Raw genomic sequence first — 56,155 nt, forward strand, 5'->3', positions numbered from 1 at the left:
GGCAGCGCGCCCGCCACTTCGAGCAGCAACGCGACGAACGCGCCTACCGCCAACCCGCCGCCCAGGCGATAGCAAGCGCGGCGAAATCGATGAAGGCCCGGGCCGCGTTGGGTGCGCGAGTAGCGGTCGCCGAGGTGGCTGAACAACGCTGCCGCCAGCGCCAGGCTCGCCAGTGCCGCGAGCAGCGCTGTGGTGCCATGCAGGGTGCCGAGACCCGACCCCGGAAAAGTCGCGAGATGCCCGTGTATCACGCCACCGACGCCATAAGCCAGCAGGAACGCGGCCACGCTGACAAGGGCACCCGTATTGAGCGTCTGCTGCTGCGGCGGCAGCTGGTGCCAGTGGCTCGTGCGTCGCTTCGCGGGTCGCATGGCGCGGGCTACTTCGCCAAGGCCTTCAGCGCCAGCTTGATGCCATCGCTCACCGTCGAATCCTTCGGCAGTGCCTTGAGCGCGAGCGCCGCTTCCTTGTCGCTGTAGCCCAGCGCGATCAGCGCCTGCAGGATGTCGGCCTGGGCGTCGGAGGCCGCGTGCGCGGGCAGGCCGATGTCGGCGCCCAGCTTGCCCTTGAGCTCCAGCAGCAGCCGCTCGGCGGTCTTCTTGCCGATGCCCGGGATCTTCACGAGCCGGCCGAGCTCCTGCGTGGTGATGGCCTGCGACAGCTCGCCCACGCTCATGCCCGAGAGCAGCCCGAGCGCGGTGCGCGGGCCCACGCCGGTGATCTTGATGAGCTGGCGGAAAGCCGCGCGCTCCTCGGCGGTGCCGAAACCGTAGAGAATCTGCGCGTCCTCGCGCACCACGAAGTGCGTGAGCAGCGAAACGCGCTCGCCGGTCGCGGGCAGGTTGTAGAACGTGCTCATCGGCACATCGACCTCGTAACCGACGCCATTGCAGTCCACCACCACCTGCGGTGGGTTGCGCTCGGCCAGGATGCCGGTGAGTTTGCCTATCATTGGCCCACCCCCGTTGCTTGCTCACTTCGTGTAGCCGCTTCCCCCCTCGAGGGGGCAACACCGGCGGCCCGGCACAGCCGGTTCCGCGGTGTTCCCCGCTTTGGATTGCGTTTTTTCGAGCATGGCTGGTCTTGCATAGGGCTGCCAAATAGATGGAAATGGATACCGCGTGATTCTGCGACACACCTTTACCCCACCGAACAACTCGCGTCTCGGACACCTGTGCGGCCCTCTGGACGCGCACCTGCGCCGCATCGAGGAGGCGCTGGGCGTGAAGATCGCGCACCGCCACGAACAGTTCAAGGTCGACGGCCCCAAGGCCCCGGCCCAGCGCGCGATGGACGTGCTGCAGGCGCTGTACGAAATCGCCCAGCGCCCGATCGATCCGGCCGTGGTGCAGCTCACGCTGGCCGGCGACGGGTCGATGAGCGACGAGGACGCGGCCATGCTTGTCACACGCCGCGCCGACCTGCGCGCGCGCACGCCGACGCAGGCGCTGTACCTGGACAACATCGCCAAGCACGACATCACTTTCGGCATCGGCCCGGCGGGCACCGGCAAGACGTATCTTGCGGTGGCCTGCGCGGTCGATGCGCTGGAGCGCGCGGCGGTGCAGCGCATCGTGCTCACGCGGCCGGCCGTGGAAGCGGGCGAGCGGCTTGGCTTTTTACCGGGCGACCTCACGCAGAAGGTCGATCCTTACCTGCGTCCGCTGTACGACGCGCTCTACGACCTCATGGGCTACGAGAAGGTGCAGAAGGCGTTCGAGCGCAATGCACTGGAGATCGCGCCGCTGGCCTTCATGCGCGGGCGCACGCTGAACAACGCGTTCGTGATCCTCGACGAAGCGCAGAACACGACGGTCGAGCAGATGAAGATGTTCCTCACGCGCATCGGCTTCGGCGCGAAGGCGGTGGTGACCGGCGACGTGAGCCAGATCGACCTGCCCAAGCAGCAGCTCAGTGGCCTGATCGACGCCGAGCGCGTGCTCCGGCGCGTGAGCGGCATCGCGATCACGCACTTCACGAGTGCCGACGTGGTGCGGCATCCGCTGGTGGCCAAGATCGTCGACGCGTACGACGGGCAACGCAAGCGCACCAGCGCGCATTGAGATGGCGCTTCCGGCACTTTCCCTTTCGCTGCAGTTCGGGCGCTTCAAGGGCGTGGAGCGGCACCGCGCCGCGCTGCCGCGCCACACGGTCGCGCGCTGCATCCGCCATGCGCTGGACATCGATGGCGAGATCACCGTGCGCATCGTCGACGCCGACGAGGGCCAGCGCCTGAACCGCGAGTTCCGCGGCAAGGACTACGCTACCAACGTGCTGACCTTCGACTACGCGCAAAGCCCCGTCGCCACGGCCGACCTGGTGCTGTGCGCACCGGTGGTCGCGCGCGAGGCCAAGGAGCAGCGCAAGACGCTGGCCGCGCATTACGCGCACCTGCTGGTGCACGGCACGCTGCACGCACAGGGATGGGACCACGAGACCAGCGAGGCCGACGCCGACGAGATGGAGGCGTACGAGATCCAGATCCTGGCGGAACTGGGCATCCGCAATCCCTACGGCAAGTAGCCGCTGCTACGCGGACATCTGCAGCGGGATCGTCACCGGTCCGTCGTTGACGAGGTGCACCTGCATGTCGGCGCCGAATTCGCCGGTCTCCACCACCGGATGCGCGGCGCGCGCCTGCGCCACGAAGTATTCGTAGAGCCGGCGGCCCTCGTCGGGCGGCGCCGCGAGCGTGAAGCTGGGGCGGTTGCCGCCGCTCACGTCGGCCGCCAGCGTGAACTGGCTCACCACGAGCAGCCCGCCGCCGATGTCCTGCACGCTGCGGTTCATCTTGCCGGCCTCGTCCGAAAAGATGCGCAGCTTGAGGATCTTGGCGAGCATGCGGTCGGCGAGCGCATCGACATCGCCGCGTTCCGCGCACAAAAGGATCAAGAGGCCGGCATCGATGGCGCCGACGGTCTGGCCGGAGATGTCGACGCGGGCGTTCGCAACGCGCTGGAGGATGGCTTTCATGGGTGGGCTTGTTCTTCCACGATCTGGGTGGCGCGTGCTTCCATGGTCAGCGGCAGCAACTGGATGGTGACGCGAAGGCCGGGCACGGCGTCCATCAGGGACAGTTCGAGTTCGTCGCGCAGGGCGGCGGCATGCTGCAGGGTCCATTCGCCCGGCACGTGCATGTGCAGGTCGGCAAAGCGCCGCTGGCCGGCGCCGCGCGTCACCATGTCGTCGAAGCGCAGCCGGCTGCCGTCGGGCTGGCGCGCCGCGAAGGCGTCGAGCGTGGCGCGCACCGTGGCGAGCGTGTCGGCGTCGAGGGCTTCGTCCATCAGGCCCTGCGACGAGCGCCACACCAGCTTGACGCCCTCGCGCACGATGTTGAGCGCCACGCCGATGGCCAAGAGAGGATCGAGCCAGAGCCAGCCGCTGAAATGCACGCCGACGATGCCGATCACCACGGCAGCGGAGGTCCACACGTCGGTCATCAGGTGGCGGCCGTCGGCCTCCAGCGCGATGGAGCGGTGGGTGCGCGCGGCGCGGAACAGCATCACCGCCAGCCCCGCGTTGAGGCCAGAGCTGAGGACCGACAGCGCCAGACCCCAGCCCAGTTGCTCCAGGGGTTGGGGCGACAGCAACCGCTGCACCGACACCCACAGGATCGCCATCGCGGCGCCGACGATGAGAATGCCCTCGAAGCCGGAGGAGAAGTACTCGGCCTTGTGATGGCCGTAGGGGTGGTCTTCGTCGGCCGGGCGCTCGGCGATCGTCACCATTGCCAAGGCGAACATGGCACTGGCAAGATTCACGAACGACTCCATCGCGTCGGAGATCAGGCCCATCGAATTGGTCAGGTAGCCGGCCAGCCCCTTGAGCACGATGGTGACCAGGGCCACGGCCACGGAGACGCGAAGCAGTGTTTTGGGAGTGAGCGTCATGGGCAATCGGGGCGGCGAATCGACAAAAGACGACGCAAAAAGCGGCAAAACACCGCAAGATGACGCTGAATTATCAACCCGGTGTCCATATGTAACGCCTAAGGCCTAATACTTGTGACCATTGCGAAACATTCTTCGCAGAGAGTCGGATGATGAAAAACCTCTTGAACGTTCTGGGCGGCCTCGCCCTGTTGGGCACCACCATGATGGCCCAGGCCCAAACCCCGCCGGCCGCGCCGGTCGCACCCGTCGCCGAACTCCAGGCCGGCTTCGTGAAATCGGTGCGCGGCAACGTGCAGTTGCTCAGCGCCGCCGGCACCGCACGCCCCGCTGCCGCCGGCGACGCGCTGGGGTCGGTAGACCGCATCGTGACCGGCCCCGATTCCTCGGCTGCCGTGGTCCTGCGCGACGACACGACCCTGGTGGTCGGGCCCTCCTCGCGCATGGACCTGAAGGAATTCCACTTCGACTCCACCACGCGCGACGGCGGCCTCCTGGTCTCGCTGCTGCGCGGTTCGATGCGCATGATCACCGGACTGATCGGCAAGACGAACCCCGACGCAGTTCGGGTCGAGACGCAGACTGCCACCATCGGCATTCGCGGCACCGACTTCATCGTACAAACCGACGGGCAGCCATGATGACGAGGACCCCGTCGCGCCGCCCTCTCCTTCTTGCCACATCCCTGATCGCCGTCCTGCTCTCCGCCTGCTCGACACCGGGCACGCGGGTGGTGCTGCTTCCGCAAGCCGACGACAAGCCGTCTGCCGTCGTGGTGCGCGCCAAGGACGGGGAAGAAGTGCTCTCCAAGCCGTACCAGCGCGCGACAGCCGCGGTCGGCGCCAGCGGGGCGCCGGTGGTCGATCAGGCCGATTCCGCCAAGGTCCAGGCAGAAAACAAGCCGCTGTTCGACATGCGCCCGCCGCTGCCGCAGCGTTACACGGTGTTCTTCGAGGTCGGCGGCACCACGCTGACCCCCGCGTCGCAACAGATCATGACCGAGGCGCTGGCCGCGGCTTTGGCGCGCAGCGGCGGCGACATCGTGGTGACGGGCCACACCGACACCAAGGGCAGCGGCGAATCGAACGACCAGTTGTCGCGCCGCCGGGCGCAGGAAGTGGTTCAGTTGTTCGTCGAGCGCAGCTTTCCGGCCAACCGCGTCGAGGCCGTGGGCCGCGGCGAGCGCGACCTGGCCGTGCCGACCGCCGACGAGGTGGACGAGCCGCGCAACCGGCGCGTCACCATCGAAGTCCGGTAATCGAAGCAGAAGGCCCCGAGGGGCCTTTTCTTTTGGGGTTAGTTCAGGGTCACGCGGGCGAACTTGCGCCGCCCCACCTGCACGACGTAGGTGCCTGCAGGAAGCTTCAGTGTCTTGTCGCTGATCACGACAGAATCGACCCGGACACCGCCGCCATCGATCAGGCGACTGCCCTCCGACGCTGAGGAGGCCAGGTTCGCCTGCTTGAGCAACTGGGCAATTCCCAGCGGCGCGCCACCCAGCGACACCTCGGGAATCTCGTCCGGCACGCCGCCCTTGCTGCGGTTGATGAAGTCCTGCTCCGCGGTCTCGGCCGCCGCTGCGCTGTGGAAGCGCGCGGTGATTTCCTTGGCCAGCGCGACCTTCGCATCCTTCGGATTGCGGCCGCCGACGATTTCGGCCTTCAGCGCCTCGATCTGCTCCAGCGACTGGAAGCTCAGCAGCGTGTACCAGCGCCACATCAGGTCGTCGGAAATCGACAGCACCTTGGCGAACATGGTGTTGGCGTCTTCGCTGATGCCGATGTAGTTGTTCTTGCTCTTGGACATCTTTTCGACGCCATCGAGCCCTTCCAGCAGCGGCATAGTGAGTATGCACTGCGGTTCTTGGCCGTACTCCTGCTGGAGATGACGGCCGACGAGCAGGTTGAATTTCTGGTCGGTTCCGCCCAGTTCGAGGTCGCTCTTGAGCGCCACCGAGTCGTAGCCCTGCATCAGCGGGTAGAGGAATTCGTGCACCGAGATCGACTGGCCGGCCTTGAAGCGCTTGTTGAAGTCGTCGCGCTCCATCATCCGGGCGACGGTGTACTTGGCCGCCAGCTGGATCATTCCGCGGGCGCCCAAGGGGTCGCTCCATTCGGAGTTGTAGCGGATCTCGGTCTTCTCGGGGTCCAGCACGAGGCTGGCCTGCTTGTAATAAGTCTGGGCGTTGGCCTCGATCTGCTCCCGGGTGAGGGGCGGACGGGTGTTGTTCCGCCCGGAAGGGTCGCCGATCGTGCTGGTGAAGTCGCCGATCAGGAAGATCACCCGGTGCCCGAGGTCCTGGAGCTGGCGCATCTTGTTGAGCACCACCGTGTGGCCGATGTGAATGTCCGGCGCGGTCGGATCGAGCCCGAGCTTGATGCGAAGCGGTTTCCCGGTGGCCTCGGAGCGCTGGAGCTTGCGCACCCACTCGTCCTGCGGCAGCAGCTCGTCAGCCCCCCGGAGGGATATTTCGAGCGCACGTCCTACACTATTCGAGAGGCTGGTGGATGTAACAGATTCGGCGTTCATGGGCTTTTTTAGCTGACTTTTTGGATGCCGAAGCTATACTCAGCCCGACTTTTCAAGCGCCGAATTCTAAGCGGCGCTTTTTCCGCACCGTCTCCTGCCGCCCCGAACGTACTGGGCCTTGCAGCACGGATTTGCAGAACCTGAGCTGGAATTCATAGATTGATCAACGGCATTCTTGCTGCCGAGGAGCTCCTTGCTTCTCGCGTGGCCTATACGTTCCGAACCTACCCCAAGCAGATCACGGCGCTCATCGCCGCGGCCATGCTGAGCGCTGGCACCCTCGCGGTGGCCTCGCTGGGTCCTGACGCTTCCGACCTTCCGGTCCACCAGATTCTCGAGGCCACGACGCCCCAGTCTTTCGCAGACCAGACGGCTTCGCTCGAGAGCTTCAGCTTCACGCTGTTTCGCACCGACATCACCCGCTCGAGCGACACGGCCGAAGCACTGCTGAAGCGCCTGGGCATTTCCGACCCCGCAGCCACCGCCTTCGTGCGCGGCAGCAGCGACGCTCGCAATGCGCTGTTCGCCCGCGCCGGCCGCACCATCACGGCCGAAGCCACGCAGGAAAACCAGCTCAAGAAACTGAGCGCCCGCTGGATTCCCGACGGCGACGGCGGCTTCAAGCGCTTCGTCATCGAACGCACGCCGGTCGGCTTCGTCGCCCTCACCGAGCGCGACACGCTGACGCCGGGCACCCGCCTGGCAAGCGGCACCATCCGTACCTCGCTGTTCGCAGCCACCGACGACTCGCGCATTCCCGATGCGGTGGCGAGCCAGCTGGCGGACATCTTCGCGGGCGACGTCGACGTGCGGGCCCTGCGCAAGGGCGACCGCTTCGCCGTGGTCTACGAGACCTTCGAAGCCGACGGACAAGCGCTGCGCAGCGGCCGCGTGCTCTCGGCCGAGTTCGAGAACAACGGCAAGATCCACCAGGCCGTCTGGTTCCAGCCTCCGGGCGCGGGCCAGAAGGGCAGCTACTACCGCCCGAACGGCGACAGCCTGCGCAAGGCCTACCTGGCGACGCCGGTCGAGTTCTCGCGCGTATCCAGCGGTTTCGCGATGCGCATGCATCCGATCCTGAACAGCTGGCGCCAGCACAACGGCATCGACTACGCAGCGCCCACCGGCACCTCGGTGCGCACGGTCGGCGACGGCACGGTCGATTTCGCGGGCACGCAAAGCGGCTACGGCAACATCGTCATCATCACGCACCGCAACAACCAGCAAACGGCGTATGCGCACCTGAGCCGCATCGACGTGAAGGCCGGCCAGAGCGTGAGCCAGGGCCAGGCGATCGGCGCCGTGGGCTCCACGGGTTGGGCCACGGGCCCGCACCTGCACTTCGAATTCCGCGTGGGCGGCGTCTACCAGGACCCGGCCACCATCGCGCAAGAAGGCGGCGCCCCGATCACCGCGGCCCTGCGTCCGGCGTTCGAGCGGATCGCGGTTGGCGCCCGCACCGAGCTGGCGGCCGCGTTCTCGGTCATCCAGGCCAGCGCGGACTGAAGACGCTCGCGCATCAGCCTCTTCTCTAGGCCCGATCCGGAGATGGCTGCCGAGTTTTTCATCGGCCTGATGTCAGGCACATCGCTCGACGGCGTCGACGGTGTGCTCGCCGATTTTTCAGACGGCCGGATTGCGGTGAAGGCCTACGCCACCGCCGAGTTTCCCGTGACGTTGCGCGCGGAACTCATGGCGCTCAACACCCGCGGCGAGAACGAGCTGCATCGCGCGGCGCTGGCCGGCAACGGGCTTGCCCGGGCCTATGCCGGCGTCGTTCACCAGTTGCTGGCGGACAGCGGCATCGACGCCGGTGCGATCACGGCCATCGGCGCGCACGGACAGACGGTGCGCCACCGGCCGCTCGAATTCGACGATGTCGGCTACACCCTGCAGATCAACAACCCCTCGCTGCTGGCCGAACTGACCGGCATCGACGTGGTCGGCGACTTTCGCAGCCGCGACCTCGCCGCCGGCGGCCAGGGCGCGCCGCTGGTGCCGGCATTTCACCGCGCCCTGTTCGCGCGCGCCGACGAAACCGTCGCGGTGCTGAACATCGGCGGCATCTCCAACCTGAGCCTGCTCCCCGCCACCAACGCGCCCGACGGCGCCATCGTGCGGGGCTTCGACTGCGGCCCCGGCAATGCGCTGATGGATCACTGGTGCCAGACCTACCAGGGCCAGCCCTTCGACCGCGGCGGCCAGTGGGCGGCCAGCGGGCAGGTGCTGCCCCAGCTGCTCGCGCAGCTGCAGGCCGATCCGTATTTCGCCAAGGCGCCGCCGAAAAGCACGGGGCGCGACCTGTTCAACCCGACTTGGCTGGCTTCGCACCTCGGCACCACCGCCATGGCACCGGCCGATGTGCAGGCGACGCTCGCGGAATTGACGGCAAGCACCTGTGCCGCCGACCTTCTCAGCTATGGAAAAGATAGCAACCTGCTGATCGTTTGCGGTGGTGGCGCGCTGAACGACCACCTGCTTGCGCGCCTGCGCACGCTGCTTCCTGGCGTTCAGGTGGTAGCGTCGACCGACCAAGGCCTGCCACCGCAGCAAGTCGAGGCTGCAGCCTTTGCCTGGCTAGCGCGTTGCACTGTGAGGCGCGATGCAGGCAATTTGGCCAGCGTGACGGGCGCACGTGGGGCAAGGGTGCTGGGCGCGATCTACCCAGCGTGAGCCTAACCCTGGCCTGAAACCTCCGGCTGCGCAGGTTGCGCCGCGCGCACTTCTGCGGGCAGATGCCAGAAGATCAGCGCAGATGCCACCGTGATCAACCCCATGCTCGCAAAAGTGGCCTGGAAGGCGTCGAGCGTGTGCGCTGCCGTCTCGGTACCGAAGATCCCGTTGTAGCCTGCCAGCACGGCCCCGGCGGCCGCTACGCCGAGGCTCATAGCCAGCATCTGCACCATCGACAGCAGGCTGTTGCCGCTGCTGGCCATGCTGCCGTCCAAATCCTTCAGCGTGATCGTGTTCATCGCGGTGAACTGCAGGGAGTTGACCGCTCCGAAAGCCAGCAGTTGCAGCACATGCAGCGCCATGGGCTGGCCGGGCGCCGTCAGGCCGAAGCTGGCCATCGTGCAGCCCACCAGCACCGTGTTGACCACCAGCACCTTGCGATAGCCGTGGCGCGTGATCAGCGGCGTGGCAAAGCGCTTCATGGCCATGCCCGCGAGGGCGATCGGCAGCATCATCAGACCAGCCCGCACCGGCGAGTAGCCCATTGACACCTGCAGCAGCAGCGGCACGAGAAAGGGCATGCAGCTGCTGCCCAGGCGCGAGAAGAGGTTGCCGATCAGCCCGATGCTGAGCGTTGGCACACCGAACAGCGAGGGCGCGAACAGGGGCTCGGGCGTTCGTGCGGCGCGCAGCCAGTAGGCCACCACGCTGGCGAAGCCGAAGATCAGCACGACCATCACGCCGCCCTGGCGCAGGCCGAGTTCGGACACGCCATCGAGTGCCAGCGAAATCGCCACCATGCCGAAGGCCAGCATGGCGTAGCCCACGCTGTCGAACCGCTTCTGGATGGCGCCGCGCAGGTCCGGCATGTACTTGAGCGTGGCGATACAGCCCGCGAGCCCCACCGGCACGTTGATCAGGAAGATCCAGTGCCAGGACGCGTACTGCACCAGCCAGCCGCCCAGCGTGGGGCCCAGCAAGGGGCCGATGAGCCCCGGGATCGCGACGAAACTCATCGCCTGCAGGAATTCGCCGCGCGGCACCGTGCGCAGCAGCGCCAGGCGCCCCACGGGGAGCAGCAACGCGCCGCCCAGGCCCTGCACCACCCGCGCGGCCACGAGTTGCCCCAGCCCCTGCGAGAGCGCGCAGAGCACCGAGCCGGCGGCAAACAGCACGATGGCCGCGAAGAAGATGCGCCGCGTGCCGAAGCGGTCGGCAATCCAGCCCGAGGCGGGGATCAGCATCGCCATCGTGAGCGCATAGGCCACCACCACCGACTGCATGCGCAGAGGGCTGACGTTCAGGCTCGCGGCCATGGCCGGCAGCGCGGTGTTGATGATGGTGGCGTCCAGCGTCTGCATGAAGAAGCCGACGGCCACGAGCCACAGCAGGCTCTTGCGGGAGGGATCGACGGCAGTTGCGGCTTCGGACGTCATGAGAGAGGAAGGAAAGCGGAAAACGACGGGCAGCAAAAAGCCGCCCGGAGGCGGCTTTCTTGGTGGGGCCTTGTCAGCGGCATCCAGGCATCAGGCCGAGAAGCTCGATCCGCAGCCGCAGGTGCTGGTGGCGTTCGGGTTCTTGATCACGAACTGGGCGCCTTGCAGGTCTTCCTTGTAGTCGATCTCGGCGCCGACCAGGTATTGGTAGCTCATGGCATCGATCAACAACGACACGCCGTTCTTGGTCATGGTGGTGTCGTCTTCGTTGGTGATTTCATCGAAGGTGAAACCGTACTGGAACCCGGAGCACCCGCCGCCCTGCACGAACACGCGCAGCTTCAGCTCGGGGTTGCCTTCTTCGGCGATCAGGTCGGCCACCTTGGCTGCCGCGCTGTCGGTGAAGACGATCGGCTCGGGCATCTGGGTCTGGATGTTTTCGGCTACGGCGCTCATGAGGGGTAACTCCTTGGGGGTGGCCGAACATTGCGGCCAAGGGAACGAATGCTACTGCAATGCCGCATTTCAGGCAGGCTGACTGTGGCGTGCACCCCAACGCAAGTGGGGTCGGATGCCTCGCCGCCAAGTACTGGCAATGAAAAAGCCGCCCGAAGGCGGCTTTGTTCGCAACGAACAGGATCAGCGCTTACTGAACTGCTTGCGGCGACGGGCGGAGTGCAGACCGACCTTCTTACGTTCGACTTCACGCGCATCGCGCGTCACGAAGCCGGCTTGGCTCAGCACGGGCTTGAGCGTCGCGTCGTAGTCGATCAGCGCACGGGTGATGCCGTGGCGCGTTGCGCCGGCTTGACCCGATTCGCCGCCACCGTTCACGTTGACCATCACGTCGAAAGCTTCGAGGTTGTTGGTCAGCGCCAGGGGCTGCTTGGCAATCATGATCGAGGTTTCGCGGCCGAAGAACTCTTGGATGTCCTTGCCGTTGACCGTGATCTTGCCGGTGCCTTTTTTCAGAAACACACGGGCGACGCTGGATTTGCGACGGCCGGTGCCATTGTTCCATTCACCAATCATTCTCAAGGCTCCTTACAGTTCCAGCACTTTGGGCTGTTGGGCGGTATGCGGGTGCTCTGCACCACCGTACACCTTGAGTTTCTTGATCATCGCGTATCCGAGCGGACCCTTGGGCAGCATGCCCTTGACAGCCTTTTCCAGGGCGCGGCCCGGGTGCTTGGATTGCATGTCGCGGAAGTTCGTCGCCGTGATACCGCCGGGATAGCCCGAGTGACGGTAGTACACCTTGTCGATCGACTTGGCGCCGGTGACGCGCAGTTGCGCGGCGTTGATGATGACGATGAAATCACCGGTATCGACGTGAGGCGTGTAAATGGCCTTGTGTTTGCCGCGCAAACGGAGAGCAACTTCGCTGGCTACTCGTCCGAGGACCTTGTCGGTCGCGTCAATCACAAACCACTCGTGCGTCACGTCAGCGGGCTTGGCGCTGAACGTTTTGGTCATGAGTTTTTCTCTTGAAAAGAGGGTTTGGCGAGCCCTTTTCCACGGTCGGCGTTCCTCTGACGGGAATCTCTTAGGTGGGGTTTCATTCGCCCCGCAAGACGGGTCGAATGCCTTCGCCGCGGGGCCACAAAAACGCTGCGAAGCCCGCGATTATATGAAGAATTGGCCGATCTGGCCAATTTCCACAGTCGCCGGGCTTGTGCGGGGCCTGCCGCTGCGGTTTAGCGGACCGGCACAGCCACCGGGCGTGCCACGGCAACCCCGGTGTCGATCTTGCGAACCAGCGTGCCGGTGTCCAGGCTTTCGTCACGGTGCCCACTGCGGTCGTACAGGCGGTCTTCGCCGATGACCATCTGGATCCAGGTCGGGTACGTGTAGGCGGTGCCGGCGCTGTCGTCGACCGCCGCACCGATCACGCCACCGGCCACGACGAAATTGCCCAGGAAACCGATGTTGGGACGCGAGATCGCCTGCCCGGTCGCCACGCCTTGCCCGTCGACGGAGCACTGGATCACCAGATCGGCCCGCGAGCGACGCACGCCGACGACCCGGCCCGACCGCATCCTCACCTTGGCCTTGTCGTTGACGGCCCTGCATCGCGCATCGGGAATGATCTCCCCGTTCTGCGACACGACGTCGACGCGCATCGGCTGATCGAGCCCCTGGCTGACGGCGGCGCAACCGCCCAGGACCGACAAAATTCCCATCGTGGCCGCGAGGCCCCAAAATCTCCAGTTCGACGGACGCATCCTGTTTCCCTCCAGTTTTTGTAATTTGATGTTACTGCGGCTTCACTGAAGAGGCTGTTGCGCATCTGCCACCTATCTCGGAAATCCCTCATGTTCAGTTACCGCCACGCCTTCCATGCCGGCAACCACGCCGACGTGCTCAAGCACACGGTGCTGATTGCCACGCTCGACCACCTGCTTGAAAAAGAGGCAGCCCTCACGGTCGTCGACACCCACGCCGGCGCGGGCCTCTATCGCCTCGACGGCGATTACGCCGACACCAGCGGCGAAGCGGCCAACGGCATCCTGCGCCTGCTTGCCCCTCCTGCCCCTTCCAAGGAGCCCGCCGCACCCGGACCTGCTGCGAAATCGGCGGCCAAGAAAGTGGCCCCGGAAGCCGAAGCCCCGCTGGCCGATGCAATAGCCCGCTACCTCAGCGTGATCGGCGACTTCAACCCCAAGGGCGGCGCCCGCGTCTACCCCGGCTCGCCATTCATCGTGCAGCACCTGCTGCGCGACCACGACAAGCTCAAGCTGTTCGAGCTCCATCCGACCGACGCCCGCACCCTCGACGCCAACATCGCCCAGTTGGAAGCCGGCCGACAGATCGCCGTGCTGCGCGAAGACGGCTTCGGCAGCGCCACCAAGTTCCTGCCGCCGCCGTCCCGCCGCGCGCTGGTGCTGATGGACCCGAGCTACGAGATCAAGAGCGACTACGCCCGCGTGCTCGACTTCGCGGCCGAGGCGCTCAAGCGCTTTGCCACGGGCACGTATGCCGTCTGGTATCCGATCATTCCGAGGCCCGAGGCGCACGACCTGCCTCGCCGGCTCAAGACCATGGCGACCAAGGCCGGAAAGCCGTGGCTGCATGCCACGCTGACGGTCAAGTCGAGCAAGCTGACGGCCACGCCGACAGGCGAGACCAAGCGGCCCGGACTGCCGGCCAGCGGCATGTTCCTGATCAACCCGCCCTACACCCTGAAGCCGCTGCTCGCGGCGGCGCTGCCGCAACTGGCCGAAAAGCTGGCGCAGGACCGCAACGCGACCTTCTCGCTCGACAGCGGCGGCTGATCCGCCCGTTCAGCGTTTCAGCGGCGACGCCGCGGCGGCACGATCACCTTGCGCCGTGCCGGCACTGCGGCCTTGGCGCGATCGCCGCCCGGCGCCACAGGCGCCGCCGCCTCGCCCGGTTCAACGGCGACACCGCCGCAGCGCATGCCCGAAGCGCCGACGACCGACAGCGCGACCTGCTTGATCCCGAGCCCCGTCAGGCCGATGCGGTCGGCTGCGGCCCGGCTCAGGTCGATGACGCGGCCCTGCGCATACGGGCCGCGGTCGTTGATGCGCACCAGCACTTCGCTGCCGTTGACCAGGCTGCGCACGCAAACGCGCGTTCCGAACGGCAGGGTCTTGTGGGCGGCCGTCAGGGCGCCCATGTCGAAGCGCTCGCCGTTCGCCGTCTTGCGCTGGTGGAACTGGATGCCGTACCAGGACGCGCCGCCGCGCTCGAAGATCTCGCGCGGGCCGTCTTCACCGGGCACGCCGTCGTCTGGGGTCAGTTCGCCGGTGCCGGACACCGCGAGGTCGTAGCGCACCGAGGGCACGTCCGACCGCGCAGAAGCCCCCGGCGGAACCGCCAGCCCCTTAGAGAGCGGCCGCAGGCGCGAGCCCGCTGCGGCACCCGGGTCGGTGCCGCCTTCGGTGGCGGGCGGCATGGCGCAGCCCGCGAGCACGCAGGTGGCGGCGACGATCGCGAGGCGAAGCCCCGCGCGCAGCGACGAACCTGCAGCGCCCCCTCTCAATCGAGGCGCTCCAGCACAGCCAGCGTCGCCGCCGACTGGTTCATCGTGTAGAAGTGGATCGCGGGTGCGCCGCCGTCGCAAAGGCGCGCACAGAGGTCGGTCACCACGTCCAGGCCGAAGGCCTTGATCGAGGCCGTGTCGTCGCCGAAGCCCTGCAGGCGCAGGCGGATCCAGCGCGGGATCTCGGCGCCGCAGGCGTCCGAGAAGCGCATGAGCTGCGTCGAGCTCGTGATGGGCATGATGCCCGGCACGATCGGCGTGTCGATGCCGAGCTTGCGCACGTCGTCGACGAAGCGGAAGTAGGCCTCGGGGCTAAAGAAATACTGCGTGATGGCCGAGTCGGCCCCCGCTTTCACCTTGGCGGCAAAAGCCTGCAGGTCGGCCTCGGGCGAGCGCGCCTGGGGATGCACCTCGGGATAGCAGGCCACCTCGATGTGGAAGTCGCGGCCCGTCTCTTCGCGGATGAAGGCCACGAGGTCGCTCGCGTAGTGAAACTCCCCGCCGATGCCGTAGCCGCTCGGCAGGTCGCCGCGCAACGCCACCAGGCGCTTGACGCCCATGGCCTTGAGCTCGGCCAGTTGCTCCCGCACCGTGGCCTTGGTCGCGCCGATGCAAGAGAAATGACTGGCGGCATCGACGCCCTCGCCAAGGATCTCCTGCACCGCGCCGAAGGTGCCCTGGTGCGTGGAGCCGCCGGCACCGTAGGTGACCGAGCAGAACTGGGGCTTGCGCACGTACAGCTGCTGGCGCACCGCGCGCAGCTTGACCGCGCCTTCGGGCGTCTTGGTCGGAAAGAATTCGAAACTCAGCGGAAGGCGCACCTGCGTCTCCTTAGGAGCCGTTCGCGCCGGACGCGCGCACGGCGTGAATGAAAAACTCGCGGTTGCCGTCGCCGCCGGCGATCGGGCTGTCGAACCACTGCAGCACGCGCAGTTCGAGCGCCGCGCACGCATCGTGCAGGCGCTTTTCGACGATCTCGTACATCGCCGCGTCGCGCACGATGCCGCCCTTGCCGACCTGGCCGGGCTGCAGTTCGAACTGCGGCTTGACCAGCATCAGGAGATGGCCGTCGTCGGCCAGGAATTCGACGACCGCCGGCAGCACCAGCGTGAGCGAAATGAACGACAGGTCGCCGACGATCAGGTCGAAACGCAGGTCGGAGGGCTCTTCGCCTTCCTCCTGCAGATCGTCGGGCGACAAGGCCCGCGCATTGACGCCTTCGATGGCGACGACGCGCTCGTCCTCGCGCAACTTCGCATGCAGCTGCCCATGGCCGACGTCGACGCCCACGACCTTCGCCGCGCCGCGTTGCAGCAGGCAATCGGTGAACCCACCGGTCGACTGGCCCACATCGAGGCACAGTTTCCCGGCAGGGTCGATGCCGCTCACCGCGAGCGCGCCCTCGAGCTTGAGTCCGCCGCGCGAGACGTAGCGCGCCTCGGCGGCATCGTCGAGTTCGAGCTCGGCGGATTCAGGCACTTCGTCCTTGTTCTTGGCGACCGAGCGCCATGCGTCGCTCGTGCCCGCATCGCGCCAGCGCATGCCGCCGGCGATGAGCCGCACGGCCTGCGAACGCGACGCGGCGAGGCCGCGTTCCACCAGCAGTTGGTCAGCGCGCATGGACGCTTTAGTAGCGGTACGTGTCCGGCTTGTACGGGCCGTTCTTGTCCACGCCGATGTAGGCGGCCTGCGCGTCGGTCAGCTCGGTCAGCATGGCGCCGACCTTCTTCAGGTGCAGGCGTGCGACCTTCTCGTCCAGGTGCTTGGGCAGCACGTAGACCTTGCCGGCCTGGTAGGCGTCGGGCTTGGTGAAGAGTTCGATCTGCGCGATGGTCTGGTTCGCGAACGACGACGACATCACGAAGCTCGGGTGGCCCGTGCCGCAGCCCAGGTTCACCAGGCGGCCCTTGGCCAGCAGGATGATCTTCTTGCCGTCGGGGAAGGTGATGTGGTCGACCTGCGGCTTGATCTCTTCCCACTCGTACTTCTCGATCGACGCGACGTCGATCTCGTTGTCGAAGTGGCCGATGTTGCAGACGATGGCCTGGTCCTTCATCTTGGCCATCGTGTCGTGCGTGATGACGTCCTTGTTGCCGGTGGTCGTCACGAAGATGTCGGCCTTGTCGGCGGCGTATTCCATCGTCACGACCTTGTAGCCTTCCATCGCGGCCTGCAGGGCGTTGATCGGGTCGATTTCAGTCACCCACACCTGGGCGCTCAGTGCGCGCAGTGCCTGGGCCGAGCCCTTGCCCACGTCGCCATAGCCGGCCACGCAAGCGACCTTGCCCGCGATCATCACGTCGGTCGCGCGCTTGATGCCGTCCACCAGCGATTCGCGGCAGCCGTACAGGTTGTCGAACTTGCTCTTGGTGACCGAGTCGTTCACATTGATGGCGCGGAACAGCAGCGTGCCCTTGGCGCTCATCTCATTCAGGCGATGCACGCCGGTGGTCGTCTCTTCGGTCACGCCGATGATCTCGGCCGACTTGCGGGTGTACCAGGTCGAATCGACTGCCAGCTTGGCCTTGATCGCGGCGTACAGGATGCGTTCTTCTTCGCTGGTCGGGTTGGCCAGCACGCTCTGATCCTTCTCGGCGCGTTGGCCCAGGTGCATCAGCAGCGTGGCGTCGCCGCCGTCGTCCAGGATCATGTTGGGGCCTTCGCCCTTCGAGCCCTTGGGGCCGAAGTCGAAGATGGCGTGGGTGTAGTCCCAGTAGTCCTTCAGCGACTCGCCCTTGATGGCGAACACCGGCGTGCCTTTTTCCGCAATGGCGGCGGCGGCGTGGTCTTGTGTGGAGAAGATGTTGCACGAGGCCCAGCGCACTTCGGCGCCCAGGGCCTGCAGCGTCTCGATCAGCACGGCCGTCTGGATGGTCATGTGCAGCGAGCCCGTGATGCGCGCGCCCTTGAGCGCCTGGCCCTTCGAGAACTCCTCGCGGATGGCCATCAGGCCGGGCATCTCGGTTTCCGCAATGCGGATTTCCTTGCGGCCCCAGGCGGCGAGGGACAGGTCGGCAATCGCTTGGTCGGCGGTCGAAACAGGGGTGGGCTTGAGAACAGCGCTCATGAGAACTCCAAAACTGGTTTTAAAGATGCCACTGCGTACGGGAGGTCTGACGGAAAAGGAACTCACCGCGAGAACAGCGGGTGAGCGTGGTTGCGATGTGGTCCGAGCCTCACGCCTTGATGGCGCTGCAACGCTCCTCGGAACGGCGGATTGTAGACGGGGTGCCCGGCCGAGCCAACCGCTGGGGTATCCCACATGACGGGAAGCGCGTTTGGCTTGCGAGGCGTACATTGATCCGCACCACAACACCAAGACGCTCCTCCATGCCCTCCAGACTTCCCCTGAACCTGCTGGCCTCGGCCGCACTTGTCATCGCCGCCGCTGCCGCGCCTCTTGCCGCATCGGCCCAGGCCGCTTCCGAACAAGTCCGCATCCGCGGCACCATCGTCCGCGTCGACGCCAAGACGCTCGTCGTCCAGGACCGCGGCGGCGAAGTCGTCAGCCTCGCGCGCCCGGCCGATATGCAGCTGTCGGAGGTCTACCGCATCAAGCTGGCCGACATCAAGAAGGGCAGCTTCATCGGCACCGCCGCCATGCCGCAGGCCGACGGCTCGCAGAAGGCGCTCGAAGTCGTGGTGTTCCCCGAGGCCGCGCGCGGCACCGGCGAAGGCCACCGCCCTTGGGACCTGCTGCCGCAGAGCACCATGACCAATGCCACCGTCGCCGACCTGGCCGCGGCACCGAAGTCGGTGCACGGCGGTCAGCAGCTGCGCCTGACCTACAAGGGCGGCGAGAAGACCGTGATCGTGCCGCCCGACGTGCCGGTCGTGACCTTCCGCCCCGGCACCGAGGCGCTCCTGGTGCCCGGCGCCAAGGTGCTGGTCAATGCGCAGGAAAAGAACGGCACGCCGACGGCGCTGCGCGTGACGGCCGGTCGCAACGGCTTCGCGCCGCCGATGTAGTAGGTCCCGGCGCAGGCTTTCGACATCCAAGGTATCCAAGGGAAATCCCGCAGGCATTTTTGTCGTCGCGGGGACCTTGGCCGTGCCGGTGCAGCGTATCGTGGCGAGGGACTTTTGCCGTCCGGCCGGTCCTTGCCATTCACCCGTTCACCCGACACAGGAGATACCGCACCATGGCCACTGCCAAGAAAGCCGCCGCCAAGAAGACCACTGCCAGCAGTAGCAGCAGCAGCGCCAGGACGGCGGCTCCCAGCGCCGCCGACATGCTCAACCCGATGAAGAACCTCAAGGGCATGACCGATCGCCTGCAGGAGCTCAACCTGACCGGCGGCGCGGGCAAGCTGCTCGAGAGCGGCCGCAAGGACCTTCAGGCGCTGATGCAGGCGAACGAAAAGTCCTACCAGGGTCTGCAGACCGTGGTGCAGCGGCAGACCGAAATGATCAAGAGCGCCATCACCGAATGGCAGACGGCCGCCAAGGAAATGCCCGGCAACGACGCCAAGGCCAACCTCGCCAAGCTCGACGAGCTCGGCCGCCAGTCGTTCCAGCGCGCCATCGACGACATCAAGGAACTGGCCAACCTCGCGGCCAAGTCCCAGGCCGATGCGTTCGACGTGGTGCGCCAGCGCATCCAGTCCAACGTGGACGAAGTGACCAAGCTGCTGCAGCGCAAGTAGCCAAAGGCGCGCGATGACCGCCGTTCCGCCCCGCACCGAGCGGCGCACCCGCGCCAACGGCATCGAACTCGCGTGGGACAGCTTCGGCGACCCCGACGCGCCGCCGCTCCTCTTGATCATGGGCCTCGGTGCCCAGATGGTTGCCTGGGACGATGCCTTCTGCGCGCGCCTGGCCGAAGCGGGCGGCCACCGCGTGATCCGCTTCGACAACCGCGACATCGGCCATTCGACGCACCTGCCGCACCTGGGCATTCCGGACATCCAGGCACTGATGCTGCAGGCCATGGCGGGCAAGCCGCTCGCGGTGCCCTACACGCTGCGCGACATGGCGGCCGACTGCATCGGCCTGCTCGACGCGCTGGGCATCGATCGCGCGCACATCGTGGGCGCCTCGATGGGCGGCGCCATCGGGCAGGAGATGGCCATCCACCACCCGCAGCGCATGCGCTCCTTCACCAGCATCATGTCCACGACCGGCAATCCGGCGCTGCCGCCGCCCACGCCCGAGGCGATGGCGGTGCTGTTTTCGCCGACGCCGCTCTCCTTCGATGCCTACCTGCCGCACTACAAGAAGATCTGGCATGTGCTGCGCGGCCCCGACTTTCCGCTCGACGAGGCACGCGATGCCGAACGCGCGCAACTGATTTATCTGCGCGGACTCAACCCGGGCGGGGTGGCGCGCCAGCTGGCGGCAATTTTCGCGTCCGGCAACCGCAAGCCCGCGCTGCGCGACGTGCAGGTGCCGACGCTGGTGATCCACGGCGACGCCGATCCGCTGGTGCCGGTGGCCTGCGGCGTCGATGTGGCCGATGCCATTGCGGGTGCGAAGCTCTTGCGCATTCCGCGCATGGGCCACGCGCTGCCGATTCCGATGTGGCCGCAGATCATCGACGCCATCGCCGCGCACACCGGGCAGCGCCGCGACCATTGAACGACCGGCAGACGACGGGGCCTGTGTCCATGAACAAGTTCTCCCCCCTCGACCCGATGGCCATGTGGCGCGAGCTCACCGCCCAGTGGGAAAAAAGCACCAACGAATTCGCCAACGAGACCATGGCCTCGGACCCGTTCCGCCAGGGCATGCACGGCGGCATGAACGCATCGCTCACCGCGCAGAAGGGGCTGGCCGACCTGATGGCGCGCTACCTCACGATGCTGAACCTGCCCACGCGCGCGGACATCCAGGCGCTCGGCGAGCAGTTGCAGCGCATCGACGATCACCTGGCCCACATCAGCCGCGCGATGGAGGGCGAGCGCAGCCCGGCAACCTCCACGGCGGTGCACGCGCCGCCCCGGCCGCGCCGCACCAAACAGCCGCCACAGGCCGCGGCCACCGCAAATGCCCCGGCACCGGCGCCCACACCCAGGCGCCCCGCAGGAAAGCGCAGCGCGCGATGAACCCCGCTGCCGACGCTCTGGCCCTGCCCGACATCGGCGCGGAGATCGAGCGCGCGATCCAGCGCAACATCAAGGGCCTGGATTTCCTCACATCCGCGACGCCCGCGGTCGGCCAGACGCCCAAGGACGAGATCCACCGCCGCGGCACGCTGAGCCTCTACCACTACCGCCCGCAGGTCGACGAGATCTACCGCGTGCCGGTGCTGATGGTGATGGCGACGACCAACCGCGCCTACATCTTCGACCTCGCGCCAGGGCAGAGCATGGTCGAGTACCTGCTCCTGAAGGGCTACGACGTCTACGTGATGGACTGGAACGCGCCGCGCGCCGACGAGAAGCGCCTGCGCATCGAGGACTACGTGCTCGACTTCATTCCCGATTCCATCCGCCGCGTGCAGGAAGACTCGGGCGAGGAAGACGTCACCATCGCCGGCTACTGCATGGGCGGCGTGCTCTCCACGCTCTATGCGGCGCTGCACCCGGACGGGCCGATGAAGAACCTCGCGCTCTTCACCACGCCGATCGACTTCAGCCGCATGAAGCTTTTCCATGCGTGGTCGGACCGGCGTTATTTCGATGTCGACCGGCTCATCGACACCGTTGGCAACGTGCCGCCCGAGATGCTGTTCGCCTCCTTCGACATGCTGCGCCCCGCGGGCCGCAGCGCCGGTGTGGTGCAGCTGTGGGACAACATGGCCAACGACGAATTCGTGAAGTCCTATCGCATGTTCGACCGCTGGGGCGCCGAGATGCTGCCGCTGGCCGGCGAGTACTTCCGCCAGACCGTCAAGGAACTGATGTGGGACAACAAGCTCTTCAGTGGCGAGCTGGTGCTCGGCGGGCGCAAGGTGCGCCTGGAGAACATCAAGGTTCCGGTGCTGCACGCGCTCGCGCAGCACGACCACATCGTTCCTTATGAAGCCGGCCAGCCGCTCATCGCCAACATCGGCTCGGCCGACAAGGAAGAGGTCGTCCTGAAAGGCGGCCACGTCAGCCTCGCCGCGGGGGCCAACGCGGTGCGCCGGCTGTGGCCCAAACTCGACGACTGGCTTGGAGTGCGATCGACATGACCATCACCTTGGCCTCCTCCTCCCGCAACTACCCGCGCACCGTGGCGAACAGCGACGGCGACATCGAGCTGCGCTTGATGACCGCGTACGACGCCCCCGCGGTGCTGGCCTTCGCGAAGGCGCTGCCCGCGCACGACCTGCTCTTCCTGCCGCGCGATATCACCGAGCCCAAGGTGATGGGCGCCTGGGTGCGCGCCATCGAGCGCGGCGACATCGACAGCGTGCTTGCAGTGCGCGGCAGCACGGTGCTCGGCTGCGCGGCGGTGATTCGCGACCCGCATTCGTGGTCGGGCCACGTGGCCGAGCTGCGCGTGCTGGTGACGCCTGCGCTGCGCGGCAGCGGCCTCGGGCAGCACCTCGCGCAGGAAGGCTGTGCGCTGGCAGTCGAACGCGGGCAGGAAAAGATCGTCGCGCAGATGACGGTCGACCAGCGCGGCGCCATCGCCGTCTTCCAGGCGCTGGGCTTCCGGCCCGAGGCGCTCTTGAGCAAGCACGTGAAGGACCGGCAGGGCCAGGCGCACGACCTGGTGGTGCTGAGCAACGACGTGGCGCAGTTCGAGGCGCAGATGCGGGCGTATGGGGTGACGGAGGCTTTTTAGGGCCTTCGGCGATAACAATTGCTCAGCCTTTGTAATCAAAAGCATCCAAAAATGAGCGTCTGAGGCTACGATCCCGCAGTGCCCGGAGGGGGCGCGTGGTCGGTGCGCACGGCACCGGTGAGCGGATCGGAGAAAAAACAATGAAGACGACAGTTGCTGCGCTGTGGAGCGCGGTTGTTTTGTGCATGGGCCTCGCGGCTTGCGGTGGGGGTGGAGGAAGTGGCGGCGGGAACGGCATGGGCGCACCGGCTGCTGCCGATATCGGCGGGCCTGCCGTTTCAGGTTCGCCGGCGCTCCAGGCACCGGGCGATGAAGAAGCGCCGTCGCTGACGGCCCAGACGGCAACAAGCACAGCCCTCGACGCACAAGCCATCGCTGCGCGCCTGAACGCCGCGGACGCGCGCAACGGCCTTTACTACGTCTATGCCGCGAACGGGACCAACGGCACGCGGCAAAAGCTCCGCGTCAACTTCGACACCAAGAGCTACACGCTGACCGACCACCTGGGCCAGGCGACGTCCGGCACCTTCGGGGAAGACCCCGGTGAGCCCGGCACGTACCTCTTCGCGAGCAGCCGCATCACCGGCGCGGTGAACACGGCGCGTTTTCGCATTGCCGCCGACGCCATCGTCGGCGCGTTCCCGTTCGAGAAGCCGTGGTCGAACCCGGTCAGCTACCAAGTCACCGCCTTCATCGCGGCACGCGCCTTCGTGACCGACCCCGCACAGCTCGACGGCGAATACAACCGCCTGGGCATCAGCCTCAACAGCGACGGCAGCGCCGACTCGCAGATCGTTCCGATGCTCATCTCGGGCAAAGGCACGCAGTTGATGATGTGCTTCGACAGCGCGATCTACCAGCCGGAGGCTTGCCCGCTCGGATCGCGGCGCGTCTACACGATCACGCCGGGGGCGGATTTCGTCTGGACCGGCACCAACGTCAACGCGCCCACCGACGTGCTGGGTTTTCGCATGGCACGTATCGGCGGACAGAACGTCGCGCTGCTGGGAGGCGCCACTTCCACGGCCCCGGACGTGCGCCCCTTCCGCATCGCGTTGCGCGACGTGACCACCTGGCCCACGGCGCGCTACGTCGGCAGTTCCTCGGACGGCCGCTGGGGCACAAATCTCATGGGGCCTGCGACCACGTCGCGTACCAGCTTCGATGCAACAGGAACATCCACCACCCTTGCCCTGCCGGTGAACGACGCCGACCCCCGAATGCCCCAAGGCATCCGCCTGATCAACGGCAGCGGCGTGGACAGGTATTTCGCGACCCAGAACGGCACGCTGGCGGTGATCGTCGGCGCGCGCAATCCCGGAACACAGGGCTACATCCAGATCGGCCTGTTCAAGGACAACGGCGCTGTCGATTCGCGAAGCGGCAGCTATTAGGCTTACTCCGCACAACGCGGTCCGGCGAAGCTGACGCTCGACTTCGATGCCGGCACGTACCAGATGTACGAAGCCTTCCAACAGGCCAGCAGCGCACGTTCGGTGCCGATCCCTCCGATCCCGGCAGCTATGTCTTTGCCAGCCCGCGCATCGCAGGCGTCGCGAACACGGCGCGGTTCCGGGTGACTGACGACGCGATCGTCGGTGCATTCCCGTTTTATGTGAGCGCGCTCGCCACGCCGCAGCACCAGGTCCAGCCTTTTCGTCGCGGTGCGTAACCTGGTCAAGAGCCAGGCCGATCTGCCGGGCAGTTAGAGGACCTCATCATGGCCGGCACGCCCGCAGCCCTCGCACCCCGCTATCTGTCTTCCAGCACTGCACGCGTGGTCATCGGCCGAACGGCGAGCTGACGAAGATCTGCAGGCTGCCCCCGGTCACCACCTGCGACCCTGAAGCATCGCCGGCCCCTTCGTCGTGGCAAACGTAGGGAGCCGCAGCACTGGTCACCGGCCCATCGAACTATGCGGGCACCTGCCCGCGAGCCGATGGCACGACGGCGCCGTTCGGACTGACGCTCGGAGTCGTGGCGAACAACGGGCCGGTCATGACCGGTACCGACGCCGGCGGCACGCCGCTCCTCGCAATCAACGACGGCCGCTTCGTGTCCGCGATGCTGTCGAACGGCGATGCGAGCCAGTTGCACATCGGCTTGGCGAACTGACCTGAGAGATAGGAGCATTCGACCTCGGCGGGGGTGGCTGGGGTCGTCCTTCTAAAATCGGGTGATTCCCCCGCAGATTGCCCACCTTGTCTTTTGTAGCCGAAACCCGCCGCCGCCGCACCTTCGCGATCATTTCCCACCCTGACGCCGGCAAGACCACGCTGACCGAAAAGCTGCTGCTTTTCTCCGGCGCGATCCAGATCGCCGGCTCGGTGAAGGCGCGCAAGGCCTCGCGCCACGCGACCTCCGACTGGATGGAAATCGAAAAGCAGCGCGGCATCTCGGTGGCTTCGTCGGTCATGCAGATGCTGTACCGCGACCACGTGATCAACCTGCTCGACACGCCCGGCCACAAGGACTTCTCGGAAGACACCTACCGCGTGCTCACCGCCGTCGACTCGGCGCTGATGGTGATCGACGCCGCCAACGGCGTTGAAGCGCAGACGCGCCGCCTCATCGAAGTCTGCCGCCAGCGCGACACGCCCATCATCACCTTCGTCAACAAGATGGACCGGGAAGTGCGCGAGCCGCTGGACATCCTGGACGAAGTGGAGCGAGAGCTCGGCATGCCCTGCGTGCCGATGACCTGGCCCGTGGGCCAGGGCAAGAGCTTCCGCGGGATCATGAACCTGCGCACGCAGACGATGACGGTGTTCGAGTCGGGCAGCGAACGGCTGCCGCACGACTTCGAGACGATCCCGCTGTCGGACCGCGAAACGCTGGCCAAGCGCTTCGGCGCCGATTTCGAATCCGCCATGGACAGCATGGAGCTGGCCACCGGCGCTTCGCCCAGCTGGGACCGCGAGGCGTTCCTCGCCGGCAAGCAGACGCCCGTATTCTTCGGCTCCGGCGTGAACAACTTCGGCGTGATGGAAGTGCTCGATGCGCTGGTCGACCTCGCACCGTCGCCGCAGTCGCGCACCAGCACCACGATGGTCAACCGCCAGCCGGTGGTGAAAGAGATCCAGCCCGAGGACAAGGACTTCGCGGGCGTGGTCTTCAAGGTACAGGCCAACATGGACGCCAACCACCGCGACCGCATCGCCTTCGTGCGCATGGCCTCGGGCAAGTACACGCCCGGCATGAAGCTCAAGGTGCAGCGCACCTCGAAGGAGCTGCGCCCCACCAGCGTCGTGACCTTCATGAGCCAGCGCCGCGAGGCCGTCGAAGAAGCCTATGCGGGCGACATCGTGGGCTTCACCACGCACGGCGGCGTGCAGCTGGGCGACACCATCACCGACGGCGCGAGCCTGCAGTTCACCGGTCTGCCCTTCTTCGCGCCCGAGTTGTTCATGACGGTGATTCTGAAGAACCCGCTGCGCACCAAGCAGCTGCAGCAGGGCCTGGCCCAACTCGGCGAAGAGGGCGCGATCCAGGTGTTCCGTCCCGAGGTCGGCGGCCCGATGCTGCTGGGCGCGGTTGGGCAGTTGCAGTTCGAAGTGGTACAGCACCGCCTGAAGGCCGAGTACGACGCCGACGTGCGGCTCGAGGGCTGCCAGTACACGGGCGCGCGCTGGATCACGGCCGATACTCCGGCCGAGTTGCGCGAGTTCGTCAACGCCTATCCGGTGCGCATGGCCAAGGACGCGGCCGACACGCTGGCCTTCCTGTGCACCTCGCCCTACGACGTGCGGCTGGCGCAGGAGCGGTTTCCGAAGATCCACTTCCATCCGCTGCGGGAGCACGCGGGGTTGGCGCTGCAGAGCGCCGGCTGACGGTGTAGCAATTCGACAGTAAAAACGCACAGTCCCTATTGCCAGTAGGTCATCCCGGTTACGATTGGCGACACAAAAAAACCCCGGCCTTGCGAGGCCGTGGCCATCGTCGATAACACGCGGGAGGAGACTGATGTTCGCTGTCAGTTGGTCGAAGTCGCTGTCGAGTGCAGCGCTGGTGTGTCTGGTTCTCTCTGGCTGCGGAGGCGGCGGGGGTTCCAGCGGTTCGGGAGGCATTTCAGCCGGAGGGCTCGGCAAGGTGGCCGAGTCCGATGCGCAGTCCTCGTCGGCGGTGCTCCAGGCACTCAGCGACGATCCGGCACCTTCCTTCATGGCCCAGATCGGCGACAACGCCGGACCCGATCTGTCGGGTGTCCAGGGCCGGCTCGATGCCCCGGATTCGCGAAACGGGAGCTACGCGGTCTACGCGGCCAATGGCACGCAACTGACCCTGTCGATCAACATGAACGCGAAAAGCTACGTGATGACCGACCCGGAAGGGGCCTCGGCGTCAGGCAGCTTTGCTGAAGACTTCACCGAACCCGGCACCTACGTCTTCGACACCACGCGCGTCCCCGCCCTCATGAACCTGGCGCGCTTCCGCATCACCGCCGACGCCGTGGTCGGCCAGTTCCCGTTTGCGAACGCTTACTCGAACCCCGCAACCTACGCGGTGCAGCCCTTTATTGCCGCTCGGACCTTCGTGACGGCCGGTGCAACGCTGGACGGCGTCTACAACCGCCTGGGAATCAGCCACAGCCGCAACGGCAGCGTCGACTCCCAGGTCGTGCCGCTGCGCATCTCCGGCACGGGCACCTTGCTCGATATGTGTTTCGACAACACGATCTACACGATCGACGCCTGCCCCACGGGATCGAGGCGGTCCTACGCGCTGGCTGTGGACGCCAGCGCGAGATGGACCGGCACCAACGTCGCCAATCCCGACGACAAGATCGGTTTCCGTGTGACCCGCATCAACGGCCAGAACGTCTACCTCTCGGCCGGCGCCAGCACGAGCGATCCCGACACGCAGGTTTTCCGACTGGCCGTGCCGGAGTCGGCCAGCTGGCCGTCCGTCACGACGCGCGGTGGCTCCACGGTGGGCACCTGGGGCAGAACGACCCTGGACACCACCACCTACCTGCGCGCCGCCGCATACGCGGAAGACAACTACAGGACCCTGACCGTCCCCGTCACGCCGCTGGCCTCGGGTCCTGAGGGTATTCGGGTGGTGACCAATGGCACCGAGAAGTACCACGTCGCGCAGGGTGCAGGCCTGGCCATCGTGACCGGCTTCCGCACCATCGAGAGCACCGTGGGCTACATCGCCTTCGGGCTTGTCGAAAGCGGTTCGCCCGGCGACCCGCGCAACGGCCGCTACAAGGTGTTCACCGTCAACGGCACACAACAGACGCTGCGCATCAACCTCGACACCAAGCGCTACGAGATGACCGACAACACGGGCGCAACCGTGGCCGGTGCGCTCGCGGACGACGCGGCGGAAGCAGGCACCTATGTCTTCGCCACGGACCGGGTGGCGGCCACGCCATACAACACGGCGCGCTTCAGGGCCTCCGGCGACGCGGTCGTCGGCGGGTTCCCGTTCGCAGTGGCCTACTCGAATCCGACTACTTATGCGGCGCAGCCATTCATCGCCGCGCGCGCCTTCGTGACCCGTGCCGCGGACCTCGACGGCACGTTCAACCAACTGGCCGTGACCCGCAACGCCAGCGGCGCGGACTCGTCCATCACCACGTTCAGGATCCAGGGTGCAGGCACGGGCATGGTGCTGTGCAACAGCAACACGATCTCTGCCGTCGATGCGTGCCCGGCCGGATCCCAGATCGGGTATTCGGTCGCCTGGGACGCCGCCAACGCCCGTTGGCAGGCCATCCGGCTCGACAACCCGGACCCTAACCAGGGCCAGATCTTCCACATGGCCCGCATCGGTGGCCAGAACATCCAGTTGCGCGCTGCGTTCGGTGCGAGCCAGGCCAGCACGATCTTGCGCATCGGGCTGCCCGAATCGGCGGCATGGCCTTCGGTCACAGCGCACGGCCATTCCAGCGACGGTGCATGGGGTTCCTCGGTGCTGAATGCCGGCCTGAACGAGCGCACGAGCACCAGCGTAAACGGCACCATCGGCACGCTGAGCTTCCCGGTGACCGTGATCGGCGGCCCATCGGCGCTGCGCAGCGTGAACGGCTCTGGAGCCAACAAGTACTTTGAAGCCAGGTCGTCCGGCCTCAGCGTGCTCATCGGCGCGCGCACCAACGTCAACACGCAGGGCTACATCCAGCTCAACCTGGTGGATTGAAGCAGCCTGCGAAAAAGTCCTAGCTGCCTGTCGACGCGTAGCGGCGCACCCCCAGCCGCCACACGCCGAAGGCAGCCGCCAGGAACACGAAGCCCGTGGCCGGCGAAACGATGCCGACCCAGGCCGGCGCGCCGAGCGGATCGACCTTGCCCAGGATCGCCAGCGCCGGGTAATAGGCCACGCAGGCCAGCGGTACCACGAAGGTCAGCACGCGACGAAACCACCGCGCGTACAGCGCGAGCGGGTACTGCGCCGCCTGCACGCCGCCGTAGGTGAGCACGTTGGCGATCTCCAGGCTCTCGACGGTCCAGAACGACAGCGTGCCCTGCAGCACGAGGATGCCCAGGAACAGCGCGACGCCGCCGGCCAGCGCGAACAGCGCGATCGCCACCGCGGCCGGTGTCCATTCGATGCCCGCCTGCTGCGTGGCGAACGCCACGACGGCCAGGCCCTGCAGCAGGCGGCCCGCGCGGCTGATACGGAAGTCGTTGCCCATCAGTTGCAGCGCCAGGGGACGCGGCCGCAGCAGCAGGCGGTCGAAGGCGCCGGTGCGCAGGAACTCGGTGCCGAGCACGTCGAAGCCGCGGCCCAGTGCGTCGGCCAGCGCGAACATGCAGTTGACCAACCCGTAGAACAGCGCCACTTCGCCGATGCGCCAGCCCTGCACGTCGCCGAAGCGGTGAAAGAGCGCCCATACGACGATCACCTCGATGCCTGTCCCCAGGAACTGGCCGACCGTCAGCATCAGCGCCGAGGCCGGATAGCGCGCCTGGCCGCCGATGGACGCGCGCACGAGGCGAAAGAAAAGAGCGAGCGAGCCCATCCCGGTCAGCCGCCCTGGATCTGGAGGCTGCGCATCGTGCGGCCCATCGCCAGGCGCCCCGCCGCGACCAGCGCGGCGATCCAGAAGCACTGCAGCCCCAGCGCGGCCAAGGCATGCCACCCGGCGAGTTGCCCGAAGTACAGCCGCGCCGGGATGTCCATGAGCCCGGCCAGCGGCTGGACCAGCAGCACCGTCTGCCAGGCGTCCGGCAGCAGCGCGAGCGGCAGCAGGTTGCCCGAGAGCACGATGACGACAGGCGTCGCCACCGCGCTGATGCCGCGCTCGTTGAGCGCTGCGGTGGCGGCGACGTTGAGCAGCATCACCATCGATGCCGACAGCAGCAGCGCCAGCACCGTGGACACAAGGAACGCGAGCCCCGCGGTCCAGCTCGCGGGCAACTGCCACGCCCATTCGCCGAGCCCCGCCAACGGCAATGCGACCGCCGCGGATGCCGCCATCAGTGCCACGCGCGGCAGCACGCGCGCGGCGATCCATCCGGCGCTGCGTGCGAACCACAGCGCATAGGCGTCCACCGGGCGCAGCCTGTCGTAGGCAACCGCGCCGGTGCGCACGGCCTGAGCCACTTCGGGGTCGCCGAGCCAGGGCAGCAGCACGAGCAGCCCCTGGGCCAGCCATGTATAGGTGATGGCCTGTTCGAGCGACATCGACGAACTCGCGCCTGCGATGGCCGTGCCGCCATAGAAGGCGGCGAACACCATCACCTTGATACCGCCCCACCAGCACTGCGTCGCGAACCCCGCAAGTGCAGCGGTGCGGTACTGCAGCATCTGCAGGAAGCGCGAGGCGAAAGCCGCGACGTAGGGGCGCACGAGGGTTCGCAGCTGCATCACGCTTCGGCCGCTCCATGCATGGCGTAGAAGCGTGCGATCACCGCCTCGATCGCCATGCCTTCGAGTCGAATGTCTTCCACCGCGTGTTCGGCCGCGATGCGCGCGATCAGCGCCGGCGCGGTGGTCACCGAAGGATCGAAATCCAGCACCAGCGTCTGGCCGTCGCGTGCGCGCACCGTGGCGCCGGGCACCTGCGCGGGCAACGCGGCGTCCTGCGAGAAATCGACGATCAACCGGCGCTCGGCCATCACCTGCGCGCGCAGCGCCTCGACCGGGCTGTCGGCCAGCACGCGGCCGTGGCCGATGACGATCACGCGCTGGGCCAGCGCCTCGATATCGTGCATGTCGTGCGTGGTCAGCAGCACCGTCGTGCCGCGCTCGCGGTTGGCGCGGCGCACGAAGTCGCGCACCGCGAGCTTGGAGGGCGCATCGAGGCCGATGGTCGGCTCGTCGAGAAAGAGGATGTCGGGCTCGTGCAGCAGCGCCGCCGCGATCTCCGCGCGCATGCGCTGGCCCAGCGAGAGCTGGCGCACCGGCTGGTCGAGCACGCGTTCCAGGTGCAGCAGCGCGACCAGCTCGTCGCGCGTGCGCCGATAGCGCTGCGGATCGACGCGGTAGATGTCGCGCAAGAGGTCGAAGCCGTCGCCCACGGGCAGGTCCCACCACAACTGCGTGCGCTGGCCGAAGACCACGCCGATGCGCCCCACGTGGCGCTCGCGGTCCGCGAAGGGATCGCGGCCGTCGATCTCCACGCGCCCGCCGTCGGGCCGCAGGATGCCTGCGAGGATCTTGATGGTGGTCGACTTGCCCGCGCCGTTCGGCCCGATGAAGCCGAGCAGCTCGCCGCGCTGCAGCTCGAATGACACGCCGGCGAGCGCCTCCACCGTCCGGTGCCGGCGCTGCAGCAGGCCGCGCAACGCACCCATCACGCCCGGGTCGCGCTCGGAAATCCGGTAGGTCTTGAGAAGGTTGTCGACGAGGATGTGGGGCATGGAAATGTGCCGCGCCGGCCTGGAAGGCGCGGCGGGGGCGGGATGCTACACGAAAGCGCCGGTACGATCTCGGGCTCTCCAGAGATTCATCGCCATGTCTTCTTCATCGTCTTCGTCCGCCCTCCCCGCCTCGCCCACGCACCTGCTGCCGCTCGATCGCTGGGCGGCATCGGCGCGCAGCGCGATCGCCGGCGTGTTCACGGACATCGACGACACGCTCACCACCGACGGTGCGATCACGGCCGATGCGCTGCAGGCACTGGGCGACCTGAAGGTAGCCGGCTTCGCCATCGTGGCGATCACCGGCCGGCCGGTGGGCTGGAGCCTGCCTTTCGTCAACACCTGGCCGGTCGATGCGATCGTGGCGGAGAACGGCGCGGTGGCGCTCCTGCCCGCCCCCGGCGGGCAGATCGAGAAGCGCTACCAGCAGGATGCGCCCGCGCGCGCCGCCAACTTCGAGCGCATGCAGGCGGTGCTGGCGCGCATCGAGCGCGAGATTCCGGGCGCGCAGCGCGCCACCGATTCGGCGGGGCGCGAGACCGACATCGCCATCGACCACAGCGAGTTCGTGCAGCTGGGCGAGGAGACCATCGCGCAGGTCGTCGCGCTGATGCGCAGCGAGGGCATGCACGCCACGGTGAGCAGCATCCACATCAACGGCTGGTACGGCGACAACGACAAGCTCGAGGGCGCGCGCTGGATCGTGCGCGAGCTGTGGGGCCGCACGCTCGACGACGAACTCGACCGCTGGGCCTACGTGGGCGATTCCACCAACGACCAGCTGATGTTCCGCACCTTCGCGGGCAGCATCGGCGTGGCGAACGTGGCGCGCTTCGTGCCGCAGCTGGAGCACCTGCCGCGCTACGTGACCGAAGGCGAGCGCGGCGTCGGTTTTGCCGAAGCGGCGCGCGCGATTCTCTCGGCGCGCGCTATCGGCTGACCGGCAGGCGGCGCAGCGCCGCCCATTGCCGCCAGATGCCCAAGGCTGCGATCAGCAGCAGCACGGCCGCGTAGCCTTCCACCGTGTTCAGCAGGCCGAGCGGCTTCACCAGGAAGCCCGCGAGCATCGCCGGCAGGCTGAACGCGAGGTAGCAGACCACGAAGATCGCGGCGAAGAGTTCGCCGCGCTCGTGCGAATCTGCCAGCGGCGCCAGCGTCTGCACCAGCGCCGAGAACGCACCGCCGAAGCCCAGGCCCGCGATCGCGGTGCCCACGAAGAACAGCGCGAGCGACTTCGTCGCCAGCGACGCCAGCAGCAACACCAGCCCGACCGCGATGCTGGCCGCGCCGAAGACCACGGTGCGCGGCGCGGGGAAGCGGCCGAGCAACGTGGGCGCGAGCGCGCCGAAGCCCGAAAGCACCGCCACCGTGAGCCCGTTGACCACGCCGTTGTCGATGTGGAACACATGCAGCATCAGCGACGGCGCAAGCGACAGGTACAGGCCGCCCAACGCCCACACCGCGATGAACACCGGCAGGCCGCGCACGAAGTCGGCCCGTGCCCGCGCGGGGATCGACACGCGCGGCACCAGCGAGGCCAGCGCGCCGGGGCGCGGCGTGACGGTCTCGGGCATCCACAGCACCACGACGGCGCCCACCGCGAACACGCCGGCCAGCACGCCGAACACCAGCATCACCGGCTGGCCGCTGAACTTCACCGCCATGCCGGTCAGCAGCGCGCCCACCGCAAGGCCCGCGAGCGGCGACACGCTGGTGATCAGCGCGCCCAGGCGCTTGCGGGATGCCGGCGCCGCCTCGACCACCGCCGCGCTCAACGCGCCGCTCGCGATGCCCGTGGCCACGCCCTGCACGATACGCGCGCCGATCAGCCCGGCGATGTCCTGCGCCAGCACGAAGAGTCCCATCGCCACTGCCTGCAGCACCAGCGCCGCCAGCACGACCGGTCGGCGGCCGATGTGGTCGGACAGCGAGCCGGCCACCAGCAGCGAGATCAGCAGCGCGATCGCGTAGATCGCGAACGCCACCGTGAGCATCGACGCCGAGAAGCCCCAGGCATGCTGGAACACGACGAACAGCGGCGTCGGCGCGGCGGCCGCGAAGAAAAAGGCGAAGAGCACCGCGGCCAGCAACGGAAAACCGACCGCCGACGGCAGGCGCCACGGCTTGGAACGGGCAGCGACGTCGGCCGTGGCAACGGCGAGTTCAGGGCAGGAGGAAGACATATCTGATCCTTAACGCAACTTTTTTAGCTTTTGCGATTCTAGACCTGCAGATCCACTAAAGCAAATAACTTTGCGTTAAAGTCCTCGCATGAACGATGTCGTCCTTCCCAGCAAGCGCCCCGGCGGCCGCAGCGCCCAGGTGCAGGCACTGGTGCGCACCGCCCTCGAACAACTGGTGGCCGAACAGGGGAGCGAGCGCGTCACCGTGCCGGCCGTGGCCGAACGCGCGGGCGTCAGCGCCTCCAGCATCTACCGCCGATGGGGGGATCTGTCAGGTCTTCTGGCCGAGACGGCCACGCGCCGGCTGGACCCGGACCGCCCGCTGCCGAACACCGGCACGCTGCGCGAAGACCTGATCGCGTGGGCGCAGGAGCTCATCACGCACCTGGCGCAGCCCTGCAGCAAGTCCCTGTTGAAAGCCGCAGCCGCGCTGGCCACCGGCGATGCGGACACCGATTGCCTGCGCAACCGCCGCAAGGAAGCGCTGACGCTCGTCGAGCAGGCGCATGCCCGCGGCGAGCATGCGCCCGAGGCGCAGCAGGTGATCGATCACCTGATTGCGCCGATCGTGTTCCGCTTGGTGTTCGGGGCCGATCCGGTGAAGCCGGAGCTGGCGGAGCGGTTGGTGGGGGAACTGTTTGCAATCGCGCCGGCCGCCCGCTAGTTTGTCTCGCTTTTTTAAAGTCTTCTTGAACGATGGCATCTGTCATGTATAGAAAATTCGTTTTTTTATACATGTCAGGTCTAACATGTATAGGAATCCGAGACGCCTATGCATTCCCCTCAACCCCTCGAACACCTCGACCCGGCGCGTTTTGATACGCCCGCCATTCTGAAAAAGCTCGCCAGTGCAAGCCGACAGTTGGCGGAGCTCAAGGGCATCGCTGCAGCTATCCCCAATCAGGGCATCCTGATCAACACCCTGGGCTTGCAGGAAGCAAAGGACAGCTCGGAGATAGAGAACATCGTCACCACGCACGACGAATTGTTCAAGGATGACGTCCTGCCCGAGGCGTTCGCCAATCCGGCGGCCAAAGAGGTGTTGCGGTACAGGCAAGCATTGCGCGTGGGCTTCGAGCAGGTGCGCGAGAGCGGGCTGATCACGACCAATCACATCCTTGTAATCCAGTCCGAACTCGAAAGAAACAACGCGGGTTTTCGCAAGCTGCCGGGTACCGCACTGAAAGATGGCGGCGGCCGGACCGTCTACATGCCGCCGCAAGACCCCACCGAGATCGTCGCACTGATGCGAGCGCTGGAACGTTTTATCAACGAAGCCGATTCGTTCGCTGTCGACCCGTTGATCAAGATGGCGCTGATCCACCATCAGTTCGAGAGCATCCATCCGTTCTACGACGGCAACGGACGCACAGGGCGCATTATCAATGTGCTCTACCTGGTGAAGGAGCGGCTGCTCGACATCCCCGTGCTCTACCTGAGCAGCCACATCATGCGCACCAAGGCTGACTACTACCGGTTGCTGCAGAGCGTGCGCGACGACGATGCATGGGAAGAATGGGTTCTTTACCTGCTGGACGCCGTAGAACGGACTGCAAGCCAAACCATTGCGACCGTCAACGCGGTCAAGGCGGCCCTGTTCGATTACAAGCACCGGATTCGCGCGGGCTACAAGTTCTACAGCCAGGACCTGATCAACAACCTGTTCACCCATCCGTACACGAAGATCGAATTCGTGCAGCGAGACCTGCAGGTCTCGCGCCTCACGGCGACCAAGTACCTGGAAGCACTGGTCGAGGGAGGCTTTCTGCAGAAACAGAAGATCGGGCGCGGCAATTTCTATATCAACGTCGCCCTCACGCCCATCCTTCAGGGCTCCCGATAGAGCGCGTTATTTCTCCTTCGCCAACCCCAGCTTCTCGATGACCACCTTCTCCTTGACCACCGTGTCCTGCGCGAACTTGGTGTACGTCGCCGAGCTCATGTAGTTCGGCAGCATGTCGTAGCGGCCGAGCGAGGCCACGTAGCTCGGCTCTTCCATCGCCTGCTTGAACGCGTCGTGCAGCTTCTTCACCACCTCGGGCGACGTGCCCTTGGGCGCGCCGATGCCGAAGGGCGAGTTCTGCACCACGTCGTAGCCCAGTTCCTTGAGCGTGGGCGCGTCGGGGAACTTGGCCAAGCGCTTCTCGCCCCAGGTGTTCAGCACGCGCAGCTTGCCGGCCTCCACTTGCGGCGCGAAGCCGGTGCTGTCGGCGGCGGCCATCAGCTGCCCGCTGACCACCGCGAGCATCAGGTCGGCGCTGCCCTTGTAGGGCACGTGCTGCAGTTCGATGCCGGCCTTCTGCGCGACGATCTCGGTCGTCAGGTGCGGGCTGGTCAGCGTGCCGGTCGAGCCGTAGGTGAGCTTGCCGGGGTTGGCCTTGGCGTAGGCGACGAAGTCGGCCCAGGTCTTGAACGGGCTGTTGGCCGGCACCACGATGCCGAAGGCGTAGCCGGTGACGTTCAGGACGTAGGTGATGTCCTTGAGCGGGTCCCAGTTGATCTTGGTGGTGTAGCCGAGGCGAAACACGCCCAGCGGAATCTGCGCGACGGTGTAGCCGTCGGGCTGCGCGGTCTGCAGCGCCTGTGCGGGCAGCGTGCCGCCGGCCCCGGGCTTGTTGTCGATGATCACCGGCTGGCCGAGGATCTTGCTCGCGTTGTCGGCGAGCTGGCGCATCGTGATGTCGGTCGGGCCACCCGCGGGGAACGCGATGACCAGCTTGATCGGCTTGTTTGGAAAAGCCTGGGCAAGCGCCGCCAGCGGAAATGCGAGGCCGCACGCGGCGAGCGTGGCGGCACAGAGAAGGGAACGGCGGGACATGGCGAAGGCTCCTGAAAACTTGAAGAACCGCGGATTGGGCCCTGCCCCGCCCGATGCGGCAATCGGGGCTCACCCGATTGCTGTCGCCGAGGTTCCTCAGCGCGCCGCCTGGCCGAAACCCTCGAGCACGTTCACCGTGTTGATGCCCACTTCGGCCACCGCATAACCGCCTTCGAAAACGAACACCGTCGGTAACCCCACGCGCGCGAGGTCTTCTCCCATGCGCAAGTAGTCGTCGCTCTTGAGCTTGAAGCCGGAGATCGGATCGCCCTCGAAAGTGTCGACGCCGAGCGAGACCACGAGCGCGCCGGCCTTCACCTTCGCGATGCCGTCGAGTGCCGTCTTGAGCGCCGCGCGCCATGCGGTGAAGTCGGTGCCGCGCGGCAGCGGCAGGTTGTGGTTGAAGCCTTCGCCTGGGCCGGCGCCGCGCTCGTCGGCGTGGCCGAGGTAATACGGGTAGTCGGTGAACGGATCGCCGTGCAGGCTGGCGAAGTGCACGTCGCTGCGCTCGTAGAAGATGGACTGCGTGCCGTTGCCGTGGTGGTAGTCCACGTCGAGCACCGCGACGCGCTCGACACCCGCGTCGCGCAGCGCCTCTGCGGCCACCGCGGCGTTGTTGACGAAGCAGTAGCCGCCGAAGAAGTCGGCGCCCGCATGATGGCCCGGAGGCCGCGTCAGCGCGAAGGCCGAGCGCTCGCCGCCGAGGACGCGCTGCGTCGCCGTCCAGGCGCACGCCGCGCCCTGCCGCGCGGCGGCCCAACTGCCGGCCGTGAGCGGCGTGCCCGCATCGAAAGAGAACAACCCCAGGCGCGCCGGAAAGCTCTGCGGCAGCACGTCGGTGCGCATGCCGCGCGTGGGCCAGTACGAGGGGAGCGCGTCGCGCGATGCATTCGCCGGATCGAGCGCCACCCACTCGTCCCATGCGCCTGCGATGAACTCCAGGTAGCGCGGTGCATGCACCTTCGCGAGCAGCGCATCGTCGAGCGCATCGGGCGCCTGCAGCGAACCGAGCCCGCGGCGCTCCAGCTCATGCCTCACATGGTCGACGCGGGCCGGCACCTCGAAGCAGGGCACCAGCTCGCCACGGAACATTTCGACTTTGCCTTGATGCAGTGCGTGCTGGTCGTTGTAGATGGTGAGCATGAAGAAAAACAGGGTCGGCGTTGCGGAAGTCGCCGATCATGCCGCACGCCTCAGCACCGCCCGGCGCCTGCCGGACGCGGTGAGCTCGAACAGGTCCTTCGGGTCGTCCAGCTCCGGCACCAGCGCGATCTTCTGGCCGATGCCGCGCTCGATGGCCAGCTGGTGGATGTAGCGCAGCGCGGTGTAGTCCTCCAGCGCGAAGCCGACCGAATCGAACACCGTGACCTGTTCGGCGGTCTCGCGCCCGGGCACTTCGCCGAGCAGCACCTTCCACAGTTCATGCACCGGGAAATCGGCCGCCAGCTGCTGGATCTCGCCCTCGATGCGGGTCTGCGCCTCGTATTCGACGAACACGCGCGCGCGCCGCAGCACGTCGGGGTGCAGCTCGGTCTTGCCGGGCGAATCGCCGCCGACCGCGTTGATGTGCATGCCCGGCTCGATCATCTCGGGCGTGAGCACGGTCGCGTGGCCTTGATGGGCGGTGACGGTGGTGACGATGTCCGCGCCGCGCACCGCATCGGCGGCCGAGCGTGCGCGCACGATCTCCAGCGGCGTGCAGGCCGAAAGATGCCGCACCAGCTTGTCGGTGGCGTGCGCGTCGGTGTCGAACACGCGCACTTCCTCGATGCCCAGGAGCGCGTGGAAGGCCAGCGCCTGGAACTCGCTCTGCGAGCCGTTGCCGATCAGTGCGAGGCTGCGCGAATCGGCCCGCGCCAGGGCCTTTGCCGCCATCGCCGAAGTGGCGGCCGTGCGCAGCGCGGTGGTGAGGGTGAGTTCGGACAGCAGCACCGGATAGCCGGTGTCGACCTCCGCCAGCACGCCGAAGGCCATGACGGTCGGCAGCCCGACCGACGTGTTGTGCGGATGCCCGTTGACGTACTTGAAGGCGTAGGCGCCGTCGTCGGCCACCGGCATCAGCTCGATCACGCCAAGGTGCGAGTGACTCGCGACGCGCGCCTTCTTGTCGAACTCGCGCCAGCGAAGGAAGTCGTCGCGCAGCGCGTCGGCCAGCGCCTCGAGGAATTGCGGAACGCCGGTTTCATCCACCAGGCGAACCAGGCTGTGAACATCGATGAAGCGGGTCATGACATGGCTCCTTGCGTAGCCCGGCACGGCGCTTCATCCCCTCACATGTTCACTCCACCATGGCTGATTCAGGATGCGCCTGCGCCAAGGGTTCGAACCATTCTGCGCCTGCCTGCATCACCGCGCCAGTACCGGTGCCAAGGCTTTACCCGTATGGGTAGCCAGTCGCACGACCTCCTCCGGCGGCGCCGCGGCAACGATGCGTCCGCCGGCGTTCCCGCCTTCCGGACCGAGGTCGATGATCCAGTCGGCCTCGGCGATCAGGTCCAGGTCGTGCTCGATCACAACCACGCTGTGGCCGCCGTTCACCAGCCGGTGCAGCACGTGGATCAGCTTTTCGACGTCGGCCATGTGCAGGCCCACGGTCGGCTCGTCGAGCACGTACAGCGTGTGCGGCGCCTTCTGGCCGCGGCGGGTGATGTCGTCGCGCACCTTGCTCAGCTCGGTCACCAGCTTGATGCGCTGCGCTTCGCCGCCCGAGAGCGTGGGCGAGGGCTGTCCCAGCGTGAGGTAGCCCAGCCCCACGTCCTTGAGCAACTGCAGCGGATGGCTGATGTTGGGCATGGCCGCGAAGAACTCGACCGCCTCGTCCACTTCCATCTTCAGCACGTCGCCGATGCTCTTGCCGCGCCAGCTCACGGCCAGCGTCTCGGGGTTGAAGCGCGCGCCGTGGCACACCTCGCAGGGCACCTTCACGTCGGGCAGGAAGCTCATCTCGATGGTGCGCACGCCCGCGCCTTCGCAGCCCGGGCAGCGGCCTTCGCCGGTGTTGAAGCTGAAGCGCGCCGGGCCGTAGCCGCGCGCCTTGGCCTCGAGCGTGTCGGCGAAGAGCTTGCGGATGGTGTCCCAGAAGCCGATGTAGGTGGCCGGGCAGCTGCGCGGCGTCTTGCCGATGGGGGTCTGGTCGACCTCGAGCACGCGGTCGATGGTCTCGTAGCCCTCGACCTTGCTGCAGCCGGCCCAGGCCGCGCGCTTGCCCGCGGCGTCGGCGTCGCGGCCGGCCTTGGTCATGCGCTGGATCACGATGCCCTGCACGCTGGCCAGCAGCACGTCGCGCGCGAGCGTCGACTTGCCCGAACCGCTGACGCCGGTGACCACCACGAGGCGGTGCAGCGGCAGCGTGGCGGTCACGTCCTGCAGGTTGTGCAGGTCGGCGCCGTGCACGGTGAGCCATTGGCCGCTGTCTTCCGCCTTCGGGTTGGGCGAAGGGATCAGGCGCCGCGCCTGCAGCGGATGCTTGATGGCATCGCGGAGGTACCGGCCGGTCTGCGAATCGCCTGCGGCCTCGATGTCGGCCACCGAGCCTTCGGCCACCAGGCGCCCGCCGCGCTTGCCGGCGCTCGGACCGATGTCGATGATGTGGTCGGCGCGGCGGATGGTGTCTTCGTCGTGCTCCACCACCACCAGCGTGTTGCCCTTCTCGCCGAGCTTGTGCAGTGCGTTCAGCAGGATCTGGTTGTCGCGCGCATGCAGGCCGATGGTCGGCTCGTCGAGCACGTAGCACACGCCCTGCAGGTTGCTGCCCAGCTGCGCCGCGAGACGGATACGCTGCGCCTCGCCGCCCGAGAGCGTGGGCGCGCCGCGGTCGAGCGTAAGATACCCCAGGCCCACCTCTTCGAGGAATTCGAGGCGGCTCTTGATCTCGGGCACCAGGTCGCGTGCGATCTCGGCCTCGCGGCCGGTGAGCACCAGCCCTTCGAACCACTGGCGCACCTCGGTCACGCTCATGCGCGCGAGCTCGGTGATGCCGATGCCGCCCGAGCCGTCGGCCGCGGTGCCGAAGCCCACGGCGCGCGCCGTGGCGTTCAGGCGCGTGCCTTCGCAGGTCGGGCAGGCGGTGTCGGCCAGGTCTTCGATCTCGGGCTCGGCGAAGGTCTGTTCGCGGCCCTTGTTGTCGTCGTCGCGGATCGAATCGTCGAAGACCTTGCGCTGGTCCTTGCTGAGCTTGACGCCCGTGCCCACGCAGTCTGGGCACCAGCCGTGCTTGCTGTTGTAGCTGAAGAGGCGCGGATCGAGCTCGGCATAACTGGTGCTGCACACCGGGCAGGCGCGCAGCGTGGAGAACACGTTGACGCGGCCGATGCCGGCGGCCGAAACGCCGGCCATCATCGCGGCCTTCAGGCCGTCGAGCTGGCTCAGCACATGCACCACGCCCTTGCCGTGTTCGAGCGCCTTGGTGAGCGCCTCGCGCAGTTCGTTCTCGCTGGAGGGCAGCACGTCGAGGCTGGCCACCGGCAGCTCGATGCTGTGCTCCTTGAAGCGGTCGATGCGCGGGAAGCCCGTGGTCGGCAGGAAGTCGCCGTCCACGCGCAGGTGCGTGAAGCCGCGCGGCCGCGCCCAGTCGGCCAGCTCGGTGTACACGCCCTTGCGGTTGCTCACCAGCGGCGCGAGCAGGCCGATGTGCTGGCCCTTGAAGTTGCGCATCAACTGCGCAGCGATGCTGTCGGGCGTCTGCGGCTGCACGGCCGCGCCGTCGTGGATGCAGTGCTGGATGCCCAGCTTCACATACAGGAGGCGCAGGAAGTGCCACACCTCGGTGGTCGTGCCCACCGTGCTCTTGCGGCCGCCGCGCGAGAGGCGCTGCTCGATGGCCACGGTCGGCGGAATGCCGTAGACGGCATCGACCTCGGGGCGCCCCGCCGGCTGCACGATGCTGCGCGCGTACGCGTTGAGCGATTCGAGATACCGTCGCTGCCCTTCGTTGAAGAGGATGTCGAAGGCCAGCGTCGATTTGCCCGAGCCGCTTACGCCCGTCACCACGCTGAACTTGCCGCGCGGAATGTCCACGCTGAGGTTCTTCAGGTTGTGCTCGCGCGCATTCACGATTTCGATCGCGTGGCTGCCGGGCGCCGTCTTCGCGTTCGCGATGTAGCGCCGTGCCGCGCGCTCGGCCACCTTGTAGGCCTCGGGACCGATGGCCAGCTCGTAGTCGGCCAGCGCGGCGCCGGTGAGCGAGGCGCGGTTCTCGCGCAGCTGCTCGGGCGTGCCCTCGGCCACCACCTTGCCACCGCCCTCGCCGCCTTCGGGGCCGAGATCGATGCACCAGTCGCTCGCGCGGATCACGTCCAGGTTGTGCTCGATCACGATCAGCGAATGGCCCGCGTCCAGAAGCTTGCGCAGCGCGCGCATCAGGCGCGCGATGTCGTCGAAGTGCAGGCCCGTGGTCGGCTCGTCGAACAGGAACAGCGTGCCCTTGCGTGCGACCGACTGCTTGCTTGCCGTGGCGCTCTTGGCGGCTTCGGCGAGGAAGCCCGCGAGCTTCAGGCGCTGGGCTTCGCCGCCCGAGAGCGTGGGCACCGGCTGGCCGAGCTTGACGTAGTCCAGGCCCACGTCGGAAATCGGCTGCAGCACGCGCAGCACGTCGCGGTCGGCCTCGAACACGGCGGCCGCCTCGGCCACGGTGAGGTCGAGCACGTCGGCCACGTTGTAGTTCCTGCCCTTGCGCTCGACCTTCACTTCGAGGATTTCGGGGCGGTAGCGCTTGCCGTCGCAATCGGGGCAGCGCAGGTACACGTCCGAGAGGAACTGCATCTCGACGTGCTCGAAGCCCGAGCCGCCGCAGGTCGGGCAGCGCCCGTCGCCGGAGTTGAAGCTGAACTTGCTCGCGGTGTAGCCGCGCTGGCGCGAGAGCGCCGCGGTGGCGAAGATTTCGCGGATCGCGTCCCACGCGCCCACGTAGCTCGCCGGGTTGGAGCGCGCGGTCTTGCCGATGGGCGACTGGTCGACGAAGACCACGTCCCCCAGGTGATCGGCGCCCAGCAGGCGATCGTGCGCACCCGGCGTTTCCGTCGCCTTGCCGAAGTGGCGCATGAGCGCGGGCGCCAGCACGTCCTGGATCAGCGTCGACTTGCCCGAGCCGCTCACGCCGGTGACGCACACCAGCCGCGCGAGCGGGAACTCGACCGTCACGTTCTGCAGGTTGTGCTCGCGCGCGCCTTCGAGGATGAGCCGGTGCGTGTTCTCGCTCACCAGGCGCTTGAAGCCCATGCCGATCTTCTTGCGGCCGCCCAGGTACTGGCCAGTGAGGGTGTCGGCGTCGCGCAATTGGTCGGTCGTGCCGTCGAACACGATCTGCCCACCGCGGATGCCGGGGCCGGGGCCCATGTCGATCACGCGGTCGGCCGCGAGCATGACGGCCGGGTCGTGCTCGACCACCACGAGCGTGTTGCCCGCATCGCGCAGGCGCAGCATGGCCTCGGTGATGCGGTTCATGTCACGCGGGTGCAGGCCGATGCTGGGCTCGTCGAGCACGAAGAGCGTGTTGACCAGCGAGGTGCCGAGCGCGGTCGTGAGGTTGATGCGCTGCACTTCGCCGCCCGAGAGCGTGCGGCTCTGGCGGTCGAGCGTGAGGTAGCCGATGCCCACGTCGTGCAGGTAGCGCAGGCGGGTGGTGATTTCCTCGAACAGCAGCTTCAGCGCCTGCGCCTCGCCTTCGCTCGCGGGGCTGCCGTTGCCGTGGTGCTCGACGCGGTCGAAGAACCTGCGCAGCCGCTCGATGGGCAGGAGCATCAGGTCGTGCAGGCAAAGCCCCGGCAGCGCTTCGAGCTGCGCACGCGACCACTTGACGCCGGTCGGCATGAAGCGCTTTTCGGGCGGCAGCACCGCGTCGGCGTCTTCCTTGCTGCCGATGCGCCAGAGCAGGCTGTCGAGCTTTAGCCGCGCGCCGCTGCAGACGGGGCACGGCGTGTAGCTGCGGTACTTGGACAAGAGCACACGGATGTGCATCTTGTAGGCCTTGCTCTCCAGGTAGGCGAAGAAGCGGCGCACGCCATACCACTGCTTGTTCCAGTTGCCTTCTTTGTAGTTGGGCGTGCCCTCGATCACCCAGTGCTTCTGCTCCTCGGTGAGCTTGTTCCAGGGCGTGTCGCGCGGAACGCCGGCGGCCTCGGCGTGGCGCATGAGGTCGTCCTGCGCCTCTTTCCACGCGGGGGTCTGGATGGTCTTGATCGCGCCGGCGCGCAGCGTGAGCTTGTCGTTCGGGATCACGAGGCCCAGGTCGACGCCGATCACGCGGCCGAAGCCGCGGCAGGTGTCGCAGGCGCCGACCGCCGAGTTGAACGAGAACATCGACGGGATCGGGTCGGTGTAGCGGATGTCGCTCTCGGGGCAATGCAGGCCGGTGGAGAACTTCCACACATCGGTCGGTGCGTTTTCTTCAGCGCCGGTGGCGTACACCGTGACGCGCCCGCTGCCGCGCTTGAGGGCCACCTCGATCGCTTCCACCACGCGCGAACGCTCGGCGCTCGAGATGCGAAAGCGGTCGGCCACCACGTCGAGCACCTTGCGCGCGCCGGTGGGCGTGGCCACCTCGCGCTCTGACTGCACCCGCGTGAAGCCGCTGGCCGAAAGCCACTGCGTCACTTCTTCGGCCGACGTGCCTGCAGGCAGCTCGACCGGGAAAGTGATGACCAGCCGCGGATCACCCGCCGCGGCCGCGCGCTCGGCGATCTGCGCATAGATGCTGTCGGGCGAGTCGTGGCGCACCGGGAGCGCAGTCTCGCGGTCGAAAAGCTGCGCCGCACGGGCATAGAGCAGCTTCAGGTGGTCGTTCAGCTCGGTCATCGTGCCGACCGTGGAGCGCGAGGAGCGCACCGGGTTGGTCTGGTCGATGGCGATGGCGGGCGGCACGCCCTCCACCTTGTCGACGGCCGGCTTGTCCATGCGGTCCAGGAACTGTCGCGCGTAGGCGGAGAAGGTCTCCACGTAGCGCCGCTGGCCTTCGGCGTAGAGGGTGTCGAACACGAGGCTCGATTTGCCCGAGCCGCTGGGCCCGGTGACCACGGTCATCTCGCCGGTGCGGATGTCGAGGTCGAGGTTCTGGAGGTTGTGCTGGCGCGCGCCGCGAATCCGGATGGAGCCCTGTGTCATGAATGCCTTGGGGGGTGGGGCAAACATTCTAGGGATAGGTCGGTGACGCATCTGTGCACTGCGTCACATGGTCTGCGCCCACGCAGGGGTTTGTCCGGATTCAGGCGAAGACACTTTTGATAACAAATACCACATTTGTTTTCAACTTCCCCGCAAGCATCCCTCGAAAGGCTTCCATGACGAAGACCCGCACGCTTTGTGCCGCCGCCCTGCTGGCGCTCACGGCGATGGGCGCCTCCGCCCAGATCCTCATCGGCCAGACCGCCGGCATGACAGGCTCGGTGGCCGCGAGCGTCAACGAGACCATCGGCGGCGCCCAGCTGGTGATCGACGCGGCCAACGCCCAGGGCGGCATCCACGGCGAGAAGATCGAGGTGGTCCGCATGGACGACGCCTTCGACGTGAAGCGCGCCGGGGAAAACGCCCGCGTGCTGATCGAGGACAAGAAGGTGGTGGCGCTCTTCATGAGCCGCGGCACGCCGCACTCGCAGGCCATCATCCCGTGGCTCGACAAGAACGAGGTGGCGCTGATCGGCCCTTCCACCGGCGCGATGGTGCTGCACAAGCCGCTGCAAAAGCACGTGTTCAACGTGCGCGCCACCTACCAGCGCGAGGCCGAGAAGGCGGTGCAGCACCTGCTGACCATCGGCCTCACGCGCATCGCCGTGGTGTACGTGACCGATTCGTTCGGCAAGGACGCGCTCGAAGGCGCGATGACCGGCTTCACCAAGGGCAAGGCCACGCCGACGGTGACCGTTCCGGCCGATCGCGACAAGCCCGATTACGCGGCGATCGTGCCGGCCATCAAGGATGCCAACGCGCAGGCGGTGCTGTGGATCGGCTCGGGCATCGCGGTGGTCGACGGCATCAAGGCGCTGCGCGCCTCGGGTTCGGCGGCGCAGGTGGTCACGCTGTCGAACAACGCGTCCTCGGGGTTCATCAAGCAACTGGGCGATGCGAGCCGCGGCGTGATCGTGACGCAGGTGTTTCCCAGCGAGCGCTCGCTCGGCCAGCCGATGGTGAAAGAGGCGCTCACGCTCGCCAAGGCGAAGGGGCAGGCGGAGCTCTCGCCCGCCGCGCTCGAGGGCTTCGCTTCGGCGAAGGTGCTGGTGGAAGCGCTGCGCCGCGCGGGGCCGAGGCCCACGCGCGCCAAGGTGCTGGCCGCGCTCGAAAGCATTCGCAGCTACGACCTGGGCGGCGGGCTCGAGGTGAGCTACACGCCGCAGGACCACAGCGGCATCGACTTCGCGGACCTGGCGATCATCAGCGACGGGCGCTTCAAGCGCTGACGCTCCGCCCTCCTTCCCCCTTCAGCGGCCCGCCGGCTCCCCGGCGGGCCGTCGCTTTTTGGGGTCTGCAAACAATGGTTTGACAGGGTTTGCACGAGCAAACTTATGTCACCAACAGCAACACATTACACATCTTCTGACAGAGGCAAGCCCGCCTCGTGGAAAGGCTTTGTTCGATGAAAACGATGTTTGCGTCCTGCGCCGTTGCGCTCCTGCTGGCAGCGGCCGCCCCCGGGGCCTCGGCCCAGATCCTGATCGGCCAGTCGGCCGACCTTTCGGGCCCGGTGGCCGCCAGCGTGAAGGAAACGATCCTGGGCTCGCAACTGGTGATCGACCAGGTCAACGCGCAGGGCGGCATCAACGGCGAGCAGGTTGAGGTGATCCGGCTGGACGACGGCCTGGACGCCAAGCGCTCGCTGGAAAACACCCGCATCCTGATCGAGGACAAGAAGGTCGTCGCGCTGCTGCTGAACCGCGGCACGCCCAACACGATCGCGGTGATCCCGCTGCTCGACAAGTACGGCGTGGCGCTCGTCGGGCCTTCCACCGGCGCGATGGTGCTGCACAAGCCGCTGCAGAAGAACGTCTTCAACGTGCGCTCTACCTACCAGCGCGAGGCCGAAAAGGCCGTGCAGCACCTGAACACCACCGGCATCCAGCGCATCGCCGTGGTCCAGGCGGACGATTCCTTCGGCAAGGACGCGATGGAAGGTGCGGCCAAGGGCTTCGAGAAGGCGAACATCAAGCCCGCGGCGCTGGTGCTGGCCGACCGCAGCAAGCCCGACTTCGCGAGCATCGTGCCGCAACTGGTCAAGGCCAACGCGCAGGCGGTGCTGTGGATCGGCTCGGGCACCTCGGTGACCGACGGCGTGAAGGCGCTGCGGGCCGCGGGTTCGGCGGCGCAGATCATCACGCTGTCGAACAACGCGGCCTCGGGTTTCATCAAGGAACTGGGCACGGCGAGCGCGGGCGTGATCATCACGCAGGTGCTTCCGTACGAGCGCTCGTTCGGCCACCCGCTGATCAAGGAAGCCATGGCGCTGGCCAAGGCCAAGGGCCAGAACGAGCTGTCGCCCGCGCTGCTCGAAGGCTTCGTCGCCACCAAGGTGCTGGTGGAGGCGCTGCGCCGCACGGGCCCCAAGCCCACGCGCGCGAAGCTCATCGCCACGCTCAACACCTTCCAGTACGACGTGGGCGGCGGCGTCGACGTGAACTACTCGCCGACGGATCACACGGGCATCGACTACGTCGACCTGTCGATCGTCAGCGAAGGCCGCTTCAAGCGGTAGCCGCCCCCCCGCCGCGCTGCTGCCTCTTCTACTTGGGAGCGGCGGCGGGCGCGGGCTCGTGCGTGGTGTCCCCGCCATGCTTCTCGCCCGACATGTCGACCTTGTCACCGGCCTTCGAGATCACGTACAGGGCAATGGCGGCAAAGATGACGAAGCCGACGGCGATTTTCCACATGGGTGCTGTCTCCTGGAGAGGGTGGTGATGGTGAAGATGAGGGGTTCAAGAAAAGGGCCTCATGCCGTCGGATGGCATGAAGCCCCTTTGTTGAACGGAGGGCCGCTCCCGCAGCCCTCCTCTCGCACACGCGACGTGTGCGATGCGTTCGATCAGTCGTTCGCGTAGATGTCCACGTCCTTCGTCTCGCGGATGAAGATCGTGCCAATCACCAGCGTGATGCCCGCGATGATGATCGGGTACCAGAGGCCGTTGTACATGTTGCCGGTGGAGGCCACGATCGCGAAGGCGGTGGTCGGCAGGAGGCCGCCGAACCAGCCGTTGCCGATGTGATACGGCAGGCTCATCGAGGTGTAGCGGATGCGCGTGGGGAACAGTTCGACCAGCATCGCTGCGATCGGGCCGTACACCATCGTCACCAGCAGCACCAGCCAGAACAGCAGCACGATGGTCAGCACCTTGTTGATCTTGGCGGGATCGGCCTTCGCCGGGTAGCCCGCGATCTTCAGGTCTTCGGCCACGCCCTTCTTGAAGGCGGCGATTTCCTTGGCGGAGTTCTCGTCGAACTTGGAGTTCACCACGTTGCCGACGGGCGCCTCGACCGTCTTGTCGCCGATCTTCACGACGGCCTTCGAGCCCGGCGCGCCGGCCACGTTTTCATAGCTCACCGAGTTCTGCACGAGGTAGCGCTTGGCGATGTCGCACGAGCTCTTGAAGTCGATCTCGCGGGCCACCGGGTTGCCCTGGAAGGAGCAGGTCGCCGGGTCGGCCGTCACCGTGACGCCGGCCGTGGCCTGCGCGCGGGCCAGGTCCGGGTTGGCGGCTTCGGTCAGCATCTTGAACACGGGGAAGTAGGTGACCACGGCCAGCAGGCAGCCGGCCATGATGATGGGCTTGCGGCCGATCTTGTCCGACAGCGTGCCGAAGACCACGAAGAACGGCGTGCCCAGCAGCAGCGCGGCGGCGATCATCAGGTTGGCCGTGGTCGCATCGACCTTCAGCTGTGCCGTGAGGAAGAAGAGCGCATAGAACTGGCCCGAGTACCAGACCACCGCCTGGCCGGCAGTGAGGCCGACCAGCGCCAGGATCACGATCTTCAGGTTCTTCCACTCACCGAACGATTCGGCCAGCGGTGCCTTGGAGGTCTTGCCCTCGGCCTTCATCTTCTGGAAGGCGGGCGATTCGCTCAGCGAGAGACGAATCCACACCGAGATGCCCAGGAGCAGGATCGACACCAGGAACGGAATGCGCCAGCCCCAGTCGTTGAACGCCGCTTCGCCCATGAACTCGCGCACGCCCAGGATCACCAGCAGGCTCAGGAACAGGCCCAGCGTTGCCGTGGTCTGGATCCACGAGGTGTACGCACCGCGCTTGCCGTGCGGCGAGTGCTCGGCCACGTAGGTGGCGGCACCGCCGTACTCGCCGCCGAGGGCCAGGCCCTGCAGCATGCGCAGCGCGATCAGGATCACCGGCGCCGCGACGCCGATGGTCGCGTAGCTGGGCAGCAGGCCGACGATGAACGTCGACAGGCCCATGATCAGGATCGTCACGAGGAAGGTGTACTTGCGCCCGATCATGTCGCCCAGCCGGCCGAACACGATGGCGCCGAACGGACGCACCAGGAAACCGGCAGCGAACGCCAGCAGCGCGAAGATGAAGGCGGCGCCCGCATCCAGGCCGCTGAAGAACTGCTTGGCGATGATCGCGGCGAGCGAACCGTAGAGGTAGAAGTCGTACCACTCGAACACGGTGCCGAGCGAGGAGGCGAAGATGACTTTCTTCTCCTCCGAGGACATGGGCCGGGGGGCCGGATGCGGCACTCCCCGTGAATCTAGTGTGGCGGCCATTGCGTCGTCTCCTGTGTGTTTGCGTTCATGCGGCGCCCGATATCCGGGGCCGTGAGGCATTCTTGGAGGCGTGACTGACCCGAGACTTGCGCGAAACTGAACCGATGCTTACGGATTAGGGTGAAACCCGCGGTGCGCGTTTCAGCTTGTAAGAAATCGAAACCCTGCTCGGGTTTGTCCTCAGGTCCTATTTGCTCCGCAGCAAGGAGGGGCGCTGGTCCGCCGAGGCCCATTGCGGGCCGTCGAACCACGCGTCGCCCGACAGGTACGAACGCAGCATCGCGAGGCCGTCGAAGCCCCAGAAGAGACGCCCGTCGACCACGTAGGCCGGCGTTCCGAACACGCCGAGCGCGAGCGCTTCGTCGGTGTTGCGCTTCAGGAGCGCCTTGCTCTCGTCGCTGCCCGCTTCGCGCTTCGGACCCAGTTGCGCGGTGAGCGCCGCGAGCCGCGCCGCATCGCCGGCTTCCTCGCCGCCGCGCCACACGTTGCGCAGGATGGTCTCGGCCACGAGGCGGCTGATGCTGCCGTCGTCGCTCGTCGACACCGCGAGCCGCAGGTGCGGCAGCGGGTTGTAGGGGTGCGAGGCCGGCATCTCGATCTGGATGCCGTTGGCATGACCGAGCCACAGCACATGGCGGTAGGTCCAGCTGCGTTTTGACGGAATCTCGGCCGGCCCGAGCTGGCCGTGTTGCTTGAGCAGCGCGCCGAGCAGAACCGGCTTGTAGGCCACGCTGTAGCTCAGCCCTTCGAGCGCCTCCGGCAGGTGCTCGAACGCGAGGTGCGCGTAGGGCGAGATGAAGTCGAGATAGAAGTCGATGTGCTTCATGCGTCGTGGTCTCCGGAGGTTTCCGGGACGCGCCAGATGCCGGCCCGGGCCCGCAACTCTATCGCGCGCCACACGCCGCGCCGCGCGTCGTCTTCCATCTTGCTCCAGCCCGCGATCTCGGGAATGGTGCGCAGGCACCCCTCGCAGAAGCCGCTCAGGCGGTCCATGCGGCAGACCGAGGTGCAGGGCGAAGGCACGTCTTCGGGCAGGTCGCGCACGGCCACCGCGCGTGCGGCCAGGGTCTGGGCTTCGGCGAAGTTCAAACCACGTCCGTCACCGGCGCGCCGGTGAGCGTTTCGAGGTCCTGCGGCCGGAGCTGGAACACCGCATGCGGATGGCCCGCCGCGGCCCAGATCTCCTCGAAGCGGAACAACTCGCGGTCGATCAGCACCACCGGCTTGGTCGCATGCCCCACCGGCGACACGCCGCCGATGGTGAAGCCGGTGCGCGCCTTCACGAACTCGGCATCGGCGCGGCCGGTCTTGCCGACGAGCGCATCGACCTTCTTCTCGTCCACGCGCTTGTCGCCCGAGGTGATGACCAGCACCGCGGCATCGTCGCTCTTGCGGCGAAAGATGATGCTCTTGGCAATCTGGCCGACCGCGATGCCGAGCGCATCGGCCGCCTGTTGCGCGGTGCGGCAGGCGTCGTCGAGCATGCGCGGGGAATGGGGATGGCCGGCGTCCTGCAGCACGCGGGAGACGCGCTGGACGCCTTCGGGAAGGGAATGGAGTTCAGAGCCGCACATGGGTTGGAATCTGCAAGAAGACCGCGCGAAAGTGCGCCCTCAGGCGCTGCGCTTGAACATGAAAAGGAACGCGCCCATCGCCATCAGCACGCCGCCGAACACGCGGTTCTGCGCGCGCCGCGCGCGCACCGAGCGCAGCGCGCCCTGCAGCCGCGCGGCCAGCCAGGCGTAACCGTGCATCACGGTCACGTCGACCATCACCGTCGTGGCCAGCAGCACCAGCAGCTGAAGCCACAACGGCCGCGTCGGCTGGATGAACTGCGGCAGCACGGCCGCCATGAAGACGATGCCCTTGGGATTGGTCACGTTGGTGAGGAAGCCGCGCAACACGCGCTGCCGCGCCGTGAGGTCGGGCTCGCCGGCCGACTGCCCGGCGTCGCCCGCGACCTTCGCCACCGGCGCGCGCCACTGGCGCCAGCCCAGCCACAGCAGGTAGCACGCGCCGACCACCTTGATCACCGTGAACGCGGTGGCCGAGGCGGTGAGCACCGCACCCACGCCGAGCCCCGCCACGAGCAGGATCACGGCCAGCCCCAGTTGCAGGCCGACGATGGTCGCCGTCGTGCGCCGCACGCCGTAGCTCAGGCCGTGGCTCATGCTGAGCACCGCGCCCGAACCGGGCGAAACCGCGATGACGCAACTGGCCACCAGAAATGCAAGCCAGACATGCAGGTCCACGAAAACTCCTGTGCGTGCGTGTGTTTCAGCCGGCCCGCTTGGTGCGGATGGCCTTCGATGCGCGCGAGTTCGGCTCGCGCCCCAGCGCCTGGCTGATGTAGACGCCCGCGTCGATCAGCTTGTCCAGGTCGATGCCGGTCTCGATGCCCATGCCGTGCAGCATGTAGACCACGTCTTCGGTGGCGACATTGCCCGTCGCGCCCTTGGCGTAGGGGCAGCCGCCCAGGCCTGCCGAGGACGACTGGAAATTCCACACACCCATCTCGAGCGCCGCCAGCGTGTTGACCAGCGCCTGCCCGTAGGTGTCGTGAAAGTGGCCGGAAATGGCGTCGACATCGAAGTGCGCGAGCGTGGCCTCCATCGCCGCCTGCACCTTGCGCGGCGTGCCCACGCCGATGGTGTCGGCCACGTCCACGCGCTGCACGCCGATGCCCTTCATCAGCTGCGCGAGGTAGCCGACCTTGGCCGGGGCGATCTCGCCTTCATAGGGGCAACCGACCGTGCACGACATCGCGCCCCGCACACGAATGCCCTTTTCGAGCGCCGCCGCCACCACGGGTGCGAAGCGCTCGATGCTTTCGGCGATCGAGCAGTTGATGTTCTTCTGGCTGAAGGCCTCGCTCGCGGCGCCGAACACCACGATCTCGTCGGGCCACTCCTCGCGCGGCGCGGCGATGGCTGCCTCGAAGCCCTTCATGTTGGGCGTGAGCACCGAATAGAGAACGCCCGCCTTGCGCGTGATGCCGTGCATCACCTGGGCGTTGTCCGCCATCTGCGGCACCCACTTGGGCGAGACGAAGCTGGTGACCTCGATTTCCTTGAGCCCGGCGTCCTGCAGGCGGTGCACGAGTCCGATCTTGACCTCGGCCGAGACCGGCTGCTTTTCGTTCTGCAGGCCGTCGCGCGGGCCGACGTCGACGAGCTTGACGCGGGTGGGGAGTTTCATGGGATGTCTCTTGTGTCGCGGAGGATGAAAAAGCCGTCTTCGATTGTCCGACACATGGGAAGGCCCTGCCCGGTACACAAGTCGCGGAAGGTTGCAATGCCCGCCAGAGCGGTTGCAAATGGTGCCAGCGCTGGCTCAGGCGTCCGCGCGCTCCAGCATGCTCGTGCGGAACGCCACCTTGCGCACGATGGCTGCGAAAGCGCGCGTGGGCGCCGACTCGCGCGCCTTGGGCGACCACAGCATGCCCGGGGTGCGCACCGGTGTCGGGCTTTCCAGCCGCACCGTGGCCAGGCCCGAATGCGGCTGCACGGCGTTGGCAGACACGATGGCCGCGAGCTGCGTCTTCGCGACGAGCCCCATGATCGGCGCCAGCGTGTTGATCTCGGCCACCACCTGCGGCTCCGCGCCGCAGGAGCGGAAGCACTCGTCGAGCATCTGCCGCGTCGCGAAGCTCGCGGGCAGCATCACCATCGGCATTCGGTGCAGCTCCACCATGCGCACGCGCTTGCGGCGCGCGAGCGGATGGTCGCCCGCCACCACCAGCACCATCTCCTCGTTGTAGAGCGGCTCGAACTGCAGCGTCCCGGGCACGCCCGGCCGGTAGGCGATGCCCAGGTCGAGCGTGCCCTCCTGCAGGCGCTCGGCAATCAGGTCGGCCGCGAGCTCGTCGACCATCACGCGCACCCGCGGATAGCGCTTCTGGAAGCCCGCGATGCAGTCCGGAATGAAGCCCAAGTTGAAGGTGTGGGTCGAGCCGATGCGCAGTTCGCCGGCCGCCGCCTGCGGGTCGTCGCGCAGTGCGCCCAGGCCCCGGTCGATCTCCTGCAGCGCGCGCGTGGCGTGATGCAGGAATGCCTCGCCGGCCTCGGTCAGCGCCACGCGCTTGCCGATGCGGTCGAAAAGCAGCGTGCCCAGCTCTTCTTCGAGCTGCTTGATCTGGTGCGACAGCGTCGACTGCGTCACATGCAGCCGCTCGGCCGCGCGGGTGAAGTTGAGCGAGCCCGCCAGCGCGCTGAAGTAGCGCAGGTGACGCAATTCCATAGAGATCCCCGGTCCGTCGAATGATCGATGCCATCGATGGTATCCATGCAAAACCATCATTGTTAAAAATCGTCGCGCCTGCATAGAGTTCGCACCCAGCCACGAACACACAGGAGACAACGCGGTGCACAAAGTCCTCAGCGGCATCAAGGTGCTGGAGCAAGGCACGTTCATCACCGGGCCGGCGGCGGGCATGTTCCTCGCCGACCTGGGCGCCGAGGTGGTGAAGGTCGAGCAGCCCGGCAGCGGCGATCCGTTCCGCTCGTTCCGCGGCGGCCTCTACAGCCCGCACTTCCAGACCTACAACCGCAACAAGCGCAGCATCACGCTCAACCCCAAGCTGCCGGAGGACGCGGCGGTGTTCGACGAACTGGTGAAGGAGTCGGACGTCTACATCCAGAACTTCCGCCCCGGCGCGGCCGAGCGGCTGGGCGCAGGCGAGGCGCGGCTGCGCGCGCTCAACCCGCGGCTGGTGTACTGCGCCATCAGCGGCTTCGGCCAGACCGGCCCGGCCGCCAACCGCCCCGCCTACGACACGGTGGCCCAGGCGGCCAGCGCCTTCCTCAAGCTCCTGGTGAACCCGGCCAACCCGCGCGTGGTGGGACCGGCCGTGGCCGACGCCATGACCGGCTTCTATGCGGCCTACGGCGTGATGGGCGCACTGGTGGAGCGCGGGCGCACCGGCCAGGGCCGCAAGGTCGAGGTGTCGATGCTCGAGGCCATGTGCCATTTCAACCTCGATGCCTTCACGCACTACTTTTCCGAGAACGAGATCATGGGTCCGTTCAGCCGGCCGAGCGTCTCGCAGTCGTACGTGCTGGAGTGCGCCGACGGCCTGTGGATCGCGCTGCACATGTCCTCGCCCGAGAAGTTCTGGCAGGGCCTGGCCAATGCGATCGAGCGACCCGACCTGTTCCAGGACCCGCGCTTCGCGACGCGCGAAGGCCGCATCGCGCACCAGAACGACATGATCGCGCTGCTCGACGGCCTGTTCCGCGCGCGCACCCGCGCCGACTGGTGCGCGCGGCTGGAGTCCGAGGACGTGCCCCACGCCCCCATGTACGACACCCGCGAAGCGATGCAGGACCCGCAGGCCCGCCACCTGCAGCTGGAAGTGAGCGCGCCGCACCCCGAAGGCGGCGAGTGGCGGACCATCCGCTCGCCGGTGAGCTTCGACGGCGAACGGCCGCTCGAGGTCACCGCGCCGCCATTGCTGGGCGCCGACAACGACGCCATCGTCGAACCAATACGGCAACGCTTGAGGCCGGCCGCCTGACACCACGCCATTGCAAAAGAAAAAGGAGACAAGCCCCATGACCCCCTCGAACGAGAACGAACTCACCCAGGCCGCGCTGCAGCGCCTGGAGGGCGCCACCGACCCGCGCTTCGCACAGGTGATGCGCTCGCTCATCACCCACCTGCACGCCTTCATCCGCGAGGTCGACCTGCAGCCCGACGAATGGATGGCCGGCATCGAATTCCTCACCGCCGTGGGCAAGGCCTGCGACGACAAGCGCCAGGAGTTCATCCTGCTGTCGGACACGCTCGGCGCTTCGATGATGGTGGTGATGCTCGACCAGCTGCGCGCCGCCGCCCGCGCAGGCCAGGCCGGCAAGACGCTGCAGGCGACCGAGACCACCGAGGCCACGGTGCAGGGCCCCTACTACTGGGACGGCGCTCCCGACCTGCCACTGGGCGCCGACATCGCGCCCGGCGTGCGCGGCGAACCTGCCTTCTACAGCGGCCGCGTCACCGACACCCGCGGCCAGCCGCTCGCGAACGCGCTGCTCGACATCTGGTCGGGCGACGGCGAGGGCGTGTACGACATGCAGGTCGATGGCGCGGGCATGGCGGCGCGCGCGCGCATCCGCACCGACGCCGAAGGCCGCTACTGGTTCTGGTCGATCAAGCCCTCGTACTACCCGGTGCCGGTCGACGGCCCGGTGGGCCGCATGCTCGACGGCATGGGCCGCCACCCCAACCGGCCCGGCCACATCCACATGAAGGTGGTGGCCGAGGGCCACGTGCCGGTGACCACGCATCTCTTCGTGGCGGGCAGCCCCTACATCGACTCGGACGCGGTGTTCGGCGTGCGGCCCAGCCTCGTCGTCGATTTCGAATCGCACCCGCCGGGCCAGGCGCCCGACGGCCGCGCGATCGAGCGGCCGTACTGGTCGGCGCACTACGACTTCCATCTCCAACCCGAGGCCGCCTGAGCCTCGATCCACCCCCGATCCACTGCATACGCCCTCATGAAAATCGGCAAATCCACTGTCCCGCGCACCGCCATCTGCACCTCGGACGAACACACCATCGTCGTTCGCGGCCAGGACCTGTGCCGCGACCTGATCGGCAAGCTCTCGTTCGCCGACTACTTCTTCCTGCTGCTCACCGGCAAGCAGCCCGACGCGGCCTGCAGCACGGTGCTCAACGCCACGCTGGTGGCCATCGCCGAGCACGGCCTCGTGCCCAGCGTGCAGGCCAGCCGCATGACCTTCGCCGCTGCGCCCGACGCGCTGCAGGGCGCGGTCGCCGCGGGCATCCTGGGCTGCGGCTCGGTGATCCTCGGCGCGTCCGAAACCGCGGGGCGCCTGTTCGCCGACGTGGCGGCGCGCGTCGATGCGGGCGAAGCGCTCGACGACGTGGCCGCCGCGACGATCCGCGCGCTGAAGGAAGGCCGCCAGGCCATTCCCGGCTACGGCCATCCGCTGCACAAGGCCAACGACCCGCGCGTGGACCGGCTCATCGAAGTGGCCGCCGAAGCCGGCGCCGACATGCGCTACGTGCGCATCGCGCAGGCACTGGAGCGCGCGATCCCCGGCATCGTCGGCCGCGAGCTGCGCATGAACGTCTCGGCCGCCATTCCAGCCGTGCTGCTGGGCGTGGGCTTTCCGGTGGCGTCGCTGCGCGGCGTGCCGATCCTCGCGCGCACCGCGGGGCTCATCGCGCACCTGGCTGAAGAGGCCGAGACGCCGAGCGGCTTCGCCCTCTCCTATCAGGCCACGCGCGAACTGCAGTACGACGGCCAGGTGCCCGCGGGCTTCGGGAGCGCCGCATGAAGCGCCGCCTCTTGCTCGCGAGCACGCTGCTGGCCGCGGGCGCCGCGCTCGCACAAGGTTCGCCGCGCCCGCTGAAGATCGTGGTGCCCTTCGGCGCCG

At 67.2% G+C, this 56,155-nt stretch carries 55 protein-coding genes and 1 riboswitch (1 of these 56 cut by a window edge); of the genes, 25 read left to right on the plus strand and 30 right to left on the minus strand.

Annotation, left to right across the window (positions count from 1 at the left end):
- Both RT97_RS10075 and ruvA read right to left on the minus strand, forming a co-directional pair.
- Positions 1–371 (minus strand): hypothetical protein (locus RT97_RS10075; protein ID WP_042578651.1); only part of this gene is annotated, 371 nt, incomplete at its 3' end.
- An 8-nt stretch (positions 372–379) separates the two neighbouring features.
- Positions 380–952, minus strand: a complete 573-nt coding sequence (gene ruvA / locus RT97_RS10080; protein ID WP_042578652.1) for a Holliday junction branch migration protein RuvA — start codon at positions 950–952, stop codon at positions 380–382.
- A 169-nt stretch (positions 953–1,121) separates the two neighbouring features.
- Here ruvA and RT97_RS10085 point away from each other — a divergent pair, with 169 nt between their 5' ends.
- Together RT97_RS10085 and ybeY are read left to right on the plus strand one after the other, a co-directional pair.
- On the plus strand, positions 1,122–2,063 hold the full coding sequence (locus RT97_RS10085; protein ID WP_042578653.1) for a PhoH family protein: 942 nt from the start codon (positions 1,122–1,124) through the stop codon (positions 2,061–2,063).
- Between the two features lies 1 nt (position 2,064).
- The gene (gene ybeY / locus RT97_RS10090; RefSeq protein WP_042578654.1) at positions 2,065–2,523 is read left to right on the plus strand and encodes an rRNA maturation RNase YbeY; all 459 of its coding nucleotides are present in this window, start codon (positions 2,065–2,067) and stop codon (positions 2,521–2,523) included.
- 6 nt (positions 2,524–2,529) lie between these two features.
- Here ybeY and dtd read toward each other — a convergent pair whose 3' ends face one another.
- A complete protein-coding gene (gene dtd, locus RT97_RS10095; RefSeq protein WP_042578655.1) occupies positions 2,530–2,973 on the minus strand; it encodes a D-aminoacyl-tRNA deacylase in 444 nt (147 codons plus the stop codon).
- Positions 2,970–3,890 (minus strand): cation diffusion facilitator family transporter, encoded by a 921-nt coding sequence (locus RT97_RS10100; protein ID WP_042578656.1) that lies wholly within the window; start codon positions 3,888–3,890, stop codon positions 2,970–2,972. Before RT97_RS10100 ends, dtd begins: the two co-directional genes overlap by 4 nt.
- A 152-nt stretch (positions 3,891–4,042) precedes the next feature.
- On the opposite strand from RT97_RS10100, the gene RT97_RS10105 reads away from it, so the two are divergent.
- Both RT97_RS10105 and RT97_RS10110 read left to right on the plus strand, forming a co-directional pair.
- Positions 4,043–4,531: a FecR family protein gene (locus tag RT97_RS10105; protein ID WP_253278202.1), complete on the plus strand. Its 489-nt coding sequence runs from the start codon at positions 4,043–4,045 to the stop codon at positions 4,529–4,531.
- Entirely contained in the window at positions 4,531–5,148 is a 618-nt protein-coding gene (locus RT97_RS10110; protein ID WP_042578658.1) for an OmpA family protein, read from the plus strand. Before RT97_RS10105 ends, RT97_RS10110 begins: the two co-directional genes overlap by 1 nt.
- Before the next feature lie 38 nt (positions 5,149–5,186).
- Here the strand turns inward: RT97_RS10110 and tyrS are convergent, their stop codons facing one another.
- Positions 5,187–6,419 (minus strand): tyrosine--tRNA ligase, encoded by a 1,233-nt coding sequence (gene tyrS / locus RT97_RS10115; protein WP_042578659.1) that lies wholly within the window; start codon positions 6,417–6,419, stop codon positions 5,187–5,189.
- Positions 6,420–6,578: 159 nt separating this feature from the next.
- Between tyrS and RT97_RS10120 the strand changes: the two genes are divergently transcribed.
- Positions 6,579–7,925, plus strand: a complete 1,347-nt coding sequence (locus tag RT97_RS10120) for a M23 family metallopeptidase (RefSeq protein ID WP_042578660.1) — start codon at positions 6,579–6,581, stop codon at positions 7,923–7,925.
- A gap of 42 nt (positions 7,926–7,967) precedes the next feature.
- Entirely contained in the window at positions 7,968–9,092 is a 1,125-nt protein-coding gene (locus tag RT97_RS10125) for an anhydro-N-acetylmuramic acid kinase (RefSeq protein WP_042578661.1), read from the plus strand.
- Positions 9,093–9,094: 2 nt separating this feature from the next.
- Here RT97_RS10125 and mdtD read toward each other — a convergent pair whose 3' ends face one another.
- From mdtD to RT97_RS10150, 5 genes are all read right to left on the minus strand, one after another.
- Positions 9,095–10,528 carry a multidrug transporter subunit MdtD gene (mdtD, locus tag RT97_RS10130; RefSeq protein WP_042578704.1) on the minus strand — a complete coding sequence of 478 codons (1,434 nt, stop codon included), beginning with the start codon at positions 10,526–10,528 and terminating at the stop codon, positions 9,095–9,097.
- A gap of 90 nt (positions 10,529–10,618) precedes the next feature.
- Positions 10,619–10,984 (minus strand): iron-sulfur cluster insertion protein ErpA, encoded by a 366-nt coding sequence (erpA, locus tag RT97_RS10135; protein WP_013543663.1) that lies wholly within the window; start codon positions 10,982–10,984, stop codon positions 10,619–10,621.
- A 183-nt stretch (positions 10,985–11,167) separates the two neighbouring features.
- A complete protein-coding gene (gene rpsI / locus RT97_RS10140) occupies positions 11,168–11,560 on the minus strand; it encodes a 30S ribosomal protein S9 (protein WP_007827948.1) in 393 nt (130 codons plus the stop codon).
- Positions 11,561–11,572: 12 nt separating this feature from the next.
- Positions 11,573–12,004 (minus strand): 50S ribosomal protein L13, encoded by a 432-nt coding sequence (gene rplM / locus RT97_RS10145; RefSeq protein WP_028259766.1) that lies wholly within the window; start codon positions 12,002–12,004, stop codon positions 11,573–11,575.
- 221 nt (positions 12,005–12,225) lie between these two features.
- Positions 12,226–12,753, minus strand: a complete 528-nt coding sequence (locus tag RT97_RS10150) for a hypothetical protein (protein WP_155403775.1) — start codon at positions 12,751–12,753, stop codon at positions 12,226–12,228.
- A gap of 90 nt (positions 12,754–12,843) precedes the next feature.
- Between RT97_RS10150 and RT97_RS10155 the strand changes: the two genes are divergently transcribed.
- Positions 12,844–13,803 carry a 23S rRNA (adenine(2030)-N(6))-methyltransferase RlmJ gene (locus RT97_RS10155; protein WP_042578663.1) on the plus strand — a complete coding sequence of 320 codons (960 nt, stop codon included), beginning with the start codon at positions 12,844–12,846 and terminating at the stop codon, positions 13,801–13,803.
- Between the two features lie 17 nt (positions 13,804–13,820).
- Here the strand turns inward: RT97_RS10155 and RT97_RS10160 are convergent, their stop codons facing one another.
- The 4 genes from RT97_RS10160 to ahcY all read right to left on the minus strand — a co-directional run bounded on the left by RT97_RS10160 (position 13,821) and on the right by ahcY (position 17,601).
- Positions 13,821–14,447, minus strand: coding sequence for a septal ring lytic transglycosylase RlpA family protein (locus RT97_RS10160; RefSeq protein WP_042578705.1), 627 nt, complete (start codon positions 14,445–14,447; stop codon positions 13,821–13,823).
- An 83-nt stretch (positions 14,448–14,530) separates the two neighbouring features.
- Positions 14,531–15,355, minus strand: coding sequence for a methylenetetrahydrofolate reductase [NAD(P)H] (metF, locus tag RT97_RS10165; protein WP_042578664.1), 825 nt, complete (start codon positions 15,353–15,355; stop codon positions 14,531–14,533).
- Between the two features lie 10 nt (positions 15,356–15,365).
- Positions 15,366–16,154, minus strand: a complete 789-nt coding sequence (locus RT97_RS10170; protein WP_042578665.1) for a TlyA family RNA methyltransferase — start codon at positions 16,152–16,154, stop codon at positions 15,366–15,368.
- A gap of 7 nt (positions 16,155–16,161) precedes the next feature.
- Complete coding sequence (ahcY, locus tag RT97_RS10175; RefSeq protein ID WP_042578666.1) at positions 16,162–17,601, minus strand: adenosylhomocysteinase; 1,440 nt, start codon at positions 17,599–17,601, stop codon at positions 16,162–16,164.
- Between the two features lie 75 nt (positions 17,602–17,676).
- Positions 17,677–17,746, minus strand: a riboswitch (S-adenosyl-L-homocysteine riboswitch).
- Between the two features lie 118 nt (positions 17,747–17,864).
- Between ahcY and RT97_RS10180 the strand changes: the two genes are divergently transcribed.
- The 9 genes from RT97_RS10180 to RT97_RS10220 all read left to right on the plus strand — a co-directional run bounded on the left by RT97_RS10180 (position 17,865) and on the right by RT97_RS10220 (position 28,394).
- Positions 17,865–18,503 (plus strand): hypothetical protein, encoded by a 639-nt coding sequence (locus RT97_RS10180; protein ID WP_042578667.1) that lies wholly within the window; start codon positions 17,865–17,867, stop codon positions 18,501–18,503.
- A 173-nt stretch (positions 18,504–18,676) separates the two neighbouring features.
- Positions 18,677–19,180 (plus strand): TIGR01841 family phasin, encoded by a 504-nt coding sequence (phaP, locus tag RT97_RS10185; protein ID WP_042578668.1) that lies wholly within the window; start codon positions 18,677–18,679, stop codon positions 19,178–19,180.
- A gap of 13 nt (positions 19,181–19,193) precedes the next feature.
- Complete coding sequence (locus RT97_RS10190) at positions 19,194–20,111, plus strand: alpha/beta fold hydrolase (RefSeq protein WP_042578669.1); 918 nt, start codon at positions 19,194–19,196, stop codon at positions 20,109–20,111.
- 29 nt (positions 20,112–20,140) lie between these two features.
- Positions 20,141–20,578 (plus strand): hypothetical protein, encoded by a 438-nt coding sequence (locus RT97_RS10195; protein ID WP_042578670.1) that lies wholly within the window; start codon positions 20,141–20,143, stop codon positions 20,576–20,578.
- Positions 20,575–21,648 (plus strand): alpha/beta fold hydrolase, encoded by a 1,074-nt coding sequence (locus RT97_RS10200; protein ID WP_042578671.1) that lies wholly within the window; start codon positions 20,575–20,577, stop codon positions 21,646–21,648. The genes RT97_RS10195 and RT97_RS10200 overlap by 4 nt, the downstream gene beginning before the upstream one ends.
- A complete protein-coding gene (locus tag RT97_RS10205; RefSeq protein ID WP_042578672.1) occupies positions 21,645–22,247 on the plus strand; it encodes a GNAT family N-acetyltransferase in 603 nt (200 codons plus the stop codon). Before RT97_RS10200 ends, RT97_RS10205 begins: the two co-directional genes overlap by 4 nt.
- 140 nt (positions 22,248–22,387) lie before the next feature.
- Positions 22,388–23,641 carry a hypothetical protein gene (locus RT97_RS10210; RefSeq protein ID WP_155403776.1) on the plus strand — a complete coding sequence of 418 codons (1,254 nt, stop codon included), beginning with the start codon at positions 22,388–22,390 and terminating at the stop codon, positions 23,639–23,641.
- An 807-nt stretch (positions 23,642–24,448) separates the two neighbouring features.
- The gene (locus RT97_RS10215; protein WP_042578674.1) at positions 24,449–26,077 is read left to right on the plus strand and encodes a peptide chain release factor 3; all 1,629 of its coding nucleotides are present in this window, start codon (positions 24,449–24,451) and stop codon (positions 26,075–26,077) included.
- A 133-nt stretch (positions 26,078–26,210) separates the two neighbouring features.
- On the plus strand, positions 26,211–28,394 hold the full coding sequence (locus tag RT97_RS10220) for a hypothetical protein (RefSeq protein WP_155403777.1): 2,184 nt from the start codon (positions 26,211–26,213) through the stop codon (positions 28,392–28,394).
- Between the two features lie 19 nt (positions 28,395–28,413).
- Here RT97_RS10220 and RT97_RS10225 read toward each other — a convergent pair whose 3' ends face one another.
- The 3 genes from RT97_RS10225 to RT97_RS10235 are packed head-to-tail and all read right to left on the minus strand — an operon-like array spanning position 28,414 to position 31,060.
- On the minus strand, positions 28,414–29,217 hold the full coding sequence (locus tag RT97_RS10225) for an ABC transporter permease (RefSeq protein ID WP_042578676.1): 804 nt from the start codon (positions 29,215–29,217) through the stop codon (positions 28,414–28,416).
- A gap of 5 nt (positions 29,218–29,222) precedes the next feature.
- Complete coding sequence (locus RT97_RS10230; protein ID WP_042578677.1) at positions 29,223–30,065, minus strand: ABC transporter permease; 843 nt, start codon at positions 30,063–30,065, stop codon at positions 29,223–29,225.
- Positions 30,065–31,060 carry an ABC transporter ATP-binding protein gene (locus tag RT97_RS10235; protein WP_042578678.1) on the minus strand — a complete coding sequence of 332 codons (996 nt, stop codon included), beginning with the start codon at positions 31,058–31,060 and terminating at the stop codon, positions 30,065–30,067. The genes RT97_RS10230 and RT97_RS10235 overlap by 1 nt, the downstream gene beginning before the upstream one ends.
- 94 nt (positions 31,061–31,154) lie before the next feature.
- Here RT97_RS10235 and RT97_RS10240 point away from each other — a divergent pair, with 94 nt between their 5' ends.
- A complete protein-coding gene (locus RT97_RS10240) occupies positions 31,155–32,000 on the plus strand; it encodes an HAD-IIB family hydrolase (protein ID WP_042578679.1) in 846 nt (281 codons plus the stop codon).
- Here RT97_RS10240 and RT97_RS10245 read toward each other — a convergent pair.
- Entirely contained in the window at positions 31,990–33,243 is a 1,254-nt protein-coding gene (locus RT97_RS10245; RefSeq protein WP_042578680.1) for an MFS transporter, read from the minus strand. The two genes, RT97_RS10240 and RT97_RS10245, sit on opposite strands and share 11 nt — an antisense overlap.
- An 88-nt stretch (positions 33,244–33,331) precedes the next feature.
- On the opposite strand from RT97_RS10245, the gene RT97_RS10250 reads away from it, so the two are divergent.
- Both RT97_RS10250 and RT97_RS10255 read left to right on the plus strand, forming a co-directional pair.
- Positions 33,332–33,907 carry a TetR/AcrR family transcriptional regulator gene (locus tag RT97_RS10250; protein WP_042578681.1) on the plus strand — a complete coding sequence of 192 codons (576 nt, stop codon included), beginning with the start codon at positions 33,332–33,334 and terminating at the stop codon, positions 33,905–33,907.
- Positions 33,908–34,015: 108 nt separating this feature from the next.
- Complete coding sequence (locus RT97_RS10255) at positions 34,016–35,086, plus strand: Fic family protein (protein ID WP_042578682.1); 1,071 nt, start codon at positions 34,016–34,018, stop codon at positions 35,084–35,086.
- Between the two features lie 6 nt (positions 35,087–35,092).
- Here the strand turns inward: RT97_RS10255 and RT97_RS10260 are convergent, their stop codons facing one another.
- The 4 genes from RT97_RS10260 to uvrA form a co-directional block, all read right to left on the minus strand.
- Positions 35,093–36,061, minus strand: coding sequence for a Bug family tripartite tricarboxylate transporter substrate binding protein (locus RT97_RS10260; RefSeq protein WP_042578683.1), 969 nt, complete (start codon positions 36,059–36,061; stop codon positions 35,093–35,095).
- Positions 36,062–36,157: 96 nt separating this feature from the next.
- Positions 36,158–37,204, minus strand: coding sequence for a histone deacetylase family protein (locus RT97_RS10265; RefSeq protein WP_042578684.1), 1,047 nt, complete (start codon positions 37,202–37,204; stop codon positions 36,158–36,160).
- Between the two features lie 36 nt (positions 37,205–37,240).
- The gene (locus tag RT97_RS10270; RefSeq protein WP_042578685.1) at positions 37,241–38,290 is read right to left on the minus strand and encodes an ornithine cyclodeaminase; all 1,050 of its coding nucleotides are present in this window, start codon (positions 38,288–38,290) and stop codon (positions 37,241–37,243) included.
- Between the two features lie 117 nt (positions 38,291–38,407).
- Positions 38,408–44,158, minus strand: coding sequence for an excinuclease ABC subunit UvrA (gene uvrA / locus RT97_RS10275; protein WP_042578686.1), 5,751 nt, complete (start codon positions 44,156–44,158; stop codon positions 38,408–38,410).
- Positions 44,159–44,334: 176 nt separating this feature from the next.
- Here uvrA and RT97_RS10280 point away from each other — a divergent pair, with 176 nt between their 5' ends.
- Entirely contained in the window at positions 44,335–45,447 is a 1,113-nt protein-coding gene (locus RT97_RS10280) for an ABC transporter substrate-binding protein (RefSeq protein ID WP_042578687.1), read from the plus strand.
- Between the two features lie 176 nt (positions 45,448–45,623).
- Entirely contained in the window at positions 45,624–46,736 is a 1,113-nt protein-coding gene (locus RT97_RS10285) for an ABC transporter substrate-binding protein (RefSeq protein WP_042578688.1), read from the plus strand.
- A 28-nt stretch (positions 46,737–46,764) separates the two neighbouring features.
- On the opposite strand, the gene RT97_RS33415 is transcribed toward RT97_RS10285, so the two are convergent.
- The 8 genes from RT97_RS33415 to RT97_RS10320 form a co-directional block, all read right to left on the minus strand.
- Positions 46,765–46,911: a hypothetical protein gene (locus tag RT97_RS33415; RefSeq protein ID WP_172672185.1), complete on the minus strand. Its 147-nt coding sequence runs from the start codon at positions 46,909–46,911 to the stop codon at positions 46,765–46,767.
- A 152-nt stretch (positions 46,912–47,063) separates the two neighbouring features.
- Positions 47,064–48,758: an MFS transporter gene (locus RT97_RS10290; protein WP_042578689.1), complete on the minus strand. Its 1,695-nt coding sequence runs from the start codon at positions 48,756–48,758 to the stop codon at positions 47,064–47,066.
- A 187-nt stretch (positions 48,759–48,945) separates the two neighbouring features.
- Positions 48,946–49,584 carry a 2-hydroxychromene-2-carboxylate isomerase gene (locus RT97_RS10295; RefSeq protein ID WP_042578690.1) on the minus strand — a complete coding sequence of 213 codons (639 nt, stop codon included), beginning with the start codon at positions 49,582–49,584 and terminating at the stop codon, positions 48,946–48,948.
- Positions 49,581–49,847 (minus strand): DUF1289 domain-containing protein, encoded by a 267-nt coding sequence (locus RT97_RS10300; protein WP_042578691.1) that lies wholly within the window; start codon positions 49,845–49,847, stop codon positions 49,581–49,583. Before RT97_RS10300 ends, RT97_RS10295 begins: the two co-directional genes overlap by 4 nt.
- Positions 49,844–50,332: a YbaK/EbsC family protein gene (locus RT97_RS10305; protein ID WP_042578692.1), complete on the minus strand. Its 489-nt coding sequence runs from the start codon at positions 50,330–50,332 to the stop codon at positions 49,844–49,846. The genes RT97_RS10300 and RT97_RS10305 overlap by 4 nt, the downstream gene beginning before the upstream one ends.
- A gap of 39 nt (positions 50,333–50,371) precedes the next feature.
- Positions 50,372–51,010, minus strand: coding sequence for a homoserine/homoserine lactone efflux protein (rhtB, locus tag RT97_RS10310; protein ID WP_042578693.1), 639 nt, complete (start codon positions 51,008–51,010; stop codon positions 50,372–50,374).
- Between the two features lie 25 nt (positions 51,011–51,035).
- Positions 51,036–51,956, minus strand: a complete 921-nt coding sequence (locus RT97_RS10315) for a hydroxymethylglutaryl-CoA lyase (protein WP_042578694.1) — start codon at positions 51,954–51,956, stop codon at positions 51,036–51,038.
- A gap of 135 nt (positions 51,957–52,091) precedes the next feature.
- The gene (locus tag RT97_RS10320; protein ID WP_042578695.1) at positions 52,092–52,997 is read right to left on the minus strand and encodes a LysR substrate-binding domain-containing protein; all 906 of its coding nucleotides are present in this window, start codon (positions 52,995–52,997) and stop codon (positions 52,092–52,094) included.
- A gap of 124 nt (positions 52,998–53,121) precedes the next feature.
- On the opposite strand from RT97_RS10320, the gene RT97_RS10325 reads away from it, so the two are divergent.
- The 4 genes in view from RT97_RS10325 to RT97_RS10340 are tightly spaced (at most 37 nt apart) and all read left to right on the plus strand, a layout consistent with a single transcriptional unit that may run on beyond the window.
- Positions 53,122–54,273, plus strand: a complete 1,152-nt coding sequence (locus tag RT97_RS10325; RefSeq protein ID WP_042578696.1) for a CaiB/BaiF CoA transferase family protein — start codon at positions 53,122–53,124, stop codon at positions 54,271–54,273.
- A gap of 37 nt (positions 54,274–54,310) precedes the next feature.
- A complete protein-coding gene (locus RT97_RS10330; protein WP_042578697.1) occupies positions 54,311–55,213 on the plus strand; it encodes a dioxygenase in 903 nt (300 codons plus the stop codon).
- 36 nt (positions 55,214–55,249) lie between these two features.
- Positions 55,250–56,056: a citryl-CoA lyase gene (locus RT97_RS10335; RefSeq protein WP_042578698.1), complete on the plus strand. Its 807-nt coding sequence runs from the start codon at positions 55,250–55,252 to the stop codon at positions 56,054–56,056.
- Positions 56,053–56,155: the 5' end (the start) of a Bug family tripartite tricarboxylate transporter substrate binding protein gene (locus tag RT97_RS10340; RefSeq protein ID WP_042578699.1), read on the plus strand. 839 nt of this gene lie beyond the right edge of the window; only the first 103 of its 942 coding nucleotides appear in the window; its start codon is at positions 56,053–56,055; the stop codon falls past the right edge of the window. Before RT97_RS10335 ends, RT97_RS10340 begins: the two co-directional genes overlap by 4 nt.

This window comes from Variovorax paradoxus (assembly GCF_000834655.1).
Classification (GTDB): Bacteria; Pseudomonadota; Gammaproteobacteria; order Burkholderiales; family Burkholderiaceae_C; genus Variovorax; species Variovorax paradoxus_F.

Bases quoted from the DNA above. Each gene is read 5' to 3' on its own strand.
- ruvA (WP_042578652.1), bottom strand. From the start codon at position 952: ATGATAGGCAAACTCACCGGCATCCTGGCCGAGCGCAACCCACCGCAG.
- ybeY (WP_042578654.1), top strand. From the start codon at position 2,065: ATGGCGCTTCCGGCACTTTCCCTTTCGCTGCAGTTCGGGCGCTTCAAG.
- dtd (WP_042578655.1), bottom strand. From the start codon at position 2,973: ATGAAAGCCATCCTCCAGCGCGTTGCGAACGCCCGCGTCGACATCTCC.
- RT97_RS10100 (WP_042578656.1), bottom strand. From the start codon at position 3,890: ATGACGCTCACTCCCAAAACACTGCTTCGCGTCTCCGTGGCCGTGGCC.
- RT97_RS10105 (WP_253278202.1), top strand. From the start codon at position 4,043: ATGAAAAACCTCTTGAACGTTCTGGGCGGCCTCGCCCTGTTGGGCACC.
- RT97_RS10110 (WP_042578658.1), top strand. From the start codon at position 4,531: ATGACGAGGACCCCGTCGCGCCGCCCTCTCCTTCTTGCCACATCCCTG.
- tyrS (WP_042578659.1), bottom strand. From the start codon at position 6,419: ATGAACGCCGAATCTGTTACATCCACCAGCCTCTCGAATAGTGTAGGA.
- RT97_RS10125 (WP_042578661.1), top strand. From the start codon at position 7,968: ATGGCTGCCGAGTTTTTCATCGGCCTGATGTCAGGCACATCGCTCGAC.
- mdtD (WP_042578704.1), bottom strand. From the start codon at position 10,528: ATGACGTCCGAAGCCGCAACTGCCGTCGATCCCTCCCGCAAGAGCCTG.
- erpA (WP_013543663.1), bottom strand. From the start codon at position 10,984: ATGAGCGCCGTAGCCGAAAACATCCAGACCCAGATGCCCGAGCCGATC.
- rpsI (WP_007827948.1), bottom strand. From the start codon at position 11,560: ATGATTGGTGAATGGAACAATGGCACCGGCCGTCGCAAATCCAGCGTC.
- rplM (WP_028259766.1), bottom strand. From the start codon at position 12,004: ATGACCAAAACGTTCAGCGCCAAGCCCGCTGACGTGACGCACGAGTGG.
- RT97_RS10150 (WP_155403775.1), bottom strand. From the start codon at position 12,753: ATGCGTCCGTCGAACTGGAGATTTTGGGGCCTCGCGGCCACGATGGGA.
- RT97_RS10155 (WP_042578663.1), top strand. From the start codon at position 12,844: ATGTTCAGTTACCGCCACGCCTTCCATGCCGGCAACCACGCCGACGTG.
- RT97_RS10160 (WP_042578705.1), bottom strand. From the start codon at position 14,447: ATGCCGCCCGCCACCGAAGGCGGCACCGACCCGGGTGCCGCAGCGGGC.
- RT97_RS10170 (WP_042578665.1), bottom strand. From the start codon at position 16,154: ATGCGCGCTGACCAACTGCTGGTGGAACGCGGCCTCGCCGCGTCGCGT.
- ahcY (WP_042578666.1), bottom strand. From the start codon at position 17,601: ATGAGCGCTGTTCTCAAGCCCACCCCTGTTTCGACCGCCGACCAAGCG.
- RT97_RS10180 (WP_042578667.1), top strand. From the start codon at position 17,865: ATGCCCTCCAGACTTCCCCTGAACCTGCTGGCCTCGGCCGCACTTGTC.
- phaP (WP_042578668.1), top strand. From the start codon at position 18,677: ATGGCCACTGCCAAGAAAGCCGCCGCCAAGAAGACCACTGCCAGCAGT.
- RT97_RS10190 (WP_042578669.1), top strand. From the start codon at position 19,194: ATGACCGCCGTTCCGCCCCGCACCGAGCGGCGCACCCGCGCCAACGGC.
- RT97_RS10195 (WP_042578670.1), top strand. From the start codon at position 20,141: ATGAACAAGTTCTCCCCCCTCGACCCGATGGCCATGTGGCGCGAGCTC.
- RT97_RS10200 (WP_042578671.1), top strand. From the start codon at position 20,575: ATGAACCCCGCTGCCGACGCTCTGGCCCTGCCCGACATCGGCGCGGAG.
- RT97_RS10205 (WP_042578672.1), top strand. From the start codon at position 21,645: ATGACCATCACCTTGGCCTCCTCCTCCCGCAACTACCCGCGCACCGTG.
- RT97_RS10210 (WP_155403776.1), top strand. From the start codon at position 22,388: ATGAAGACGACAGTTGCTGCGCTGTGGAGCGCGGTTGTTTTGTGCATG.
- RT97_RS10220 (WP_155403777.1), top strand. From the start codon at position 26,211: ATGTTCGCTGTCAGTTGGTCGAAGTCGCTGTCGAGTGCAGCGCTGGTG.
- RT97_RS10225 (WP_042578676.1), bottom strand. From the start codon at position 29,217: ATGGGCTCGCTCGCTCTTTTCTTTCGCCTCGTGCGCGCGTCCATCGGC.
- RT97_RS10230 (WP_042578677.1), bottom strand. From the start codon at position 30,065: ATGCAGCTGCGAACCCTCGTGCGCCCCTACGTCGCGGCTTTCGCCTCG.
- RT97_RS10235 (WP_042578678.1), bottom strand. From the start codon at position 31,060: ATGCCCCACATCCTCGTCGACAACCTTCTCAAGACCTACCGGATTTCC.
- RT97_RS10240 (WP_042578679.1), top strand. From the start codon at position 31,155: ATGTCTTCTTCATCGTCTTCGTCCGCCCTCCCCGCCTCGCCCACGCAC.
- RT97_RS10245 (WP_042578680.1), bottom strand. From the start codon at position 33,243: ATGTCTTCCTCCTGCCCTGAACTCGCCGTTGCCACGGCCGACGTCGCT.
- RT97_RS10250 (WP_042578681.1), top strand. From the start codon at position 33,332: ATGAACGATGTCGTCCTTCCCAGCAAGCGCCCCGGCGGCCGCAGCGCC.
- RT97_RS10255 (WP_042578682.1), top strand. From the start codon at position 34,016: ATGCATTCCCCTCAACCCCTCGAACACCTCGACCCGGCGCGTTTTGAT.
- RT97_RS10260 (WP_042578683.1), bottom strand. From the start codon at position 36,061: ATGTCCCGCCGTTCCCTTCTCTGTGCCGCCACGCTCGCCGCGTGCGGC.
- RT97_RS10265 (WP_042578684.1), bottom strand. From the start codon at position 37,204: ATGCTCACCATCTACAACGACCAGCACGCACTGCATCAAGGCAAAGTC.
- RT97_RS10270 (WP_042578685.1), bottom strand. From the start codon at position 38,290: ATGACCCGCTTCATCGATGTTCACAGCCTGGTTCGCCTGGTGGATGAA.
- uvrA (WP_042578686.1), bottom strand. From the start codon at position 44,158: ATGACACAGGGCTCCATCCGGATTCGCGGCGCGCGCCAGCACAACCTC.
- RT97_RS10280 (WP_042578687.1), top strand. From the start codon at position 44,335: ATGACGAAGACCCGCACGCTTTGTGCCGCCGCCCTGCTGGCGCTCACG.
- RT97_RS10285 (WP_042578688.1), top strand. From the start codon at position 45,624: ATGAAAACGATGTTTGCGTCCTGCGCCGTTGCGCTCCTGCTGGCAGCG.
- RT97_RS33415 (WP_172672185.1), bottom strand. From the start codon at position 46,911: ATGTGGAAAATCGCCGTCGGCTTCGTCATCTTTGCCGCCATTGCCCTG.
- RT97_RS10290 (WP_042578689.1), bottom strand. From the start codon at position 48,758: ATGGCCGCCACACTAGATTCACGGGGAGTGCCGCATCCGGCCCCCCGG.
- RT97_RS10295 (WP_042578690.1), bottom strand. From the start codon at position 49,584: ATGAAGCACATCGACTTCTATCTCGACTTCATCTCGCCCTACGCGCAC.
- RT97_RS10305 (WP_042578692.1), bottom strand. From the start codon at position 50,332: ATGTGCGGCTCTGAACTCCATTCCCTTCCCGAAGGCGTCCAGCGCGTC.
- RT97_RS10315 (WP_042578694.1), bottom strand. From the start codon at position 51,956: ATGAAACTCCCCACCCGCGTCAAGCTCGTCGACGTCGGCCCGCGCGAC.
- RT97_RS10320 (WP_042578695.1), bottom strand. From the start codon at position 52,997: ATGGAATTGCGTCACCTGCGCTACTTCAGCGCGCTGGCGGGCTCGCTC.
- RT97_RS10330 (WP_042578697.1), top strand. From the start codon at position 54,311: ATGACCCCCTCGAACGAGAACGAACTCACCCAGGCCGCGCTGCAGCGC.
- RT97_RS10335 (WP_042578698.1), top strand. From the start codon at position 55,250: ATGAAAATCGGCAAATCCACTGTCCCGCGCACCGCCATCTGCACCTCG.